General features: G+C 64.5%; 48 protein-coding genes and 4 pseudogenes (2 of these 52 only partly in view). 14 read left to right on the forward strand and 38 right to left on the reverse strand.

What is annotated here, in order from left to right:
• Positions 1–103, reverse strand: partial view of a response regulator gene (locus tag AB4Y40_RS26965; RefSeq protein ID WP_368690422.1) — the start only. 299 nt of this gene lie to the left of the window's left edge; the window shows 103 of its 402 coding nt (coding positions 1–103); its start codon is at positions 101–103; the stop codon falls past the left edge of the window.
• 590 nt (positions 104–693) lie between these two features.
• On the opposite strand from AB4Y40_RS26965, the pseudogene AB4Y40_RS26970 reads away from it, so the two are divergent.
• The 3 genes and pseudogenes from AB4Y40_RS26970 (at position 694) to AB4Y40_RS26980 (ending at position 4,844) form a co-directional block, all read left to right on the forward strand.
• Positions 694–1,630: pseudogene (locus AB4Y40_RS26970) on the forward strand (alcohol dehydrogenase catalytic domain-containing protein).
• 164 nt (positions 1,631–1,794) lie between these two features.
• Entirely contained in the window at positions 1,795–2,292 is a 498-nt protein-coding gene (locus tag AB4Y40_RS26975) for a GNAT family N-acetyltransferase (RefSeq protein ID WP_368690423.1), read from the forward strand.
• Positions 2,293–2,555: 263 nt separating this feature from the next.
• Entirely contained in the window at positions 2,556–4,844 is a 2,289-nt protein-coding gene (locus tag AB4Y40_RS26980; protein WP_368690581.1) for a PAS domain S-box protein, read from the forward strand.
• 146 nt (positions 4,845–4,990) lie between these two features.
• Here the strand turns inward: AB4Y40_RS26980 and AB4Y40_RS26985 are convergent, their stop codons facing one another.
• A complete protein-coding gene (locus AB4Y40_RS26985) occupies positions 4,991–5,182 on the reverse strand; it encodes a hypothetical protein (RefSeq protein WP_368690424.1) in 192 nt (63 codons plus the stop codon).
• A gap of 381 nt (positions 5,183–5,563) precedes the next feature.
• Between AB4Y40_RS26985 and AB4Y40_RS26990 the strand changes: the two genes are divergently transcribed.
• A complete protein-coding gene (locus tag AB4Y40_RS26990; protein ID WP_368690425.1) occupies positions 5,564–6,106 on the forward strand; it encodes a DUF4142 domain-containing protein in 543 nt (180 codons plus the stop codon).
• Between the two features lie 139 nt (positions 6,107–6,245).
• On the opposite strand, the gene AB4Y40_RS26995 is transcribed toward AB4Y40_RS26990, so the two are convergent.
• A complete protein-coding gene (locus AB4Y40_RS26995) occupies positions 6,246–6,557 on the reverse strand; it encodes a phasin family protein (RefSeq protein ID WP_368690426.1) in 312 nt (103 codons plus the stop codon).
• Positions 6,558–6,844: 287 nt separating this feature from the next.
• On the opposite strand from AB4Y40_RS26995, the gene AB4Y40_RS27000 reads away from it, so the two are divergent.
• Positions 6,845–8,146, forward strand: coding sequence for a DNA topoisomerase IB (locus AB4Y40_RS27000; RefSeq protein WP_368690427.1), 1,302 nt, complete (start codon positions 6,845–6,847; stop codon positions 8,144–8,146).
• Between the two features lie 9 nt (positions 8,147–8,155).
• Here the strand turns inward: AB4Y40_RS27000 and AB4Y40_RS27005 are convergent, their stop codons facing one another.
• The 14 genes from AB4Y40_RS27005 to AB4Y40_RS27070 all read right to left on the reverse strand — a co-directional run bounded on the left by AB4Y40_RS27005 (position 8,156) and on the right by AB4Y40_RS27070 (position 24,530).
• A complete protein-coding gene (locus AB4Y40_RS27005) occupies positions 8,156–8,821 on the reverse strand; it encodes a UdgX family uracil-DNA binding protein (protein WP_368690428.1) in 666 nt (221 codons plus the stop codon).
• Positions 8,822–9,081: 260 nt separating this feature from the next.
• On the reverse strand, positions 9,082–9,984 hold the full coding sequence (locus tag AB4Y40_RS27010; protein ID WP_368690582.1) for a DUF72 domain-containing protein: 903 nt from the start codon (positions 9,982–9,984) through the stop codon (positions 9,082–9,084).
• A 379-nt stretch (positions 9,985–10,363) separates the two neighbouring features.
• Complete coding sequence (locus AB4Y40_RS27015) at positions 10,364–12,031, reverse strand: ATP-dependent DNA ligase (protein ID WP_368690429.1); 1,668 nt, start codon at positions 12,029–12,031, stop codon at positions 10,364–10,366.
• Positions 12,028–13,074, reverse strand: a complete 1,047-nt coding sequence (locus AB4Y40_RS27020; RefSeq protein WP_368690583.1) for a ligase-associated DNA damage response exonuclease — start codon at positions 13,072–13,074, stop codon at positions 12,028–12,030. Before AB4Y40_RS27020 ends, AB4Y40_RS27015 begins: the two co-directional genes overlap by 4 nt.
• A 415-nt stretch (positions 13,075–13,489) precedes the next feature.
• Positions 13,490–13,936, reverse strand: coding sequence for a DUF2127 domain-containing protein (locus AB4Y40_RS27025; RefSeq protein ID WP_368690430.1), 447 nt, complete (start codon positions 13,934–13,936; stop codon positions 13,490–13,492).
• A gap of 453 nt (positions 13,937–14,389) precedes the next feature.
• The gene (locus tag AB4Y40_RS27030; protein WP_368690431.1) at positions 14,390–15,334 is read right to left on the reverse strand and encodes a glycosyltransferase family 2 protein; all 945 of its coding nucleotides are present in this window, start codon (positions 15,332–15,334) and stop codon (positions 14,390–14,392) included.
• Positions 15,313–16,356, reverse strand: coding sequence for a UDP-glucuronic acid decarboxylase family protein (locus AB4Y40_RS27035; protein WP_368690432.1), 1,044 nt, complete (start codon positions 16,354–16,356; stop codon positions 15,313–15,315). The genes AB4Y40_RS27030 and AB4Y40_RS27035 overlap by 22 nt, the downstream gene beginning before the upstream one ends.
• Before the next feature lie 37 nt (positions 16,357–16,393).
• Positions 16,394–17,350, reverse strand: coding sequence for a glycosyltransferase family 4 protein (locus AB4Y40_RS27040; RefSeq protein WP_368690584.1), 957 nt, complete (start codon positions 17,348–17,350; stop codon positions 16,394–16,396).
• Entirely contained in the window at positions 17,347–18,477 is a 1,131-nt protein-coding gene (locus tag AB4Y40_RS27045) for a glycosyltransferase family 9 protein (RefSeq protein ID WP_368690433.1), read from the reverse strand. Before AB4Y40_RS27045 ends, AB4Y40_RS27040 begins: the two co-directional genes overlap by 4 nt.
• Before the next feature lie 14 nt (positions 18,478–18,491).
• Positions 18,492–19,553, reverse strand: a complete 1,062-nt coding sequence (locus tag AB4Y40_RS27050) for a glycosyltransferase family 2 protein (RefSeq protein ID WP_368690434.1) — start codon at positions 19,551–19,553, stop codon at positions 18,492–18,494.
• On the reverse strand, positions 19,550–21,307 hold the full coding sequence (locus tag AB4Y40_RS27055; protein ID WP_368690435.1) for a carbamoyltransferase: 1,758 nt from the start codon (positions 21,305–21,307) through the stop codon (positions 19,550–19,552). The genes AB4Y40_RS27050 and AB4Y40_RS27055 overlap by 4 nt, the downstream gene beginning before the upstream one ends.
• 68 nt (positions 21,308–21,375) lie before the next feature.
• A complete protein-coding gene (locus AB4Y40_RS27060; RefSeq protein ID WP_368690436.1) occupies positions 21,376–22,575 on the reverse strand; it encodes a glycosyltransferase family 9 protein in 1,200 nt (399 codons plus the stop codon).
• Positions 22,572–23,228, reverse strand: coding sequence for a D-glycero-alpha-D-manno-heptose-1,7-bisphosphate 7-phosphatase (locus AB4Y40_RS27065; protein WP_368690437.1), 657 nt, complete (start codon positions 23,226–23,228; stop codon positions 22,572–22,574). Before AB4Y40_RS27065 ends, AB4Y40_RS27060 begins: the two co-directional genes overlap by 4 nt.
• A gap of 12 nt (positions 23,229–23,240) precedes the next feature.
• Positions 23,241–24,530 (reverse strand): glycosyltransferase family 4 protein, encoded by a 1,290-nt coding sequence (locus tag AB4Y40_RS27070; protein ID WP_368690438.1) that lies wholly within the window; start codon positions 24,528–24,530, stop codon positions 23,241–23,243.
• A gap of 390 nt (positions 24,531–24,920) precedes the next feature.
• Here AB4Y40_RS27070 and AB4Y40_RS27075 point away from each other — a divergent pair, with 390 nt between their 5' ends.
• Positions 24,921–27,614 (forward strand): ATP-binding cassette domain-containing protein, encoded by a 2,694-nt coding sequence (locus AB4Y40_RS27075; RefSeq protein WP_368690439.1) that lies wholly within the window; start codon positions 24,921–24,923, stop codon positions 27,612–27,614.
• A 50-nt stretch (positions 27,615–27,664) separates the two neighbouring features.
• Here the strand turns inward: AB4Y40_RS27075 and AB4Y40_RS27080 are convergent.
• The 3 genes and pseudogenes from AB4Y40_RS27080 to AB4Y40_RS27090 form a co-directional block, all read right to left on the reverse strand.
• Positions 27,665–27,730: pseudogene (locus AB4Y40_RS27080) on the reverse strand (CBS domain-containing protein); the annotation flags it as partial.
• A gap of 129 nt (positions 27,731–27,859) precedes the next feature.
• Entirely contained in the window at positions 27,860–28,723 is an 864-nt protein-coding gene (locus AB4Y40_RS27085; protein ID WP_368690440.1) for an SDR family oxidoreductase, read from the reverse strand.
• 190 nt (positions 28,724–28,913) lie between these two features.
• Positions 28,914–30,167 carry a phosphatidylserine decarboxylase family protein gene (locus AB4Y40_RS27090; RefSeq protein WP_368690441.1) on the reverse strand — a complete coding sequence of 418 codons (1,254 nt, stop codon included), beginning with the start codon at positions 30,165–30,167 and terminating at the stop codon, positions 28,914–28,916.
• A gap of 209 nt (positions 30,168–30,376) precedes the next feature.
• Here AB4Y40_RS27090 and AB4Y40_RS27095 point away from each other — a divergent pair, with 209 nt between their 5' ends.
• The gene (locus AB4Y40_RS27095; protein WP_368690442.1) at positions 30,377–30,943 is read left to right on the forward strand and encodes a phosphoglycerate mutase family protein; all 567 of its coding nucleotides are present in this window, start codon (positions 30,377–30,379) and stop codon (positions 30,941–30,943) included.
• A 124-nt stretch (positions 30,944–31,067) separates the two neighbouring features.
• On the opposite strand, the gene AB4Y40_RS27100 is transcribed toward AB4Y40_RS27095, so the two are convergent.
• The gene (locus tag AB4Y40_RS27100) at positions 31,068–32,222 is read right to left on the reverse strand and encodes a branched-chain amino acid ABC transporter substrate-binding protein (protein ID WP_368690443.1); all 1,155 of its coding nucleotides are present in this window, start codon (positions 32,220–32,222) and stop codon (positions 31,068–31,070) included.
• A 227-nt stretch (positions 32,223–32,449) separates the two neighbouring features.
• On the opposite strand from AB4Y40_RS27100, the gene AB4Y40_RS27105 reads away from it, so the two are divergent.
• The 3 genes from AB4Y40_RS27105 (at position 32,450) to AB4Y40_RS27115 (ending at position 36,002) form a co-directional block, all read left to right on the forward strand.
• On the forward strand, positions 32,450–33,532 hold the full coding sequence (locus AB4Y40_RS27105; RefSeq protein ID WP_368690444.1) for a GlxA family transcriptional regulator: 1,083 nt from the start codon (positions 32,450–32,452) through the stop codon (positions 33,530–33,532).
• Between the two features lie 162 nt (positions 33,533–33,694).
• Positions 33,695–34,948, forward strand: coding sequence for a D-amino acid dehydrogenase (locus AB4Y40_RS27110; protein ID WP_368690445.1), 1,254 nt, complete (start codon positions 33,695–33,697; stop codon positions 34,946–34,948).
• Positions 34,949–35,006: 58 nt separating this feature from the next.
• Positions 35,007–36,002 carry an asparaginase gene (locus AB4Y40_RS27115; RefSeq protein WP_368690446.1) on the forward strand — a complete coding sequence of 332 codons (996 nt, stop codon included), beginning with the start codon at positions 35,007–35,009 and terminating at the stop codon, positions 36,000–36,002.
• Positions 36,003–36,351: 349 nt separating this feature from the next.
• Here AB4Y40_RS27115 and AB4Y40_RS27120 read toward each other — a convergent pair.
• Positions 36,352–36,792 (reverse strand): annotated as a pseudogene (locus AB4Y40_RS27120) (helix-turn-helix domain-containing protein); the annotation flags it as partial.
• A 200-nt stretch (positions 36,793–36,992) separates the two neighbouring features.
• On the opposite strand from AB4Y40_RS27120, the gene AB4Y40_RS27125 reads away from it, so the two are divergent.
• On the forward strand, positions 36,993–37,433 hold the full coding sequence (locus AB4Y40_RS27125; protein WP_368690447.1) for a hypothetical protein: 441 nt from the start codon (positions 36,993–36,995) through the stop codon (positions 37,431–37,433).
• A 326-nt stretch (positions 37,434–37,759) separates the two neighbouring features.
• On the opposite strand, the gene AB4Y40_RS27130 is transcribed toward AB4Y40_RS27125, so the two are convergent.
• The 4 genes from AB4Y40_RS27130 to AB4Y40_RS27145 form a co-directional block, all read right to left on the reverse strand.
• A complete protein-coding gene (locus AB4Y40_RS27130; protein WP_368690448.1) occupies positions 37,760–39,415 on the reverse strand; it encodes an ABC-F family ATP-binding cassette domain-containing protein in 1,656 nt (551 codons plus the stop codon).
• Positions 39,416–39,576: 161 nt separating this feature from the next.
• Positions 39,577–40,593: a porin gene (locus AB4Y40_RS27135; RefSeq protein ID WP_368690585.1), complete on the reverse strand. Its 1,017-nt coding sequence runs from the start codon at positions 40,591–40,593 to the stop codon at positions 39,577–39,579.
• A 160-nt stretch (positions 40,594–40,753) separates the two neighbouring features.
• Entirely contained in the window at positions 40,754–43,285 is a 2,532-nt protein-coding gene (locus AB4Y40_RS27140; protein ID WP_368690449.1) for a glucose/quinate/shikimate family membrane-bound PQQ-dependent dehydrogenase, read from the reverse strand.
• Between the two features lie 53 nt (positions 43,286–43,338).
• A complete protein-coding gene (locus AB4Y40_RS27145) occupies positions 43,339–44,442 on the reverse strand; it encodes a porin (protein ID WP_368690450.1) in 1,104 nt (367 codons plus the stop codon).
• A gap of 244 nt (positions 44,443–44,686) precedes the next feature.
• Here AB4Y40_RS27145 and AB4Y40_RS27150 point away from each other — a divergent pair.
• Positions 44,687–44,830: pseudogene (locus tag AB4Y40_RS27150) on the forward strand (cysteine hydrolase); the annotation flags it as partial.
• A gap of 11 nt (positions 44,831–44,841) precedes the next feature.
• On the opposite strand, the gene AB4Y40_RS27155 reads toward AB4Y40_RS27150, so the two are convergent.
• From AB4Y40_RS27155 to AB4Y40_RS27170, 4 genes are all read right to left on the reverse strand, one after another.
• The gene (locus AB4Y40_RS27155; RefSeq protein WP_368690451.1) at positions 44,842–45,564 is read right to left on the reverse strand and encodes a trimeric intracellular cation channel family protein; all 723 of its coding nucleotides are present in this window, start codon (positions 45,562–45,564) and stop codon (positions 44,842–44,844) included.
• On the reverse strand, positions 45,561–46,829 hold the full coding sequence (locus AB4Y40_RS27160; RefSeq protein WP_368690452.1) for a M20 family metallopeptidase: 1,269 nt from the start codon (positions 46,827–46,829) through the stop codon (positions 45,561–45,563). The genes AB4Y40_RS27155 and AB4Y40_RS27160 overlap by 4 nt, the downstream gene beginning before the upstream one ends.
• 56 nt (positions 46,830–46,885) lie before the next feature.
• The gene (locus tag AB4Y40_RS27165) at positions 46,886–47,314 is read right to left on the reverse strand and encodes a MarR family winged helix-turn-helix transcriptional regulator (RefSeq protein ID WP_368690453.1); all 429 of its coding nucleotides are present in this window, start codon (positions 47,312–47,314) and stop codon (positions 46,886–46,888) included.
• Between the two features lie 208 nt (positions 47,315–47,522).
• Positions 47,523–48,683 carry a porin gene (locus tag AB4Y40_RS27170; protein WP_368690454.1) on the reverse strand — a complete coding sequence of 387 codons (1,161 nt, stop codon included), beginning with the start codon at positions 48,681–48,683 and terminating at the stop codon, positions 47,523–47,525.
• Here AB4Y40_RS27170 and AB4Y40_RS27175 point away from each other — a divergent pair.
• The gene (locus tag AB4Y40_RS27175) at positions 48,682–48,879 is read left to right on the forward strand and encodes a hypothetical protein (protein ID WP_368690455.1); all 198 of its coding nucleotides are present in this window, start codon (positions 48,682–48,684) and stop codon (positions 48,877–48,879) included. The two genes, AB4Y40_RS27170 and AB4Y40_RS27175, sit on opposite strands and share 2 nt — an antisense overlap.
• A 287-nt stretch (positions 48,880–49,166) precedes the next feature.
• Here the strand turns inward: AB4Y40_RS27175 and AB4Y40_RS27180 are convergent, their stop codons facing one another.
• From AB4Y40_RS27180 to AB4Y40_RS27215, 8 genes are all read right to left on the reverse strand, one after another.
• Complete coding sequence (locus AB4Y40_RS27180; RefSeq protein ID WP_368690456.1) at positions 49,167–49,901, reverse strand: ABC transporter substrate-binding protein; 735 nt, start codon at positions 49,899–49,901, stop codon at positions 49,167–49,169.
• Positions 49,902–49,985: 84 nt separating this feature from the next.
• Positions 49,986–50,762: a benzoate diol dehydrogenase BenD gene (gene benD, locus AB4Y40_RS27185; protein ID WP_368690457.1), complete on the reverse strand. Its 777-nt coding sequence runs from the start codon at positions 50,760–50,762 to the stop codon at positions 49,986–49,988.
• The gene (benC, locus tag AB4Y40_RS27190; RefSeq protein ID WP_368690458.1) at positions 50,759–51,781 is read right to left on the reverse strand and encodes a benzoate 1,2-dioxygenase electron transfer component BenC; all 1,023 of its coding nucleotides are present in this window, start codon (positions 51,779–51,781) and stop codon (positions 50,759–50,761) included. The genes benD and benC overlap by 4 nt, the downstream gene beginning before the upstream one ends.
• Before the next feature lie 52 nt (positions 51,782–51,833).
• Positions 51,834–52,322: a benzoate 1,2-dioxygenase small subunit gene (gene benB, locus AB4Y40_RS27195; RefSeq protein WP_368690459.1), complete on the reverse strand. Its 489-nt coding sequence runs from the start codon at positions 52,320–52,322 to the stop codon at positions 51,834–51,836.
• On the reverse strand, positions 52,319–53,689 hold the full coding sequence (locus tag AB4Y40_RS27200; protein ID WP_368690460.1) for a Rieske 2Fe-2S domain-containing protein: 1,371 nt from the start codon (positions 53,687–53,689) through the stop codon (positions 52,319–52,321). The genes benB and AB4Y40_RS27200 overlap by 4 nt, the downstream gene beginning before the upstream one ends.
• Before the next feature lie 113 nt (positions 53,690–53,802).
• Positions 53,803–54,738: a catechol 1,2-dioxygenase gene (catA, locus tag AB4Y40_RS27205; protein WP_368690461.1), complete on the reverse strand. Its 936-nt coding sequence runs from the start codon at positions 54,736–54,738 to the stop codon at positions 53,803–53,805.
• A gap of 44 nt (positions 54,739–54,782) precedes the next feature.
• Positions 54,783–55,073: a muconolactone Delta-isomerase gene (catC, locus tag AB4Y40_RS27210; RefSeq protein ID WP_254317753.1), complete on the reverse strand. Its 291-nt coding sequence runs from the start codon at positions 55,071–55,073 to the stop codon at positions 54,783–54,785.
• Between the two features lie 28 nt (positions 55,074–55,101).
• On the reverse strand, positions 55,102–56,238 hold the full coding sequence (locus tag AB4Y40_RS27215) for a muconate/chloromuconate family cycloisomerase (protein WP_368690462.1): 1,137 nt from the start codon (positions 56,236–56,238) through the stop codon (positions 55,102–55,104).
• Positions 56,239–56,432: 194 nt separating this feature from the next.
• Here AB4Y40_RS27215 and AB4Y40_RS27220 point away from each other — a divergent pair, with 194 nt between their 5' ends.
• Positions 56,433–56,665, forward strand: the 5' end (the start) of a protein-coding gene (locus AB4Y40_RS27220; RefSeq protein WP_368690463.1) for a LysR substrate-binding domain-containing protein. The gene runs 688 nt beyond the window's last position; 233 of the gene's 921 nt are visible here — the first part of the coding sequence; the start codon lies at positions 56,433–56,435; its stop codon lies off the right edge, out of view.

Below are 56,665 nucleotides of genomic sequence, written 5' to 3' on the forward strand. Positions count from 1 at the left end.
CCCGTTTGGATGTGTCGTCGTCGACCAGTAGTACGCGAGTCATACCGTTCACCCTAACCCAGGTGAGCCGGCTGCCGCATATTCTGTTCCTGCCCCCGTTCATTCATGAACCCGCGCCATTGGCGGAGCCGGAGTATCCACGGACAGAATTTTCGGCGAACTCTCGCCAACTCAACCGGCTTCTCGACTCACGGTCAGCGTTAAGGATAGCGAACCACAACAAGCCGTCGCGACGCTGATGGAGCCGGTTGCATGCCAGCCAATCTTTGGCGGAGATGTTTTTCTCTCGCCGTAACGTCCACGAAGTGGTCGCAGCGCTCAAACCACGCCTAAGGGCGATCCATTCATCCTTCCCCCTATCCAACCCTCCAACGCCCGGCAGCATCATCGACCGGATTCCAGCCGGCATTCAGCCTCCACGCCCACGCGTCATGCCGAAAGGCGTCGGGAGAACGCGGCGGCCAATCCAGCGTGTCGTTAACACGGGAACGGGCGGTGCGCTTCACGACTCCGGGGTTCGCTGACATGCCGCTGCACGGTGCGCAACGTGCACGCATGATCGAAGTGCGGCGCTCTTCACAATGACGAGCCGACTGCTGGCTCTTTTCTACCCGTCCAGTGTGGGCACATTTCATGGGTGCACCGCATGTTGCGCATGTTTGCGTCGGGCACTGAAACGAACAGGAGCATGCTATGAAAGCGGTGGTTTTTCATGACATCGGTGACATCCGGCTCGACACTGTCCCGGACCCGTCTATTCAACAACCCACGGACGCCATCGTGCGCATCACGTCGAGCGCAATCTGCGGAACCGATCTGCACATGGTACGCGGCACGTTAGGCGGCATGAAGCCGGGCATTGTGCTTGGTCACGAAGGCGTGGGTATTGTCGAAGAAGTGGGGTCGGGCGTACGCAATCTGCGCCGTGGCTCGCGTGTGCTCATTCCATCCACCATTTCCTGTGGCGCATGCTCTTATTGCCGCGCGGGCTATACTCTTCGCCATCGCTAGCGCGCGCCTCATGGGTGCCGGCCGAATTTTCGCCGTGGACCGCGTCGCCTCGCGTCTGGACATGGCTCGTGCCCTGGGTGCGGAGGCGGTGAACTTCGAGGACGAGGACCCCGTTGAGGCGCTCACGGAACTCACCGCGGGTATCGGCGCCGATCGTGTGATCGACGCAGTGGGCGTCGACGCGATCCGGGCGAGCGGCGCCAGCGATGGCAAGGACGACGCGACAGCCGCCCAGTTCGACGAGGAAGTGCACGAAATCACAAGGGGACGCGGCCATTCGCAAGGCAGCGCGTGGCAGCCAGGTAACGGCCCTTCCCAAGCCCTGCAATGGGCCATGAAAACGGTGGCGAAGGCAGGCACGATAGGGGTCATCGGGGTGTATCCGCCAAATGACCGCTTCTTCCCGATCGGTGAGGCGATGAACCGCAACCTCACGCTCAAGCTGGGGAATTGCAACCACCGGATGATCGTGCCGAAACTCGTCCAGCTCGTGCGCGAACGCGGATTTGATCCGCTTGGCGTGCTTACCCAGCGGGAACCCCTTACCCAGGCCCTCGACGCCTATCGCGCTTTCGATGCGCGGGAGCCGGGCTGGATCAAGGGCAAGCTGGAGCCGTGACGCTTGCGGCGCGCACGAGCCTGTCGAGCGGGTCACCTGTCTGGCCTCCGTTCGCTCCCGTGAGGCCCGCAGGCACGACAGGTGCGAAAACCACAAGTAATAGTTAAGCACGAGCGAATTTTTCGCGTTGAACGTGCCAATCCGGCTGTAAGGAGGGGGCCAGAATGAAGGAGTCGTCAGTCCTTGCCATCGTGCGCCGGGAAGACCCGCGTTCACTCGACGCGAGCCTTCTTCTCGACGAGGTCAGTGCCATGGTCGCACTCTACAGCGGAGACGGCGCGCAGACGCGATTTCGTGTGGAAGAGGCGACATCGCCCCGCGGTGCGTTCGTCGTGGCTCGCACCGCAAAGGGAGAAGCAATGGGTTGTGGAGCTGTCCGGCGCTTTTCATTCGAAGTGGCCGAACTGAAGCGAATCTACCGACGTCCTGAATGGCCGGGCGCGGGCTCCGCAATTCTGCATTATCTGGAGCGCATTGCCGTCACATTGGGATTTCGTTGCGTCGTTTTGCAGACGAGGGCGGCAAACCGGCGCTCCATCGCATTCTATGGACGCCATGGATATCGAAGCATTGAGCCATACGGAGAATATGTCAGGATGGGTGATGCCCGATGTTTCAGCAAGGCACTGCCGTTGGTCACGCAAACGCAATCCGGCACCTAGCGCCGCGCGTCGTCTCTTCTGCGCCTTTCTGCCTCCTGTACTGATGCCGGCAATCAAGGTTCGGAAATTGCTGTGTTCGTCTGCTCCTGGGGCAGGCTGCCGGAAGTCCATCGTGAGGGGACCATGCTGAAAGTCACTTTTGACGCGGGGTTGAATGCTGCGTTTTGTGGGAGGTGCCGGGAGTCGCACGGGGAGTCGCGATAGTGGAGGATCACATCTCCCAGCCCCCGTTCGGCGACGCAGCCGTTGCCTGGGAATCGGCGCTGGTTGCCCGCGTCCCGGAGTACGGGATCTTCCGTCTGACCGATGGTGGAATCGTCGCCACCTGGAATCCAGGCGCGGCGCGCATCAACGGTTACGATGCCACGGAGATAATCGGCAAGCACTTCTCGGTTTTCTACGCCACCGAGGACAGGGAAGCCGGCGTACCTGAGGCGATGCTGCAATCTGCTCGTGAGCACGGTCACTGCGAGACCGAGGGCTGGCGTTTGCGCAAGGACGGCTCACGTTTTTGGGCAAATGTCCTGGTTACACCGCTTTCGGCACCGGACGGCAGTTTGAAAGGCTTCGCAAAGATCGTCCGGGATGTCACGGACAAGCGGCTGGCCCACGAAGCCGTGCTCGAAAGCGAGCGCAAGTTCAGGCTCCTCGTCCAGGGCGTTACCGACTACGCCCTCTTCATGCTCTCGCCAGAGGGCATTGTTACGAACTGGAATCTCGGCGCTGCCAGAATCAAGGGCTACGAGGCGGACGAAATCATCGGGACGCACTTGCGGCAGTTCTATACGCCCGAAGACGCTGCGAAGGGGCTACCCGAACGCGGTCTCGAGATCGCCGCGCGTGAGGGCCGCTTCGAAGCGGAAGGATGGCGCGTCAGGAAAGACGGAAGTCGTTTCTGGGCCAACGCCATCATCGATGCGATTCGGGATGAGGACGGCAAACTCGTTGGCTTCGCCAAGATCACACGCGATGTGACCGAGCGCAAGGTTGCCCAGGAACAGCTGGATAAGGCGCGGGCAGCATTGCTGCAGTCGCAGAAAATGGAAGCCATTGGCAAGCTGACCGGCGGAGTCGCGCACGACTTCAACAACGTCCTTCAGGTGCTGCGTGGCAATCTCGAGTTGCTGGAGCGCCGCCACCGCGATACCTGGTCTCGCGAGCGCCTCGAAAAGGCAATCGAGGCGACCGAACAAGGCGCAACCCTCGCCTCACAACTGCTTGCGTTTGGTCGGCGGCAAGCGTTGCAGCCCGCAGTGGTCAACCTGGCTGTCATGCTCAGGAATATGGACGACATGCTGCGGCGGGCGCTCGGCGAAATGATTCAGGTGGAAACAGTGGTCTCGGGTGGTCTCTGGAACACGCTCGTCGACCCCAACCACCTGGAGAATGTCGTACTCAACCTCGCCATAAACAGCCGCGACGCGATGCCCCGGGGCGGTCAGCTGACACTTGAGTTGTCGAACACAACGCTCGACAGCCAGTATCACGTGCTTCCTGACGATGTCGCCGAGGGGCAGTATGTGCTGCTTGCGATTACGGACACAGGCACGGGCATGCCGCCAGAAGTGATGGAGCATGCGTTCGAACCGTATTTCAGCACCAAGGCCGAAGGGGAAGGTACGGGACTGGGACTGAGCATGGCCTACGGCTTCGTCAAGCAGAGTAGAGGCCACATGCGGATCTACAGCGAGGTCGGACACGGGACCACGATCAAGATCTACCTGCCGCGATCGACGGAAGAGGTTGTCGAGCTGGAGCCTCCACAGACACCCCTGGTTCCGGGTGGCTCAGAAACCATTCTCGTGGTCGAAGACGACAAGCGTGTTCAGTCCACCGTGATCGAGATGCTCACCGAGCTTGGTTACGTTGTACTGAAGGCGGATGACGCACAAGGCGCCATGGTGATCATCCGCAGCGGCGCCAGGATCGACCTGTTGTTTTCCGACGTGGTGATGCCGGGGTCGATGCGTAGCACCGAAATGGCAAAAATGGCGGTGCGTGTCTTGCCGGGCCTGAAGGTGCTCTTTACTTCGGGTTACACACAGAACGCCATCGTCCATGGAGGACGGCTTGACCCAGGGGTGCATTTGCTCAGCAAGCCGTACAGCCGCGAACAGCTGGCAAGGAAAATACGACGCATGCTGGGAAATCGCCCAGCTTCAATTCCTCCCGCACCGCGCAGTGCACCCGATGCGGGCGCGCGGCGAGTTTCCATACTGGTAGTCGACGATGACACGCCTTCTCGCGAAGCAGTGAGCGAACTGCTCTCGCAGATGGGCTACACCGTCCGCCAGGCGGGTAGTCGGGAATCCGCCCTGCGCGAGGTGACGGAACGCGTGCAGATCCTTGTCACCGATATCGCGCTACCCGACGGGTCGGGCGTCGAACTCGCCCGGCTTGCACTTCAGCGGGTGCCGGCGCTGAAAGTCATCTTTGCGTCGGGCGCAGAGGCGCCGCCCGCCTGCGATGTGGGCTTTGGGTTCGCCTCCGTGCGCAAACCATTCTCGGCAGAGCAATTGTGCGATCTCATTGAGTCGGCCAGTGCAGGATGAGCGAACGGAATGGTCGAACGACCGACCGAACGCGTGGCCGCACGGCGGTGATCGGCCGAGCCGGCCAACGCGCGTAGCTGAACGCTCTGCGCTGACCGCATTCGGGTAATGCGGCCGGGGCGCCCATGACGCCCAGCGCCGGTGGTTCAACCGCCGCCGATTCCCCGCATGACCTTTCCCGTGCCTGCACAAACAGCACAGCGCTTACCCTCTACGAGGCCTGTGCCGTGGCAGGCTCCGCACAGGTCCTCGCCTACGCCCGGTGCGTCCGGGGGGCCTTCGTCGCCTGGATTCAATGGACCTTCGTTCGGTTCACTTGCTGGCCTGGAATTTTGCATGGCTAGCCTCTCGATGGTGGCGTGTGAATTTCTCGTCCGGGTGTCAGGAAACAGACGGTCCAGACCGTTTTCACGCAGTTGTCATGCCCGGAACAGACGCGGCTTCCCGGCCCCGCGGGCTTTGTGCCCGGAATGAAACCCAGGTTTGGCGAGCGGGCGTTCTAACTGTTAGGGCGTCTAGCTCAATTGCCAGCGCAACGTAATGACAGGGCTACTCTCGATGCTGCAGATCGTGAAGCGCGCATCCTCCGTGGCCTGGCCGGCCCCGGGTCTCGATGGAGGCTGGCAGGGCCGCACGCGTCCCGGCACGCAGCATGCGCGAGAGCCAATGCGCGGTCCCTGTGGGCCCCGCTACCGTTCAACGACCCAAGGATGCCAACCATGAAACTCGTTCTCGCTATTCTCGGCTTGGCCATGGCGTGCAGTCTCCCGCTCGCGGCGGCCGCACAGGAATCGCAAGCGGCTTCTACCACCGCGGCAAATCCGCTGCCGGATGTGGATCGAGATTTCGTTCAGGCCGCATCGATGTCTGGATCGACCGAAATCGACGCCGCGAAGCTCGCGATGCATAACACGAAGAACAAGGACGTGCACAAATTTGCAGAGCACATGATCGTCGACCACACGAAGCTTGCGACGCAATTGAAACTCGCGGCGCCGCACGGCGTAACGGTGCCGAAGGACAACTCCGATACATCGATTCTCGATTCGCTAAGGCCGCTCAAGGATGCGCAATTTGACAGTGCGTACGCGCAGAAGTTGGGGGTAGAAGGCCACAAGGAAGCGGTGGCCGCGTTCCAGAAGGAGATCAGCGACGGCAAGAACGCCAGCCTCAAGGCGGCGGCGCGCAAGGCGTTGCCAACCATCGAAGAGCATTACCGGATGGCCCAGGCACTGGCCCAGAAAGTCGGCACTCGTTCCTGAGCGCACGGCTTCCTCAAGGGAACAGCCGTTGCAGCAGGAAACGTTGCGGGGGCGCTGCGCGAGGCCTTCTGGCTGATCCCCGCGCAGCACCGTTTGGGCACGGGGCGCGTGTCTCCTCGCGCGGCACCCGCCGCATGCCTTACGAGGCGGTGCCCTCGAACGCCGCACTCCACGCCATGAAGTCTCGGTTCAGGCGGCTTTCGGTACCCCTCACGCAATCGACGATCGCGCCAAGCATGATCTCGTTGATGTGCCGCCAGTAGGCTGCAGTCTTTGCGGTGCCGGCTAGAGCGTAGCTTGCATTCAGGCGCCATGCGTCAAATGGTGAACGTTCGCTGGCTGATTCGAGTGCGATTGCGCGCTGCTCATTGAGGGTGGTACTGAACGCATGGCTATTGAGTTCTGCGATGCGCCCAGCGGTCTCTACGCACAGGCGTGCGAATTCGTTCATTTCGGTGCCCAGGGGCGTAACTCCTTCAGACGCCTTGCCTGGGCGTGCGTCGGGTAGTGCGATCGTTGGTTCAGTCATCATCGGCTCCGATTTGAGGTTCGACCGGGTAGATGGGGGTTCCGGTCGTGCTGCATTGCCGCATTGCGTATTCCCGGTTCGGCCCGGCGGTTCACCGAAGGGCGGCACGCACTGCCGGGCACTGGCTCGGCGCAAGATCTCGCACCCGCATTGGCGGCACGGCTATTGCGCCTCGTTGCCCAAACAAGACCATCCGACCGAGGCAAGCCGTGGCAAAAAAACAGGCACCTACAAGAAAGCCGGGCCGCAAAAGCACCGCGCGCGCGAGCAGCGTATCCCCAACGGAAGTCGGGCTTTCCGGCCTGCGCTATGTCGATGACTCGCGTCGCGGGTACACGCGCGAGCGGATCGATGGCGTGTTCGTCTACTTCGATACCCAAGGCAAGCGCATCAAGGACGACGCCGAGATTCGCCGTATCAACGCCTTGGCGGTTCCGCCCGCGTATACCCAGGTGTGGATCTGCCCGGATGGGCGCGGCCACCTGCAGGCGACGGGCCGTGACGCGCGGGGCCGCAAGCAGTACCGCTATCACCCGCGTTGGCGTGAAACACGGGACGCGACCAAGTACGAGCACTTGCTGGGGTTCGGCACCGCGCTGCCGAAACTGCGCGCCCGGCTGGCGCGCGATCTCGCGCTCGACGGCATGCCGCGAGACAAAGTGCTGGCGACCGTCGTGCGCCTGCTCGATAGCACACTGATTCGCGTGGGCAGCGAGGAGTACGCGCGGGAGAACCGCTCGTACGGTCTGACGACGATGCGCAAGCGGCATCTGGAAGTGTCCTCTGACCGGCTGCGCTTCCGGTTTCGCGGCAAGAGCGGCATTGAGCACGACGTCGCGGTCAGCGATGCACGCGTCGCGCGCATCGTCAGGCGCTGTATGGAACTGCCGGGCCAGGACCTCTTCCAGTATCTCGACGCCGATGGCGCGAGGTATTCTGTCAGCTCCTCGGACATCAACGACTATTTGCATGAGGTCATGGGCGCCGATTTCACCGCGAAAGACTACCGCACGTGGGCGGGCAGCGTGTTCGCGCTTGCGGCGCTGCGCAAGCTGGAATGGCAAACGCCGACGCAGGCGCGCAAACACGTCGCCGACACCATCAGGCAGATCTCGCAGGTGCTGCGCAATACGCCGGCGGTTTGCCGCAAGTGCTATGTCCATCCGGCCGTAATCGAAGCGTTCGAGGCGGGCGCCCTCGCGCAGGCGCAACCCGCCGTGCGCCGCCGCGGACTGAAGGCAGACGAGGCAGCGCTGGTTGTCTTTCTGAAAAACGACGCGAAGCGGCGAGCGCGCGAGGCGTCGCGCCGCGGTCGTGCTGGCGCGTCAAGCGATGCGAGCCTCGTCCCCCTGCTCGCGCAATCGAACCGTAAAGCACGCGCGAATGGGGCGAAGGACGGCACTCAAGGCGGCGCGGCAACGATGCGGAAACCGGCAATGAGCAAGACCGCTTCGCGGCACGTGCGCTCGTCTGCTGCGACTCGATTCGCGCATGCCGAGCCCGGTGCGTGATGCGGCTCTTCAACGTCTGCGAGCAAGCGTGGATGCGAGACGCAGTGCCTCGACGATCTGGGCGCGCGCTTCGTCGCGGGTCTCGACGTTCGGCGCCCGCAGCGCGTACGAAGGGTGCCAGGTCGCCACGATGACGCGATCGCCGATGCGCCCAGCGTGTTCCATATAGGCCTTCAGCCGCGCGTTCGGGTCGCGCAGAACCGCGCGCAAGGCGGTTGCGCCGAGCGCGACTACGACCTTCGGCTTGATTTGCGCAAGTTCCCGTTCGAGCCAGTATGCACAGGCTTCCACCTCGCGCTGAGCAGGCGTCTTGTGCAGGCGGCGCTTGCCGCGCAGTTCCCATTTGAAGTGCTTAACCGCATTGGTCACATAGACGGCCTGACGTTCGATGCCCGCCTCTTCGAGCGCGGTGTCGAGCAGCGCGCCTGCCGGGCCGACGAACGGCAGACCTGCGCGGTCCTCGCTGTCGCCGGGCTGCTCGCCGACGAGCATCAGCGTGGCGCGCGCGTTACCCGCGCCCGGCACCGCATGGGTGGCGTCTTTCCACAACGTGCAGCGCCGGCATGCTTCAAGCGACTCGGGTTCCTGATGCGGATCGGCCTGCGGGCCAACGGTGCGGCGCGGGGCCTGCGATTCGTCGCGATCCTGCCGGCGGTGCGGTGTGCGCGATACCACTGCGTCACCTCGCCCACGGCGCGAGCGCTGCCTGGCATGAAACGCGACTGGCCAGTTTCATCGTTGCTCCCCAAACGGTGGGCGATGCGCGCGACACGCGCGAATCGCTATTGCGGTCCAGGAGGATGCGCAACCGGCGTACCGCGCGGGCGCGCAGCCAGGGCACGCGCGTTGCGCGCAAAGGCGGGCCACGCGAGCGCTCGCCTGCGCGTTGCCTGCCGTCACGGTGGCTCGAATGGCGATGTTGAAGGCGCGCGACGTCATGTGCCACGCGCGAGAGGTTCTTGCGCGTAACCAAACCGGGTCATCAGGCGGCGCGCGTCGAAAGGCGCTTCGGTCTTCTGATCGTTGTCGAAATAGCAGTACACGTCGCGCGGCTTGCGCTCGGCTGCCTCGAGTTCCGGAGCGATGAGTCGCGCGTACGCGGCGGATTTTCCCTCGCTCCATGCCCGGAAGCGGGCTTCCCATTTGTTCAGCGCCGCGTCGCTGTAGGCGCCAGCATATCTTCCTGTTGAACCATGCAGCCGCGCGTAGATGAAGTCGGCGGTGGCATCTTCGGCATACGGCCACGGCTCGGTGGAGTCGGACACCACGAGCGCCACGCGATAACGTCGTAGCAGATTCACGAATGCGGGAACAACGAAACTCGCATGACGGATTTCGATGGCGTGGCGCATGGGCCGGTTCCAGTCGATGGTGAGCCACGGAGCCTTCACCCGCGCGTCGTGGCGCCTGGCCAGACGCAGCGCTGCTTCCGTGTCGGGCGGCAGCAGTGCGAGGAAGCGTTCGAGGCGATCGACCTGGAAGGTGTAATTTGGGGGGAACTGCCAGAGTAAAGGCCCCAACTTATCGTTCAGTGCGAGCAAGCCTTGCGCAAAAAAGTTCGCGCACGCAACTGTTGCCGTTTCGTCGCGGAAGCGCAGCATGTGTGTGAGGTAGCGCGCGCCCTTGATGCTGAAGACGAAACCTTCCGGTGTTTCGTCTCGCCACTGTTCGAACGATGCCGGCGATTGCAGACTGTAGTGCGTGCCGTTAATTTCGATGGTCTGCACGGCGCGCGACGCGAAGTCGAGCTCGCGCTTTTGCGGCCAACCCTGCGGATAGAACGTGCCGCGCCAACCCTCATAGCGCCAGCCGGAAATGCCGATCCGCACTTTGCCCATGATGTCTTCCCTTGAATCGCATGTGCCCGGCCTGCGCGAACGGGAGCACTGCTGCTGTTGGTCCCAGTCGGATGTTTGCTGACGCTCAGCAAAGCTTGTTCCCGCGCACCGCGTGCGGGCGCGCGAATTTCGCGGGTCTCTCTGCGGGCCGATCGGGCAGATGGATGCACTTGTCCGCAAAAGCTGGCTGGTTGAATTGCGGGCAAGACATGCGAAATCGGTCAATGCTCCGCCGTGGCTATGGCGCTGCTTGGTCGAACTGACGCTGGCCCATGAAGCGGAATACCTCGAACATTGCAGACGCTATGCGCTGGAGCGTTAGCGCGAGCGCTTTGGGCACGCTACGCGTGCAACAGTCAGACGCCAGGTGCGAACCCGCTCAGGTCTGAGCCTCGTGCAAGAAGCCCTTGAGCGTGCCGAGCGTATCCGCGTCCTCGACTGACTTGTCGGTGCGCCATCGCAGCATCCGGGGAAAGCGCACTGCGATGCCCGACTTGTGCCGCGAGCTTGCCTGAATTCCTTCGAAGCCGATTTCGAACACCAGCGTTGGTGTGACGCTGTGCACCGGTCCGAACTTCTCGATCGTCGTTTTGCGCACGATTGCATCGACTTTGCGGATTTCTTCGTCGGTGAGTCCTGAGTACGCCTTGGCGAACGGCACCAGCGTCCGCACGCCGTCTGCTTCATCCCAGACCGCGAACGTGTAGTCTGTGAAGAGACTCGCCCTCCGGCCGTGACCACGTTGGGCGTATAGCAGCACGGCGTCGATCGAAAACGGATCGATCTTCCATTTCCACCACGTACCCGATGCCTTGGTACGCCCGACGCCGTACATCGATGTCCGCTGTTTCAGCATCAGCCCTTCGACGCCGCGCGCGCGGCTTTCCTCGCGCAATTGCCCAATCGCGTTCCAGTCTTCGGCGATGACGGCTGGCGACACGCGCAGCATTTCGATCGCGGGCGATTGCGACAGCGACTGAACAAGCGCATCCAGTCGCGTGCGACGTGCTACGAGCGGTTGGGTGCGCAGATCGCGTTCGTCGGCTTCGAGCAGGTCGTATGCGACCATCGCGGCGGGCGACTCACTGAGCACCTTTCTGGTCAGCGACTTGCGCGTGATACGCGGCTGCAGACGCGCGAATGGCAATGGCGCGCTCGCCCCCGGTTCCCACGCGAGAATTTCCCCGTCTATGACCGAGCCGTCCGGCAAGGCGGCAGCCATCGCCTCCAGCTCCGGAAAACGATCGGTCATGAGGTCTTCGCCCCGCGACCAGATCCAGACGCGTCCTGCGCGTTTAACGAGCTGTGCGCGAATGCCGTCCCATTTCCATTCGAAGATCCAGTCCGCGGTCGGGCCGAGGGTTGCAGGGTCGGCCTGCAACGGATGTGCGAGAAAGAACGGATAGGGCAAGCCGATGTCGGTTTCCTGCGACGTGTCGTGATCGTCGCCATCGGCCGAAGCGGTGACAAGCCGGAGATACCCGGCCGCTGTCGGCGTCCTGTGCGAATGCGTCCACCCGACGAAGCGCTGCGCGATGCGTTGGTGGTCGATGCCCGCGACCTGCGCGAGCGCGCGCACGACGAGCTGCCGTGACACGCCGACGCGAAAGCCACCGCCGATGAGCTTGGTGAGCAAAAACCGCTCGCTCCAGTTCAGTTCGTCCCAGTAGGCGGTCAAACGCTCGCGTACGGCGTCCGGTTCGCTGCCTCGCAACGTCAGCAGACGCTGCTCGACCCATTGCGCCAGACCCAGCTCCGATTCACGCGACGCTGGCGGCAGCACGTGCGCGATCGTCTCTGCCAGGTCCCCGACTGCCTGATATGACTCGTCGAACAGCCATTGCGGCAGGCCGGCGCAATGGCGTGCGCATTCGATCAGCACGCGCGTAGGCACCGACTGGCGAGGCTTGCCGCCTGCGAGGAAATACGACGCCCACGCCGCGTCTTCAGGTTCGGCGCCGGAGAAATAGGCAACCAATGCTTCGAGTTTCTCGTTGGTGGACGTCGTCGCGTCGAGCGCTGCGTAGAGTGCCGCAAACCGTTTCATTTCGCCGCGTCCTCCATCGGGGCGGCGTCGACGTCCGCCTCGATCGCGTCGCCGCCATATGCGGTTGCGAAGGTGCCGGCATCGAATCCATGCGCGAGAAGCCATCGCACCATCGGCTCGATGTAGCCGTGCGTGACGATCACGCGTTCTGCGCCCGTTGCTTCGATCGCATTGTGGAGACCGGGCCAGTCCGCATGATCCGACAAAACGAATCCGCGGTCGACTCCGCGCCTGCGTCTCGCACCGCGCAAACGCATCCAGCCGGATGCCAATGCGTCGCGATGCTCACCGAAACGCCGTGTCCATGCGCTGCCTTGCGCGGAAGGCGGCGCAATGATCAGCGCCTCTCTGAACGCGGCCTTGTCGTGCAGCGGGATTTCGCCGACGAGTCGCGTACCGGGCAAGTCGACTGACGCATCACGATAGATTCGATTCAACGTTTCCACGGCGCCGTGGCAGAAGATCGGGCCAATGCCAGGGTCCACGCCGGCGAGCACACGCTGCCCTTTGCCGAAGGAATAGCAAAACAGCACCGACGTCAGTCCTTCGGCAGCGTTATGCCGCCACCACGCGTTGATGCCGTCGAATACGGCATGCGACGGTTCCCACCGGTAGACGGGCAAGCCGAAAGTCGATTCCGTGATGAACGTGTCGCACCGGACCGGTTCGAACGGCGTGCATGTCGGGTCCGGTTCGATCTTGTAGTCGCCCGATGCGACCCATACACGCCCGGCATGCTCGAGCCGCACCTGGGCCGACCCGAGCACGTGTCCTGCCGGATGTAATGACACGCGCACGCCATTGATTTCGATCTGTTCGCCGTACGGCAAACCCTGCACTGCGATACCTGGCAGTCGGGTCTGCAGTACGCCGAGCCCCGCCTGTGCCGTCAGGTAGTGGCGATGACCTGCGCGTGCATGGTCAGCGTGCGCATGAGTAATGATCGCCCGTTCGACCGGCTGCCACGGATCGATGTAAAACGCCCCTGGCGGGCAGTACAGTCCCTCCGGAAGGGCGATGATCAAATCGGAGGAGGGATTCATGTCGTTGGGCTCGTCCGTCGCGACGATCCAGGAGCCTATGAGTGGGTTCACAGAGCTGCCTATGCCGCTGCGGGCGCTCGGCGCTGCTCTTATTTTGCACCCGTGTCTTTGGCTGCATCGGCACGCGGTGCGGACGCCCTGTTTGCCCGCGCTGCTCGCGGCTGCGAAGGTGTGTCGCGGGCCCTTGGGCCGGATTGCCCGCTGCCCGGCGTGCCGGAAGCGGCAGGTTGCTGTCCGAGGTTCGTGCCATAGGGCGCCGAGCCGGTGCCTTGCGCGTGCGCGAGGGAACATGCAAGTGAAGCGCATACCACGGCGATGGCCGCGGGATAGCTGGTCGTGTTCACGGTTTCTCCAGTAGTTGATTGTCGAACGGGCGCCCAGCGTCTAGCGCAATAACGATGCCGTAGCGGCGAGTCTAGTGGTTGTACCGGAGATACCGATATTCGTGCCACGTGAGCATGATGACGACGATGTCCAACCCAGTCATGAACAAAAGCCAGCCAGAACGCGTGACCGTATAGCGGTAAAGCTGATAGGAAATGAAGAGCCCGAAAATGACGAGAGACACCGGGAAATACCATAGCTTCGTGCGAAGCAAACCGGCGACGAGCCACAACTTGACCACGCCATGGGCGAAAAGATAGAGGGCGGTAAAGCGCTGGGTATCGCCAGCAAAATGCGACACGCTGTGCAAAAGGAAGCTGGCGACCCGATCAGTCGGGTTTTCAGCGAATTCGTCCTGAACCACCCAGAGCACGATGGCATAAAAAACGTGCGTCGGAGCAAAGCAGATGGCGATACCCGCGATGCCCTCCACCAGGGCCATGACCGCTTTGACCCACAGGGTCACATCGAAAAGCACGTGCAGAGCCTTTCACGTAACCTGAGCGACGCGCGTCCACGCATTCAGAGATCTCCGGCGCAGCCTTCCACGGCGCCGTCTCGTGCTTCCCATTGAACCGTGCAAGGAGGCTTCATGACTCGAGCACCGCAGGCCGTGTACGGGCATTCGGCTCGGCATCGTCGCGGACCGGGTGGTTGTCGTATCTCCGTTTGCGCATGATCCGTACCAGCTCGCGGTTCGACCGCTCGCGGCGCTCGACGCTCGCGAAAGCCGCCCGCCCGTCTCGTTCAGGCCCGACATGACCGCGTCGGCGATCCGTCCGTGCTCGACATCGAGCATGATGTGCGACTCACGGCAAGCATCCGGACGAAGCGAAGGCGCTTGAACTGGCGGGCTGGCGTTATCCGAAGCATCTCAGCATTGCGTAGCAATGTGCAGTCGACAAAGCGACGTGCAGGCAGCGCACCTCCACTACAAATCCGAAGCCGACGTGTCGGCTTGCTCAAGGGCTCCACGCAGCGCGCGATCGCCCCGTCTTTTTTCTGCCTCCCGAACGGCTGCGCGCATGCGCAGCACACGCGCGGCAACGGGCCGTCGGCGGCGCAGGGCCCAGCCAATCCCGCGCCAAAGCTCACGAAGATCCTCACCTGGATGCCCCGCAAGGCACGCGCTGCCGAGCGCCCGCCACGTCGCCGTCAGCGCTTCGCCACGCGGCAGACGCAGCCAGGCAACGAGCGCCGCATTGCGCGCCAGCATCCGGCGGCGCAGCGCGCTGTCACGCGCGAGCGAAGGCCGATGGTGCACTTCGAGCTCGCTCGCATAAGCGATGTCGAGGCCGCCCTGCAGGACATCGAGCGAAAGCAATGCTTCCTCGCCGCCGATGAACAGGCGCGGCTCATAACCGCCCAACGCGTTGAAGAGGGCGGTGCGGAACACGCATGCGCCAGCCATGAAGCCGACCAGATTCGGCAGTGGATGAGCCGCATGCGCCAATGGGCTCGCCGCCATCAACGCGCAGGCGGGATCGAGGGTGTCTTCCTCACCCACGCGCACGGACGCAGAGAGCACGCCAATGCGTGCATGACGGTCCAGCAGCTCGACAGCACGCGCAAGCGCCCCCGGCTGCCAGTCGGTGTCGTCGTCACTGAACGCCACGTAGTCCGTCGTCACGCGCGCGGCGCCCGCATTGCGCGCGGCTGCGCCGAGGTTGGCTTCGCAGCGCAGCACGCGCAAGCCCGGATAGGTCTGGGCGAGCAGGTTTGGCGTGCCGTCGGTCGAGCCGTTATCCACCACGATGACCTCGGGACGCTCCGTCAGACGAAGCAGCGAGGCGACCGTGCGCATGACTTCGGCGCGCCGGTTGTACGTGAGCACGACCACGCTGATGCGGCGGTTCAGGAAGAAGCGACCTTGCATGCCGGCGTCTCCGCACGGATTGTATTTGCCGGTGCCGCGGCGGTGCTCGTCAGCAAGCCTCCTGGATCGGCGCTTTTCATCTCGCGCCGGAAATACGCAATGGTTGCGCTCAAGCCGGCATCGAACGTCGTGTGCGGCGACCAGCCAAGCAGCGCGCGTGCGCGTTCGATAGAAGGGCAACGGCGGCACGGATCGTCCACAGGCAGCGGCGCGAAAGCGATTTCCGAGGTCGACTGCGCGGCGGCAATCACGCAGCGGGCCGCGTCGAGCATCGAGATTTCCTGTGGATTGCCGAGATTCACGGGACCGTCCAGGGGCGTTGCGCGACTCATGAGCAGCACGAGAGCGTCGATCAGATCGTCCACGTAGCAGAAGCAGCGTGTTTGTGACCCGTCGCCATAGACGGTGAGCGGCTCGCCAGCCAGCGCCTGCATGACGAAGTTCGAGATGACGCGGCCGTCGCGGGGATGCATGCGCGGTCCGTACGTATTGAAGATCCGCGCAATGCGAATATCGAGGCCGTGCTGGCGCACATAGTCCATGCACAGCGTTTCGGCGCAACGCTTGCCTTCGTCGTAGCACGAGCGCGGGCCAATGGGATTCACGTGGCCCCAGTAGTCCTCGGTTTGCGGGTGGCGTCGCGCGTCGCCGTAGACTTCGCTCGTGGAAGCCTGCAACATTTTCGCTCGCACGCGCTTGGCGAGCCCGAGCATGTTGATCGCGCCGTGCACGCTCGTCTTGGTCGTTTGCACCGGGTCGTGCTGATAGTGCACCGGCGAGGCGGGACAGGCGAGGTTGTAGATCTCGTCCACCTCCACGTACAGCGGAAAGGTGACGTCGTGGCGCATCAGTTCAAAATTGGCGTTGTCGAGCAGATGCGCCACGTTGCGCTTCGAGCCGGTATAGAAGTTATCCACGCACAGCACGTCGTGGCCAAGCGCCACGAGCCGCTCGCACAAATGCGAGCCGAGAAAGCCCGCGCCGCCGGTGACGAGAATGCGTTTGCGGATCAGTTCTTTCACGTTTGCCGTCCTTTGAAAAGCGCTGCAGCCCCCACGTTCATGCGGTCACTTCTCGCAACGCGAGATCCCAGTCCTGGGCGAAGCGATCGATGGAAAAGCGTTCGAGCGCGTCGCGCCGAGCGCCTTCGCCGAGGCGGCGCGCGAGCGCGGGATCCCGGATGAGCGTGCGCATGCAGTCGACCAGGCGATCGATGCGCGTATCGATGAAACCGTTCTTGCCATCGCGTATCACGCTCGGGAGCTCCGTCGTGGCGAGACCGACAATGGGCAGGCCGACCATCATCGCCTCGACAATGGCGAGACCGAGGCTGGTCCAGCGGATCGGATTGAAGAAGAAGCGGTAGCTCGCAACGAACCGCGCGAGCTCGACGTTCGAGATCTCGCCGATGCCGCCGAGGCTTTGCGCGTCCATGCCCACGAGATCGAGCGGCACCTCGCGGCGCACCTGCTCGAACACGTCCGCACCCAGCCGCCGCCCGCGCTCGCGTAGATGATTGACGACGACGACGCCGCGCGGCGTTGTGCCCGTGTAGCGCACGCCTTCAGGCACGAGCACGCCATGCTCGACCACGCGCGTGGGCGTCGCGCCGCTGTCCCACATCAGCGCGTTGAACGGTGTGACGTGCACGAGCAACGCGCCGCGGTCGTCTACCCAGTGCCGCTGCGCAAACGGCGCCTCCTGCGGCGGGTCGTGTTCGATATACACGCGCGGCAAGCGGCGCTGCGCGTCGCTCAGCAGCTCGAACCGGTCATGCTCCCAATGGCTGCGCTGCTGGTACACGACGACGTCGAACGCATTCGAGGCGACGTCTTCGGCAGCGACCTCATGGACGTTCGCGCCCCAGGGAAGCACGCCCGCGCGGCCCGCGTAGCCCGCCGGGCGCCCCGGTCTGGTCACGACATGGAAGTCGTGCGGCGCCTGCGTGAGGTAGTAAAGATAGTTGCCGTGTACGTGCCAGGTGAGCACACGCAAGGGCCGCGTGTTTCGCATCAGCATGGCGGGGTCCTCCTCATCGGCATGGCGGCAGCGTAGCTGCGCCCCGCGAAGCCGGGCATGCCGTGGGTGTCGAGCAAGTGCGCTTGTGCAACGGCCGCTACCTGCTCCGCGCTCACGTTGAGCGCGCAAGGGTGTCCGTACGGGCAGGTGTGGAACGAGCAGGGCCGGCAAGTGGGCCAATCGGCGAGCACGCGGTGCCGCGTGCGGTCGAGCGGCGCCCAGCGCCGCGTATCGCTGCCTGAAGCGACGACCACACTCGGCGTGCGCATGGCGGCCGCTACATGCGAGATGCCCGTATCGTTGCAGAGCACGAGCCGGGCCTTGCGCACGAGCGCCGCCAACGCACCGAGCGTGGTTTCGCCCGCGAGATGATGAGCCGTGCGCGTCATGCAGCCCAGCACGCTCGCGGTCAACTCGCGCTCGCCTGCGATGCCGGTCACGGCGATCTGCCAGCCGTCGCAGGCGAGCGCATCGGCAACGGCGGCAAAGCGCTGCGCCGGCCAGCGCCGCGAGGGCAACTGCGCACCGGGATGCACGAGCACGAGCCGCCCGGGCTCGAGTCCAAAGCGCTCCAGGAGGTCGTCGCACGCAGCGTAGTCCGCGTCGTAGAGCGGAAACCAGAGGGTGTCGTCGCGCAGCGCATGGCCCCGCGCACCCAGCGCGTGCATGAGCGCGAGGTAGCGCTGCGGCTCGGGCAGCGCATCGGGCCACGGTACGTAACAGCCTGGCGGCGGCGCTTCGCCGGGCTGGCTAAAGCCTCCGAGCGCGTGCGCGCCGAACGCGTCGACCAGCACGTTCGCCACACCGCCGCTGCCATGGAGCTGGATCGCGAGGTCGAAGCGGCGCGTACGCATCGCGTCGAGAAACGCAGGCAGGCCGCGCTCGTCCTCGGCCTGTTCGGGAAAGCCGCGCGCGCCGGGAAAGACGATGTGCTCATCGACCAGCATGGGGTAGCGCGCCACGAAATCGGCTGACCACGGCAGACCGACGAGGGCGATGCGCGCGTGGGGGCAGGCTGCGCGCAGCGCGCGCAGCGCGGGCACGCTGCAGAGCATGTCGCCGAGCTGCAGCGCGCGGAAGATCACGATGCGGCGGGGGGCGAGGGCTTCGAGCAGAGTCGGCATGGGCGGCGCATCCGTTAGAGGAACCACACGCGGTAACTGACGGCTCCCTGGAGCCGCCAGAAGATCGAGAGAAACGGAATCCACAGCGACGTCCAGATCATTTCCGCTACATGGCGCGCGTCGCGCCGTGTGCCGCGCAAGCGGCGTGCGCAGAACGCAGCGGTGCAGGCGATCCATGCGGCGAACGCAGCCAGGGCGACCCTGGGCTGACCCCAGGCGAGAGCGGCGAGCAGCATGAATACGCTGATCAGCACCGCGTAGTAAAGGAGCGGCGGCCCCGCCCCAATGCGCTCGCGATACAGCGCCGGATGCTTGCGGAACAACAGCGCCTCGAAGCGGCTCTTGCGCTGCTGCGCGAGACTCACGCCCCAGCGCGCGGGACGCACAGGGTGCACGACCACGGCATCGTCGGCGCGTATCACCGTGGCGCCCGCCTGCAGCAACGCGAACTGCAGGTCCGAGTCCTCGCGCCACGCCGCTGTGAAGCGCTCGTCGAAGCCGCCGATCTGTGCTAGCGTCGCGCGCTGCACGAACGCGTTGGCCGTAGCGAATTCGGCGTGCGCGAGGCCGCTTGCGTCGTGCTCATAATCGCTCGGCGCCTCGCCCAGCGGTACGACGATGCGGCCCGCCGCGGCGTGCGCGTGAGCGAGTGCGGCGAGCCCCGCGCGCAGCCAGCCGGGCTCCGGAATCGTGTCGTCGTCGGTGAACGCGATGAGCGGCGCGTGCGCCGCGCGCCAGCCCGCGTTGCGCGCAGCGGCCGGGCCCTGCGTGGCGCGCACCGGCACGTAGCGGATCGCGAGTCCGCGCGGGGCTTGCCTCGCCGCCATGCATTCCACCGTTGCGCGCGTCGCGTCGTCGGGCCCGTCGTCGCACACGACGATTTCATAGTCGTCAGGCGAGAGATCCTGTGCGCACAGCGCGATGAGGCACTGTTCGAGCAGCGTCGCGCGATGGTACGTCGGCACGACCACGGCAATGCGCAAGTGTTCGAGCAGCGCGCCCGCGTAGCCGTCGAACTGGGGCTCCCCTGCTCCGATGGGCCGCGACTCGCGCAACTCGACGTCGGCGGGCTTCATGCGCGCGCCTCGCTCTTGCGCACGAGGAAGGGGCCGATCACGAGCGCATCGAGCGGCGAAGTCCAGAACGATTCGAGCGCGTCGCGCGGCGAGTTGACCATCGGCTCGCCGCGGGTATTGAACGACGTGTTGACGAGCACCGGCACGCCGGTGCGCCGCTCGAACGCCGCGATCAGGTCGTAGTAGAGCGGATGCTGGTCGCGGTTCACGGTCTGGATGCGCGCGGTGCCGTCCACGTGGCGCACGGCGGGAATGCGCGCGGCCTTCCCGGGCTGCACGTCGAAGATGAACAGCATGAACGGCGCGCGCCGCGCGCCCACGAACCATTGCGCGGCGCGCTCTTCCAGCACGACCGGCGCGACCGGCCGAAAGTCCTCGCGGTCCTTGATCTCGTTGAGCTTCGCCTGCATGCCGGGATCGACGGGTGAAGCGAGTATCGAACGGGCGCCGAGCGCACGCGGGCCGAACTCCGTGCGGCCCTGATACCAGCCGATCACCTGGCCGTCGGCGAGCAGCTGCGCGGCTTCCTCGGCGATGTTGTCGAGCCGCCGGTAGGGCGTTTTCGACCAGCGCAGGAATTGCTCGATGGTCTCGTCGTCGAACGCCGGCCCGAGGTAGGCATGGTCCATCTGCCAGCGGCGTTCCGCGCGTTCGCCTGCGGCTTGCGCTGCTTCGCCGCGCAAGCGGTAGTCGGTCCAGAGCGCCGCGCCGAGCGCGGTGCCTGCGTCGCCCGCGGCGGGCTGCACCCAGATGTCGTCGAACGGCCCGTTATCTCGCACGTACGAGTTCATCACGCAATTCAGCGCTACGCCGCCCGCCATGCACAGCTTCGGCAGGCCCGTGCGCGTATGGAGCCAGCGCGCCATCTCCAGCACCGTTTCTTGCAGCACGAGTTGCAGAGAGGCGGCGATATCGAAATGCCGCTGCTCCAGCGGGCCGCCGCGTTCGCGCGGCACGCCGAAGCGGTCCACGAGGTGCGGGTCGGCGACCGTGTAGTGGCCATTGCCGTTGTACTGCACGATTTCACGGAACTGGTCGGCATAGGCCGGCTCGCCAAACGAGGCGAGTGCCATGACCTTGTACTCGTCGGAGGAATGCAGGAAGCCGAGCCAGCCTGTCACGGCTTCGTAGAGGAGGCCGAGCGAATGCGGCAACTCTACCTGGGTGATGCGCCGGTACTTGCCGTCGCGAAATTCACCAAGGCTCGTGGTGACGCCTTCGCCGCGGCCGTCCATGGTGAGAACGGCGCATGCATCGAACGGGCTCGCGAGAAACGCGCTTGCTTCGTGAGCGAGGTGGTGCTCGACGTTATGCCAGATGAAGCCGTTTTCGCGGTCCACGCCCGCAAAGCGCTTGCGCAGATGATGCGGCGCGCCGTCCAGCAACTGCGCCTTCGCGTTCACGATATAGCTGAGAAAGAGCGGGTCCCATGGCGACGCGTTGGCTTCCATGCGCGCGCGAGAGGGCTCCAGTGGCAACGCGATGGTCGCGCCGGGCCGGATCGGCATATCCGGAAAGAGAGCCGGGTCGTAGGAGTAGGCAACGTGATCGATGTCGCCTAGCGTGATGCCGGCTTCCTTGAGGCAGGCGTCGATGGCGTCGAAGGGCAGTTGCCATGTCGAGAACGGCACGGGCCGTTTGGCGTGCTTGACGTGCGTGAAGCGCTCGTCTTCGGCGGCGGCGATCACCACGCCGTCGTGGACCAGCGCGGCGGCGCTGTCGTGATAAACGGCATTGATTCCGAGTGTGTACATGAACGGTCTCCCGTCGCATTGGGTCTTCTGCACGTTCGATGCATGCAGACGGCCTCGGGTTGCAAGGCTCAGACGGGCGGCGCCACGAGCGCGCCGGCCTCCTCCAGCAGTTCGCGCGCCGCTCGCGCGACGTCGTCGGGCGGCACGCCGCGCAGGCACGCGTGGTGGCCTTCGGGGCACTCGCCGCGATAGCACCAGCGGCACGCCACGTCGCGATAGAGCAGGCGATGCGGCGTCATCCACGGCGTGTGTTGCGGATTCGTGAGCGCGTAGAGATCGACGACGGGTTTGCCGAGCGCGGCGGCGAGATGCGCCGGTCCGCTGTTGTTGGCGATGAGCAGTGAAGCCTGGTCGAGCAACGCGATCAGTTCGCCTAGCGTGAGCGAGCCCGCCAGGCCGACCAGCCGCGTGCGTGCGGGCGAGCGCGAAAAGCGCATCACCTCGCGCGTCAACCCGCCTTCCGCGAGGCTCCCCGTGAGCAGGAACGGGCAACGCACCGTGGGCGCGAGCAACTCGAGCGCTTCGGCAAAGAGCGCCGGGGGATACCGCCGCGAAGGCGCGCTCGCGCCCACATGCACGACGACGCAAGGCTCGGCCGGATCGACGCCGTGCATGCGCAGCTTGTCCGCGAGCGTGGCGCGCGCGGCGCGGTCCACGCGCACGCGCATGCGCGCCAGCGCGGGATCGGCGAGATTTGCGCCCACGCTGCGCACGAGCGCGAGTTGCCGCTCGACTTCGTGACGCACATCCAGGTGCGGTTCGCGCTCTGGTTGCCAGTGGGTCAACAATCCGTAAGGATTCTCGCGGCAATGTGCGAGACGCCGCTCGATGCCCGCGAGATAGCACAGCGTTGCGGCCGGCAGCGGATTCTGGCTGTAGACCGTGAAGATTGCCGCGGCGTCGAAGCGTCCGGCGCGCACGCGCGCGAGCACGGCGTCTTCGTTGCCGGCGCCGCCGCCGTGTCGCCTGGCGGGCGCATGAGTGCCGTTGGCCCATGGCGCGTCGTATTCGATCACGTCGTCCACGTCGGGCAGATAGCGCGCCATGGCCGCGCCCGCGGCGGAAGCCAGCAACGTGATATGGCGGCGCGGCGCGCTTTCGCGCAGCGCGTGCATCGCGGGCGTGGTCATCAGCACGTCGCCTAGTTGATCGATGCGTACGCAGAGAATGCGCTCGACGTCGGCCCCCCAGGGCTCGCTTGCAGGCGGGCGGCGGGGCGAGCGCGCGTGCGCATCGCGCGGCGCGATGGCAAAGGCGGTTCCGTTCATCGCAACGCCTCCTCCTGTGCGCCGTGGTGCGTTGCCGCCCGCACGCGCCGTTCGTGCTCGTAACGCTCGACGATCACCTGCGCCGCCTCGTGCAGATCCGCAACGATCGCGTAGGGCAGGCGCGCTGGCGCGCTTTGCCACTCGGTCTCATTGCCGCAATCGGCGAGGATCGCGCGGCAACCCGCGCGGTTGCCCGCTTCCACGTCGTCGAGGATGTCGCCGACCATCCAGCTGCGCGCGAGGTCGATGCCATGCTCGCGGCTCGCGCGCAGCAGCATGCCGGGCGCAGGCTTGCGACAGGTGCAGTTGCACGCATAGGGCGCCACATGGCCGAGCGGGTCGTGCGGGCACCAGTACGCAGCATGCAGCGTGGCGCCGCAGCCGGCGAACATGCGGCGCAACTGCGCTTCTACGCCGCCGAGCGCCGCGTGCGCAAAGCGCCCCAGCGCAACGCCGCGCTGGTTGCTCACCACGAAAAGCGCCAACGGCGTTCGCGCGAACAGCGCGAGCGCCTGCGCGGCGCCCGGGGCGAAACGCATGCGCGAGGGCTCGACGTTGTATGGCACGTCTTCGAGCAGCGTGCCATCCTTGTCCAGGAACACCGCTGGACGCGTAACGGGCAATCCGCGGGGCCCTGGGGTTCGGTTCAGCATAGGGTTTGCTCCTCAACCCACGGCGCGCAGCACGCGGCCCTGGATGGCTTCTCTCGCATGCTCGCGCGCGTCGAGGCGTACTCCGGCGAGCTGCGCATAGACGTCTTCGAGTTCGAGACCGATCTGCCGCCACGTGAAGTACGCCTGGGCGCGCTTGCGTCCCGCTTCGCCCATCGCGCGGGCGTGCGCGGGGTCGCCATGAATGGCGAGCAGGCGCTCGGCGAGCGCCTGGGGGTCGCGCGGCGGCACGAGCCAGCCCGTTTCGCCGTGACGCACCGAATGACGAATACCGCCCACATCCGCCCCGATGACAGGCGTGGCGCACGCCATTGCCTCCACGGGCGTGATGCCGAACGGCTCGTACCACGGCGTGGTCACGAACACGTCGGCGGCGCTATAGAAGTCGCGCAACTGCGAGCGCGCGCGGCGCCCCACGAACGTCACGCGTGGCTCGATCCCGCAGCGGTGCGCAATGCCGCGCAGTCGGGCGATCTCGGGTGTGGCGATTTCGTTGGGCGTGTCTGCGTCGCCGCCCACGACGTAGAGCCGGGCTTTCACGCCGTGGCGCGCCTCGAGCGCGGCCACACCGCGCACGACGTTGTCGATGCCCTTGCGCTCCACGAGGCGGCCGAGTTGCAACACGCAGAATTCGCTGGCGGACCAGCCCAGACGACGGCGCGCCTGCCGGCGCTCCACTGGCGAGAACTCGTCGGGATCGAAGCCGCAGGCGATGACGGCAATCCGCGCGGGGTCGGCGCGATAGTGCTCGACGAGATCGGTCTGGTCGGCCGGACACTCGGCGACGATACAGTCCGCGCGCCGCACGAGCTCGTCTTCGATCGCGAAGCGCTCATCGGGAAAACCGTCATTCGCGCCCTGGTGGAGGCGCCGCACGCGTCCGAGTGCATGGAACGTCATGACGAGCGGCACACGAAGCGCGTCCTTGACCGCGAGCGCCGCCAGGCCCGACATGAAGAAGTTGGCGTGAATCACGTCATAAGGCCGCTTTTCACTTCGACAGAAGTTCACGAGAAATTCGGCGAACTGTGGCATGTGGGGTAGGAGCAGTTCTTTGGGCAGTTGCATGGCCGGCCCTGCCGGCACATGGATCACACGCACGCCATCCATGTGCGAAATGCGTGGCAACAACGCGCGGTCGCGCCGCGTGAAGACGTCGACCTGATGTCCGGCGCGCTGGAGCTGACGCGCGACATGCGCGACGTAGATGTTCTGTCCGCCGGTATCGACGCCGCCCGCCACGGCGAGCGGCGACGCGTGTTCACTGACGAGTGCGATTTTCATGACGTGTCCTCGCGAGAAGTGGGTGGCGAGCGATGTGCCGCGTGCAAAAGAGGGCGCGGAAGAGCTGCTCGAATGTTGCACCCGGTGCAACGGCGTAAGCGCATTTGCTGTGCCGTTGGTTTGGAGTGCGCAGGGAATGAGGCAGGCGGGGTGCGCGGGTCTGGCCGGTAACGCGCGAAGCGGGCATCGGCGGACCGTCTGCATCGGCGCCGTCAACCGGTGACGAACCAGTGACAAAAACCGGTACGCATGCACCAAACGACGACGCGCTTTTACACCAGGCGGCAAGACGTTTCGATAACGCCGCGGGCAAGGTCGGCTGGCTGCGCGTTGCGGGAGCGTCGATTGCGCACCGGTCCGATCAACGATCACTTCGGAGGCAGCTGCGCGATGAATGGAGCCACGCCCAGCCGGCGCGCCGTGCGCTCGTGCATCCTGCGCACGCTCGGCGAGGCGCTGTGGCGGCATCGCAGCGCCACCGCAGCGGCGGCGTCGCTGATGATCCTGGCGCGCCTCGGCGCCGTTTCGGTGCCGATCGCACTCAAGCATCTGATCGACGATCTCGGCCACCTTCACTCGCTGGCCGCGCTGCCGGCGCTGCTCGCCATCGTCTATGCGCTGCTGCGCTTCCTGTCGGACGCGCTCGGCGAGGCACGCGATGTGGCGTTCAGCATCGTCGTGCAGCGCGCGGTGGCCACGCTGCGCGAACGCACGTTCGCTCAGCTGCACCGGCTGGGCGCGCGCTTTCATGCGCAGCGCGAAACGGGTGCGATCGTGCGCGACGTCCAAAAGGGAGCGGACGGTCTGGGCTTCCTGCTCGGCACCGCGCTCTTTTCGGTGCTGCCCACGGTGTTCGAAATCGCCGTGGTCGTGGCGATCGTCGCGTCGCACTACGACAGCGCCTTTGTGCTCGCCATCGCCGGGACCTTTGCGTGCTATGGGACCTGGACCGCGATTTACACGCGCCGCCGGCTCGCGTTCCAGCGCGCGGTGAACACGCTGGAGGCGCAGGCGGACGGTCGGCTCGTCGACAGCCTGCTCAATCACGACACGGTCAAGTACTTTTCGACGGAGCAGCACGAAGTCACGCGGCTGCGCAGCGTGCTCGACGACTGGGTCCTCGCGCGCACGGCGAACCAGCGCGCGCTGACCGTGCTGCACGTGGGCCAGAGCGGAGTGGTGGCGGCAGGTATTGCGGCGGTGATGGTGATCGCCGTGCAGAACGTGCTGACTCGCGCGATGACGGTGGGCGACCTCATCCTCATCAACGCGTACATCATTCAGGTGTGCGCACCGCTCAATACACTCGGCTTCGTGTTTCGCGAGGCCAACGATGCGTTCGTCGACGTCGAGCGGCTCTTCGCCATCCTCTGCGTGCGCGGCACGCCGGGCGAGGATGAAGACCCGCCCGGAGCACGCGCGCTAGTCGTGCGCGAAGGCGAGGTGGCGTTCCGGCACGTCGATTTTGGCTATGACGCCGGGCGGCCTATCCTGCACGATGTGGGGTTCCTGGCCGAGCCAGGGCGCACCGTCGCCGTGGTGGGCGGTAGCGGCTCGGGCAAATCCACGCTGATCCGGCTGCTGTTCCGCTTCTACCAGCCGCAGCGCGGGACCATCGCCATCGACGGCCACGATATTGCGCACGCCACGCAGTCCAGCCTGCGCGAAGCGATCGGCATCGTGCCGCAGGACACGGTGCTGTTCAACGAGACTATTGCATACAACATCGCCTACGGCCAACCCGACGCCACCCGGGCCGATGTGGTGCGCGCCGCGCGCGCGGCCCAGCTCGACGAGTTGATCGAGCGTCTGCCCGACCACTACGAAACGCGTGTGGGCGAGCGCGGCGTGCGCCTGTCGGGCGGTGAGCGGCAGCGCATCGCAATCGCACGTGCGCTTCTCAAGAACCCGCGCATCATGGTGTTCGACGAAGCGACCTCTGCGCTCGACACGCGCTCGGAGCGCGCGATCCAGAACGAGCTTCGGCGCCTCGCGCACGGGCGCACGACGATCGTGATCGCGCACCGTCTCTCTACGATTGTCGATGCAGACTGGATACTCGTGATGGAGCACGGTCGAATCGTCGAGCAGGGGCGGCACGAGGCGCTGCTCGCCCGCGAGGGCGTGTACGCGAAAATGTGGGCGATGCAATGGCAGCAGGACGATCTCGAGCACGCTGAGCGGCGGCTCGTGACGACGCCGGTGAACGTGGCGAAGTTGCTTGCACGCGTGGCCGTGCGCGTTCGTGAATCGCTGGGCGAAGCGGCCGCGCGGCTCGTCACGCAACCCGACGATGGGCTCTATGCCACTGTCGCGAACGGCGACGCGTTACTGGAGGCCCTCACGCTGCTCGTGGTGAACGAAGTGCAGAACGCCGCGTCGATCGCGGCTTCGGTTACGTCGGCGGGGGCCACGCGAGAAAAGCGCGGGGTGGAGCTTGGCGCGCGGCGCAGCGCCAACACGGTTTTGCTCGGCGTGGCGGGCGGCGCGCGGCCCGCACCGCTCGACGACAGCGCGCTCGCGCGTATCGAAGCGCTGCTGCGCAAGGCAGGCGCGAGTCTCACGCTCGATCCGCAGGACCGCCGCGTGCGCTACGCCGCGGTGCTGCCGCTCCATGCGCTGCTGCCCGAGCACACCCCGGCGCGCGGCGGCGAACTCGCGGGTCTGCGCGTCGCCGTGCTCGACGACGAAGAGGAAACGCGCGATGCTCTGGAAGCCGCGCTCACATTGCATGGGGCGATCGTAGAGCAGGAAAGCAGCGGTGCGCGATGGCTCGCTGGGTTGCGCGTGACGTCGCGCGCCAGGTGGGCCGATGTGCTGCTGTGCGACTTGCAGCTCGACGGCGAAGACGGAGCGCAAATCGTCGCGGCGCTACGTGACATGGAAGCGCGCGGCGACTATGCGGGCAAAACGCTTCCAGCTATCGCCATGACGGGGCAGGCTGCGCGCGCTGATGATTCCAGCGGCGGCGAACGCCGGCTGTTCGCCGCGCGGCTCACCAAGCCCGTTGCGTTACCGGCGCTGGTTGACGCAATCGTCGCGGCAACCAGCGCCGGTAAGGAAAGCACAGGCGCCAGCCGCTGATTCTCATCGCACGCGCCGTTGCAGATCGGCAGCGCCCCAACGTCATGGTCGCGCATGAGTTCGGCGGCGCGCCGGATGGTCGTGTCAGGAGCGATATGTACGACCTCGCGTGACATCGCTTCGCGAACCTGAATTATTGTCGTCTCCTTTGCATGGATGTGTTGTCACTATGCCGTGCGGTGGCAAGTGGAACGTTGCTGCGAGTGCATGTGGCATCCGCATCTGGATCGCTTTCGGTCCGCCGTCTAGATGAGCGGCGTGCCGCCCGTCACGGCAACCGTGGCGCCGGAGATGTAGCTGCCCTCGTGCGACGCGAGCAGTACATAAGCACCGGCTAGCTCCGCAGGTTGCCCTGGCCGCCCCATTGGCGTCGCCTTGCCGAAGGCGCGCACGTATTCGGCCGGCATGGTCGACGGAATGAGCGGTGTCCAGATCGGCCCCGGCGCGACGCAGTTCACGCGTATGCCACGCCCGGCCACGAGTTGGGCGAGGCCGCCGGTGAAGTTCTGGATCGCGCCCTTCGTGGCGGCATAGGCGAGCAGGGTGGGCTTGGGCTTGTCCGCGTTGATCGACGCGGTGTTGACGATGGCCGCGCCTGGCTGCATGAGAGCGACGGCCTCGCGTGAAATACGGAACATGGCGCCGATATTCGTATCGAAGGTGCGGTCCCATTCCTCGTCGCTGATCGATTCGATCGACTCGTGCGTCATCTGATACGCCGCGTTGTTCACGAGTATGTCGAGCTTGCCCAGTTCGCGCACGGTCTGGCTCACGATCTCGCGGCACCACGCGCGGTCGCGGATGTCACCGGGCAGAAGGAGCACGCGGCGTCCGGCGTCTTCCACCCAGCGCGCGGTTTCCTTCGCGTCGTCGTGCTCGTCGAAGTACGCGATGGCGACGTCGGCGCCTTCGCGCGCGAACGCAATGCATACCGCGCGGCCAATGCCGCTGTCACCGCCCGTGACGAGGGCGACCTTGCCGGCAAGCCGCCCCGATCCGCGATAACTCTTTTCGCCGTGATCGGGCTGCGGGTCCATGGGCGCGGTGCGCCCAGGCGTGCGGTCCTGCTGCTGTTCGGGCATGGGTGGGGCGGGGCGATGTTCGTTCATGGTCCTTACCTCTTCGAATGACGTTGCGTGTTTTCTGTGTACCGCACGAAGCGCGCGCGGTTGGCCTGGCGCACGCGGTGTCTCGCCTCATCGCGAATGCGTGCACGCCCGTTGCCAGCGCATTGACCGTTCCCGTGAGCCGGCGGCAAGGGATGTCACGCCGCCGCGCTGCACTGCGCGCTCGCGCCGGTCAAACAGCGGCGAGCGCGAGCCGCGAATTGACCTTGAGAGCGGAAGCGTCGTCGCGGTATGGCGGCCGCGGTTCGAACCTGCGAATCACGCTGGGCTGGAAGATGAGGCAATACGTGCTGCCGCCATACTGGAAGAATCCGAGCTCTTCGCCCTTGTCCACGTGCTGGCCCGGCAGCGCGACGATGCGGCACGAAGAAACCTCGGCCATGCCGACGAATACGCAGGCCACGAGCCCAAGCGCCGCTTCGTCGGCTTCGATCAGCATGACCGCACGCGCCGCGACGGCCGTTGTGTAGCCTTGGGAATCGTTCAGGCCGCGCGCGTCGGTGCCCTCGGCCTCGATTTCCGAGTAATAGGTGCCGTCCACGTTGTATGCCTCGCGTACCGTCCCTGCGATGGGCGCGTGCCAGCGGTGGTAGTTGAACGCGCTCAGATAACCCTGATACACGCTGCCGCCCACGAAGCGTTCAGCCACGCTTCGCTCGGTGCCGGCCAGAATTTCGCGCAGCGAATACGGCTGCGCCTTGATCCAGAAGCGGTCGTGAAGTTGGCAACGCTCGCTCACGTCGTAGGGCGACGCTTCGCAGGCGTTGACGATCACGGCCGCATTCGACGGTTCGTCGACGGGGCGCGTGCCTTCGCGCAGGCGCCGCGTGAAGAAGTCGTTCCAGGATGCGAAGCCCCAATAAGGCTGCGAGCGTTCGCACAGGTAATCGTCCAGATGCATCGTCTCCTGTGCTTGCTCGCTGAACCAGCCGTGCGGCGCCTGCGTGGTGAGATGGGTGCGCGAATGCGGACCGCTCAGGAAACCGCACCAGTACGAGAGCACGTTGCGCAATTGCGCATTGAAGGCCGGGTCGCGGAACACGGCATAGCCCGACGGCATGCACATGGGCCAGTCGAGCATGAGATTGAGCGGCGTGGCGATCGGCACGGAGGCATTGAAGGGCGGCGCGTAGGTCGTGAGGTAATCGACGATCGTCATCAACTCGTCGATATTGCCGTATCCGAGTTCGAAGCCCGCGCGCGACGCTTCGTCGATCGCACGCGAGAGATTCATACGCAGCACCGTGTCCCCTTGCACGAGGTCGGCGAGTTCGCGCACGACATTCGCCAATGGCGTGCTGCGCGCACGCTCGAGCGCGGCGGCGGCGATCTGGCGGCGAAAGTCCGCCGCGACCTGTTCCTTTTGCGGCATCCAGTTGCCGAGGCGGCTTCGGGCCTTCACATTGGGCCGGGTGGTGGCGTCCATGCCTCGCTCCTCGTGTTCAGGAAATACGTTGAGAAGCAAGGCGGATGCCTTGGGGGAAGCCGGGCACGACGGCTCCGACGCCGCTGCCTCCCGCCGCCACTGGTGTGGAGCGGCTACCAGGCACAGCCAGTGCGCAGACAAGACGGCAGTCAACGCGCAGAGACTCGTGAAACAATCCACGCTCGCCCCGCGGTTTCGGGAGGACCAGAATGGGACCGCATCGCATTCTTCTTATCCGGCACGCGGAGAAGCCGTCCGCCGTATTTGGAAGCGGCGTGGATGCCGACGGCCACACCGACGAAGCGAGCCTTGCAGTGCGAGGCTGGCAGCGCGCGGGAGCGCTTGCGCAGCTCTTCTCGGCGCCCGAAGATGAACACGAAGGGCGGCTGCGAGGGCGGCTGCGGCCTTCTACGGTGTACGCGGCGGGCGCGGGCAAGGGCAACGGGAGCAAGCGTTCGATGCAGACTGTCGCGCCGCTTGTGGCCGTGTTGCGCGCGTGCGCTCAAGTCAGGTACGAGACGACCTACGGCAAAGACGACGGCGCTGCGCTGATGGCGGACGTACTTATGCAGACCGGCGTGGTCTTGATTGCCTGGGAACATAAAGTACTACCGTCGCTCGTAGCGCATTTGCCGGGTGCACCCAACGTGCCTTGCGCATGGCCCGACGATCGGTTCGACGTGATCTGGGTGTTCGACCGGACTGCGCCCGGATGGTCGTTTGTACAGCAGCCGCAACTGCTGCTCGCGGGCGACAGTGCGTCGACCATTGTCTAAGCGGTCTATCGTGTAGACCGACGTGGCGTTTCGCTAGCAATGCGGCAGGAGTGAAAAGAAGAAGTACGACCGACACGACCGCAGCGCTGCAGCTGTGCCGGTTTGACCAGCAGACCCTGGCGGGTTAGTTCTTCACGTAGTCGAGAAGGGTTTGCTTTCCACCGACGTACTTGTAGAGAGAAATCGTCCCGTGGACCAGGTCGCCCTTCGAGTCGAACTGTGTCTGGCCGAGAACGCCCTCATAGTTCGTCGCTGGCATTGCGGCAAGAATCTTGTCTGGGGCCGTCGAGCCCGCACGCTCCATCGCTTCGGCAATGACGTACACAGCGTCATAAGCGAAGGGCGAGTTCAGGACAGGATGTGTACCGAAGCGTTTTTGGTAGCGCTGCACGAAGGCCGGACCCTTCGGCATCTTCTCGAGCGGCGAGCCGGCGATGGAGCAGATCACGTCATCGGCCGCGTCGCCAGCGAGTTTTGAAAGGTCGTCGGCGCACAGGCCGTCGCCTGCGAGAATCTTCTGCGTCATGCCGAGCTGCCTGGCCTGCTTCGCAAACGGGCCACCCGTTGCATCGAGGCCCCCATACATGATTACGTCCGGATGCGCGCCCTTGATTTTTGTCAGGATAGCGCGGAAGTCGGTAGCCTTGTCGTTGGTCGCGTCGTGCGAAACCACCGAGAGACCGTCTGCCTTCGCACGTTTCTCGAATTCATTCGCCAGACCTTGCCCGTATGCGGTGGCATCGTCGACGATAGCGACGGTCCTGACTTTTAACGTCCGAGTCGCGTAATCGGCGAGGGCCGGCCCTTGCTGGGCATCGGTTGCCACCACGCGGTATGCGGTCTTGAAGCCCTGGAGCGTGTACGCCGGATTCGTAGCCGACGGCGAGACCTGCACGATACCGGCGTCACTGTAGATCCTGGAAGCCGGAATCGTCGTGCCTGAATTCATGTGCCCGACTATTGCCACTACTTTGTCGTCGACAAGCTTTTGTGCGACCTGCGTGGCCTGGCGCGGGTCGCCAGCGTCGTCTTGGGTGTCGAGAACCAGCGTGACTTTCTTTCCGCCGACGACAAGCCCCGTTTCGTTGATTTCCTCGACCGCGAGCCTGGCGCCGTTCTCAGTGTCCTTGCCCAGATAGGAAGCCGGACCGGTCAGAGGCGCAACTTCACCGACCTTCACGGTTTCGTCGGCATGCGCAAACCCGGCAGAAACGGCGGCCAGCGCCCCCAGAATGCCAAAGGTCGTCACACGGCGACCCAATATTTTGCTCTTGGTCATTGCATTACCTCATCGATAGTTATCTGCATCGAGGGCGATCCGCTGGATTGTCCCCGTCGCCTCCGTCCTTGTACCGCGCGGCATGTGGTCTGCGCTGGCGAGACAAATTTATGCGGACACAAACGAGCGGCATTGCACCGATTTGCCAGAAAACAGAAGAAATGCGACAGCGGCGATGTGGGTCGTGCAGTCCTATAATGGCGTCACACCGATTATTCGCGCCGCCCATGCTTTCTTCCGACGATCGCCCGGCCAAAGCCCCGCAGGCCCACGAACTGGTGGAGCGGCTTGACTCGCTCTCTACGACACCCGAGACGCCTCAGGGACGCTCCGGCGCGGAGCTTAATGTCGGAATCCTGCTATGGCCGCGCTTTCCGCTCTTGTCGCTTGGCGGCCTCTGTGACGCGTTGCGTCACGCAGCCGATCGCAGCGATCAGAGTCGTCAGTTGCGCTGCCTTTGGACCACGATCGGCGTGCATGACACCACCGTTGAATCGAGCTGCGGTATCTCCGTACCGGTGCAGGCGGCCTTCCCGGAAGTCGGGCAGTTCGACTACATCGTCGTCATCGGTGGCCTGCTGCCGCATCTCGAGAAGGTGGACAGGCGCTACTGGGACTATCTGAGCGGCGCTGCGCAAGCGGGCGTTCCGCTGGCGGGTATCTGCACTGGTAGCTTTGTCCTCGCCCATGCCGGGCTCATGCAGGATCATGTCGCGTGCGTGCACAGCTTCCACTTCGACGACTATCGCAACATGTTCCCCGGGTTACGCGCCGTCACCCATGCCGACTATCTCATTGACGGCGATCGCATCACTTGTGCGGGCGGCATCTCGGTCATCGAGCTCGCCGCGCGGCTCGTCAATCTGCATTGCGGACCTGACCGGGCATCAAAGGTCATTCACCAGATGACCGTCAGCCGGCAGGCCGGCGCATCGTTCATTGAGCGCCGCCGCGCACTGGGCTACCTGTCGGTGGACGATGCAAACGTACGCCATGCCGCGCTGCTCATGGAGGAAAACCTCGAAGCGCCGCTCAACATCGTGGTGATCGCGAAGATGATTGGCACGAGCGTGCGTCAGCTCGAGCGTGCGTTCATGGCCGAGATGAAGGTGTCGCCGAATGAGTTCTATCGCGGTATGCGACTACGCTACGCGCGCTGGATGCTGCTGAACACCGGGCGCAAGGTCACGGACATTGCATACGAGTGCGGTTTCGCTGATTCCGCACATTTCATCAGGGTGTTCCGCGAGACCTACGGCGTGACACCGGGCAAACTGCGCGGCTCGCGCACAGCCCCAACTGAGGACTGAAGCTGTACCGCCGGGGGCGACGCCATCACTGAGCGCCTGCGTTGCGGCGATTCGTTGTCGCGATTCTTCTATTTTTTTACTCATCGGTGCAATCCCGCCGGAGTCGCCTGGCTCAACATCCTGTCTCGTGCGAGTGCGCCATGAAACAGGGAAACAAGCGACATGCAGATTGCCGTATTGGGTGCGGGCGTCATCGGTCTGGCGAGCGCCTATTATTTGAACCGGGCCGGACATCAGGTCATCGTCATCGACCGGCATGGTGAGGTGGCCACCGAAACCAGCTTCGGCAACGGCGGCCAGCTATCGTATAGCTACGTCGCGCCGCTCGCCGGGCCGGGCGTATTGTCGAAGCTGCCCGCGTGGCTCACTCGGCGGGACTCGCCGGTGCGCTTTCGACCGGCCGTAAGCGCGGAGCAGTGGCTCTGGTGCCTGAAATTCGTGTTCGCTTGCACGCAACGGCGTAGCAATCTCACCACGAGCGACTTGCTCTCGCTCTCGTTCGCGAGCCGTGCGCTCATGTACCAGCTCCTGCGCGACGAACCCACGCTCGACTTCGACTTTCAGCACTCTGGAAAGCTCGTCCTGCACCGCGACGCCGCTGCGATGCAAGGCGCCATCAATCTGCTCGATTTTCAGCGCTCACTCGGCTGCGAGCAGGAGGCACTGTCTGCCGACGAATGCGTCGCGCTAGAACCCGCGCTGGCTAGTGTGCGCGAACGGATCGTCGGCGGCATCTATACGCGCAGCGAAGATACAGCCGACTGCCATCGCTTCAGCAAAGGTCTCGAAGCCATTCTGAGGGCGCGCGGCGTGCGGTTTGCGATGAATACGCGCATCGACGCACTGGAGGTCGCCAAAGGCGGACACATCGTGGCGCGCAGCGGTGGCGGGGCACTCGAAGCGGACCATGTCGTCGTGGCTGCCGGGGCCAGCGCAGCGCATCTGCTTCAGCCTTTGGGCCTTCACGTTCCTGTTTATCCGCTCAAGGGCTACAGCTTGACCTACCCGCTGGGACCGCAGTCAATCGCACCGACGTTGAGTGTCACCGATTTCACACGCAAAGTGGTCTATGCACGTCTTGGTGACCGGTTGCGCGTGGCGGGCATGGCCGACCTCGACGGCTACTCCCTGAAGCCAGATTCATCGCGCATTGCCGCGCTGCGTGTGGAGGCCGCTGCGTTGTTCCCTCAGGTTGCAGCCAACCGGGCCGACGCCACTGAGTGGACTGGGCTGCGTCCCGCCACGCCACGCGGCACGCCGATTATCGGGCCCACGCGCTATCCGAATCTCTGGCTCAACATTGGGCATGGTGCCCTCGGCTTCACGTTGGCCTGCGGGTCGACCGCGTTGCTCACGGGCTGGATCGACGGAAAACCCGACTCGTCGCTGGCCAGCCTTTTCTCGCTCGATCAATGACCCGTGCAACGTTTGACGCACGGCTGGCCATCATAAAAAATCCTTGAATCGATACCGAATGAACGACAAGCCCAATATTGTGGTCATCGGCACGGGCGGTACGATTGCCGGCCGTGGCGCAAACGCCGTCGACACTTCAGCCTACACGTGCTCAGTGCTGGGGATAGACGAAATCCTGTCAGCCATTCCGGAGGCGTCGTCGCTCGCGAACCTGAGCGCGGAACAACTTCTGCAGACGGGCTCGGAGAACTTCAACGAACAGCACCTGCTCATGATTGGCAAGCGGGTATCCGAGGTGCTCAAGGACGACACGGTAAATGGCGTCATTCTCACGCACGGCACCGACACGATCGAGGAAACCGCGTACTTTCTTCATCTGACGTTGAAGAGCGTGAAACCCGTCGTCGTAGTCGGCTCCATGCGGCCACCATCGGCGATGAGTTCCGATGCGTCTTTGAATCTCTACGACGCGATTGCGGTAGCGATTCATCCGTCTTCGCATGGAAAAGGAACGCTTGTCGTCGCAAACGAGGAAATCCACACCGCTCGAGACGTTACGAAGACAAACAGCTTCAAGCTCGAAGCGTTCCGCTCGCCCTATGGTGCACTCGGTTACGTGACTCAAGGCGAGCCTCGCTACTACCGTACGCCATCGCGGGATCACACGGTATGCACTCCGTGGTCAATCGACGACATCGAGACGCTGCCGAAGGTTGACGTCGTCTATGCCTATGGTGCGCTTGAGAGCGAACGGGTCTGCGCCATTGCGGCTGAAGCGAGCGGGCTTGTCTTCGCTGGTACCGGCAACGGCAACATCGCAGAACATATGGTCGAGCCACTGCGGGAGGCGACGCGTCGGGGGCTGCACGTGGTGAGGGCTTCACGAACAGGCAGCGGCGTGGTCATCCGCAACGGCGCGCAGCCTGACGACGACTATGACTGGATCGTCGTCGACGATCAGCCACCTCAAAAAGCCCGCATTCTTTTGATGCTGGCGATGCTGGGCAACCCGCACGAGCGCCGCGCATTGCAGGCAGCGTTTTATCGCTTTTGAACTCTTCCAGGACACGCAATGTACATATTCACAGGCGAAAAGGTCCATCGACTCATCACGATGAGCCACGCCATCGAAGTGCTGCGCTCCGCGACATTTCTTATATGGTCGCCTCCCATTTGCAAGGTGATTGTGTGTGGCGAGGAGGGTGGTTGCGGACTTATACATGGCCTCGTCCCGTTTTCCAAATGATCTGGTCTACAGCGAGCAGGTGCTGGATTGCATATATACATTCGGCCTGTTGATGGCACGGTTGTGCCTGGCCCCAATGGATTTCGCCCGACGACTCCTTCATATTTCCACGGCTTCGAAAGCCCTAAGTCCGCGCAGGTTCTGTCGTCGACGGTCCAAGCTCGCCGAAACATGCACGCCGTGCGCGCGGCTGGTAGACCTTCGCTGGGCGCTGTTTGCGCGGCACCCACAGGCCGGCCTGGGTCATCAGTTGGCGCACCGTTTCCTTGCACAACCGGATCCCGTGGCATTCGTCCAGCTTCTCGCAGGCCAGCGTCGGCCCGAAATCGGCGTAGCGCTCGCGGATGATCGTCAGGGCGCGCAACGCCAGGCCTTCGTCGAGCTTGCGGTTACCTGGCTGACCGCGCCGGCCCGAGGCCACGCCAGACGGCCCGTGCTCCCGGTACCGGATCACCAGCCGTTCGACCTGACGTACTGTCAGACCCAGCCGTTCGGCGGCACGACCGGGCTTGAGGCCCGTCTCAACGACGGCCTGTATAACCTTCAGTCTGTCCAGTTCGCGCATGCTCAAACTCACCAGCGTCGTGTCCGGCTTCATGGCAGGCCCCGCAGCGGTTGCAGCAGTCTGCCAGCTTGCCAGCGCTCAAAAACACGACATCTGTAAATAGCCAGAACACGACATTAGGACGTAGCCCCCACACCTAAAACTGCGATAATTTATGTTATGTAAAATATAATAAATCCCACCCAGGCACACCTCCTGCGCCGCCAACCCGTGCCGCCTCACCGGAGGAACCCATGACGTCCGCCCCCACATCCGGGCAACCCACCGGCGCCGGCTCGCACTCTGAGCCGACGCGCGCACAGCGCGTCGCCGCCTGGCTCGGTCTGTGCGCGGTGCCGCTCATCTGGCTGCTGCATCTGGCGCTCGGCGTCACGCTCGTTTCGACGGCCTGCGCCGACGCTGTCACGCAGGATCCGATGCCAGGCTGGCACGGCACGCAGTGGATCCTCGGCATCGCCTCGGTCTGCGCGCTCGTGCTTGCGCTCGCCATTACCTATGCCGCCGGCCGCGCCTGGCGCAAGATTGCCTACGTCGCGCACGAAAAGCACGACGCCAGGCGCTTCATCGCATGGTGCGGCGCGACCGCTTCCGTGGCCTTCACCTTCGGTCTCGCTTTTTCGATCTGCATACTGATCGCGGTACCGATCGAGCGCCTCTGCACGGCCTTCGACTAGGCATCGTGTTCTCCGCGTTGCAAACGCCGCCGAACAGCCCGAATGCGCCTGCATAGCGCGCGGCGTTTTCGCTTTGGACTGCAGAAGATAACTTCTATCCATTGCTCGACACACTCGCCGCAGCGGGAGATCCACCGCCGCCGCATGCCGGGAGTCTCGCCGCTATTTCCACAACCGTTGCGCGCGCACCGTAGTCTGAGGAAATGGGGAGCGCAAGTTTTACCGGGTTTAAAAGCTCACCGAGAAGGTCGAACGCTATCGCTGGTATCCCGTGGTTCAGGTGCGGTGACGTATCGCTTCCAGGCGCGCCTTCGCAAATCGATTCGTTATCCGATGGATTGGATGACGGGATCGTAGCGCCATCCCTCGCGACTCCATTGCATCGTATGCGTCGGCGCGAGCGCGGCGATGAAGTCGGCGTCGTGCGAGGCCACGATCAACGCGCCCGGGAAGTCGGCTAGCGCCCCTTCGATCGCGCGCACGGATTCCAGGTCCAGGTGGTTGGTCGGCTCGTCGAGCAGCAGCAATTGCGCCGGCGCGCCGCGCCAAAGCGCGCAGGCGAGCGCGGCCTTCAGCCGCTCGCCGCCACTCAGGTGGCGCGACGGTTGCGTCACGCGCGCAGCATCGAGTTGCAACAGCGCGAGCCGGCTGCGCAATTCCCCTTCTGCGAGCGGCGTGTCGAGCAACCCGAGCTGTTCGACGATCGACCGGTCCGGATCGAGTTGCGCGAGCTTCTGGTCGAGGTATGCGCTGCGGACATGCGTCACGCTGCGCCCCGCATTGGGTGCAAGTTGTCCCGCGAGGAGGCGCAGGACCGTCGACTTCCCGCATCCGTTCGGCCCCGTCAGCGCCACGCGCACCGGGCCGCTGCACGACCAGTCGAGCGTGGCGGCAGGATCGTCGTGTACAAACCACGGCAGCCTCGCCGCTTCGAGCGTGAAGACCTGGCGGCGCGCGCTAACCTCCGCGCCCGGCAGCGCCACCAGCACGGGCGCATCGGGTTCGACGCGCGCGGCGGCCTCGCTAACGCGCTCATCGAGCGCCGCCTTGTGCTCGCGTTGTTCGGCCCTCACCTGCCCCATCACATTGCGCGCACCGCCCTTGATCCCCTCTTTCGCCATCGAAGACAGATTGGCCGTCTTTGCGTCACGCAATGCTCCGGCGGCATGTCGCTGGATCGTATCGTGTTCGCGCTGAAGCCTGCGCGCGGCGCGCTCGCGTTCGGTACGCGCATGGCTGAGCGCGCTTTCTGCCGCTTCGTGTTCCGCATCGCGCTGGCCGCGGTAGCTGGCATAGTTGCCGCCATAGTTTCGCAGTCCTCTGGGCGTGACCTCGACGATGCGCTGCATGTGCGCAAGCAGCGCACGGTCATGGCTCACGACGACGAGGCCGCCGCGCCATCCCGCCAGCGCGCCGCGCAGCCACGCGCGGCCGGCGGCGTCGAGGTGATTGGTCGGCTCGTCGAGCACGAGCAAGCCGGCGTCCGCAAGCAGTGCGCCGACCAGCGTGACACGCGCAAGCTCGCCGCCGCTGAGCGTTTGCGCCAATGTGTCGGACTCCAGATGATCGAGCCCCGCCGCATCGAGCGCCGTGCGCAGGCGCGCGGCGAGATCCCAGCGCTCGCCGATTACGTCGAAATCGCCGGTGTCGGCCGTGCCGTTTGCCACCCGCGCCAAGGCCACGAGCGGTGCGTCGAGCCCTGCGATCTGGGCGACGGTCTGGCTGTCGTGCGACGCGTCGAGTGGCTGCTGGGCCGCGAACGCGACCCTGACGTGCCGGTCGATCGAGCCGGACGTCGGCGCGATTCGCCCCGCGATCAGTTGCGCGAGCAGGCTTTTGCCGACGCCGTTGCGGCCGACAATGCCCGTGGGAACGCGATCGAGAACGAGGTCGAGCGAGTCGAATAGCGTGACGCCGCTATCGAACCGGAATGAAGTGTGATGGAGTGCGACAAGCGTCGCCGCTGGCGTGACTCGAGCCATAAGCTTCTCCCGAATGTATGAAACCACTCGCGCAGCGTGCATGACGCTGGCGCGAAAACATTTTTGGGGAAAGCTTAGTTGTCCACTTTGGCTGAAGTCCGGTGTGCAGGTATGGAAGGCGCATGATAACAACGAGCGATGCCTGGCACAAGCCGTACGCTTTAAAAGCGGTCGATCATGCCGAACTGCACGCCGCGCACTGGCGCGCCCGGCCATGACGGCGGCAGACCGGTGACGTTCACGCCGCGCAGCGTGAAAGTCGCCTCATTCCGATTGCGCAGCCACCCTGCGCTCGCATAGAGCAGCACGCGCTTCGAGAGGTCATATTCGCACGCGGCGCTGAACTGGTCGGCGTCGTTGTCGGCGCCCGAGAGGTCGTGCACCCACGCGTAACCGACTGAAGCGCGAAATCGCGAGGTGATCGCATAGCGCGCCGAGACCGAAACGCCGTTGTTGTGGTTGCGCGGCGTGCCGCCATCGCCGTTGAAGTAAGCGAGAAATCCGGTCACCGGGCCGAGCACGTACGACACGCCGCCCAGATTGGCTCGTAGGGCACCATCGCCGTTTTGCTGTTGATGTGCGTAGGAGATGCGAAACGGCCCGTGCCGCCACTCGACGGTTTCGATGTTGCCCGCCAGCCCGTTACCGCCCGTGGACGGATCGCGCAGCGAGGCCATCAGCGTGGTCGAGAAACCGTAGATGTCGGGAGACAGATACGTGATCGCGTTACTTTCGTATGGCGTGATCTTCGAAAGATTGTTGAGGCCCGAAGCGATGGTGCCCGCGCCGAACGCGTCGAGTTGTCCCTTGAACGGAATATAGATCGGCGAGTATTGCCGCCCCACCCGCACCGTGCCCCACTGTGTGCCGAGGCCTATCCACGCCTGCCGGTTGAAGATGGTGTTGGCTACGGCAAAGGTGCCGTCGTTGGAGCCGAAGCCGTTTTCCAGCTCGAACAATATCTTGATGCCGCCGCCGATATCCTCCACGCCGCGCAGCCCGAAGCGCGAGCCGCGATACGCGCCAGAGTCCATGCGCGCGACCCAGCCCGCGCCTGGATTCGTCACTTCGATGCTCGTGTCGAGTGCCCCGTACAGCGTGACCGAGCTTTGCGCGTGTGCGCTTATCGTGTGCAACGTGGCGAAGGTTGCCGCAGACAACACCGCCCAGGCGCGCATCGCGCGCAATGTTCGACTCATGAGGGAAAAGCGGGTGAAGCGCACTAGCGGTGCGTCGCGTGCTGCATGAAGGGCGGCAGGCGCCGTGCTTGTGGCCTGCCGCCGCGTGGAAAAACCGCAAGCGGCGGCCACCCGGTGCTGCCGGGCGGCCGCGCGTGGCTTATTGCTTCGGCAGCGCGTAGGCAATCACGTAGTCGCCGAGCTTCGTGCCGAACGAGCCGTGCCCGCCTGCCGCGATCACGACGAACTGGCGGCCATTCACCGCGTAGGTCATCGGCGTGGCCTGGCCGCCCGCGGGCAGACGCGCTTGCCAGAGCCGGTTGCCGTTGTTGACGTCGAAGGCGCGCAGATAGTTGTCCGCCGTTGCGCCGATGAAGATCACGCCGCCCGCCGTCACCATCGGGCCGCCCAGCATCGGCATGCCCGTGCGGAAGGCCACCGGAATCGGCGAGCTGTCACGCGTCGTGCCGATGCGCTTTTTCCAGACGATCTGGTTGGTCTTCAGGTCGACGACGGAGATATAACCCCACGCCGGCTGCTTGCAGGGCAGCCCGATCGGCGACATGAACGGATTGAGCGTCACGCCGTAAGGCACGCCGTATTGCGGCTGGATGCCGGCTTCCGTACCGCTGCCCTTCGCGCCCGGCTGCGGCTCGAGCGGATTGCCGGGCCCGCGCGGAATGAGCCGCGAGACGAACGGCAACGCGATGGGGTTCGCCACGGCGACCTGCCGGTCGGTGTCGATGGCGAGGCCGCCCCACTCGAACATGCCGAGGTTGCCCGGGAAGATGAGCGAGCCTTGCAGCGAAGGCGGCGTGAACGTGCCTTCATAGCGCAGCTGGTGGAACATCACGCGGCAGATGAGCTGGTCGTACATCGTGGCGCCCCACATGTCGGCGTCGGTGAGATTCTTCGACGGCCGGAACGTGAGGGCCGAGAACGGTTGCGTGGCCGAGACGTGGTCGCCGGGCGCGGCGCCCTGCGGCACCGGCATTTCGGGCGCGGGCACGACGAGTGCGCCCGTGCGGCGGTCGAGCACGAACAGGTTGCCCGTCTTCGCAGGCGCGTACACCACCGGCACGGTCTTGCCGTCCTTGTCGGTGATGTCGGCGAGCGTGGGCTGCGAGGGCTGATCCATGTCCCACAGGTCGTGGTGCACCGTCTGGTAGAACCAGGCGAGCTTGCCGGTCGACGCGTGCAGCGCGAGCAGGCCCGTCGCGTAACGCTCGAGGTCGGGCGTGCGGTCGCCGCCCCAGATGTCCGGCGTCTTCACGCCCATCGGCAGATAAATGATATCGAGCTTTGCATCGTAGGCGGCCGGCGCCCACGAGTTCGGCGAATTCCACACGTAGTGCTCGCCGGGGCCCGGAATCTTGTTCGGGTCTGCCGCGCCCGGATCGAACGCCCACAGCAGTTGACCCGTGCGCACGTCGAAGCCGCGGATCACGCCCGAGGGCTCGCGCGTCGAGAAGTTGTCTTCCACGGCGCCCGCCACGACGATCACCTTGTTCGTGACGACGGGCGGCGAGGTGGGCTCGTACATGCCCGGTGTCGTCACCGGCATGGCGTGCTGCAGGTCGAGGTCGCCGTTGTTGCCGAAGCCCGCGCAGCGCTCGCCCGTCAGCGCATCGAGTGCGTAGAGGTGGCCGTCGTTCACGGGCAGCAGGATGCGGCGCATGCAGGTGCCGTTCGCGGCGACCGGCGTCGCTGCGGCCGCGGGTGCGCTCGCGGGCGCGGCGGCTTCCGTCGCCGACGCGGGATCACTGGCTGGCGCAGCCGCTTCGGTGCCCGAAGCCGCCGCGGCATCCGATGCGGCCGCCGGCGTCGTCGCCGTCGCGCCCAGGTCCGCCGCCGCGGCGTTCACGGACGCCGCCGAAAGATCAACGAACGACACGCCCCGGCAGGTCACGTGCTGGAACGAGGGATCGGCCTGCAGCTTCGGATCGAACTTCCATTTGAGCTCGCCGGTTTGCGCGTCGAGCGCGAACAGGATCTGGTGCGGCGAGCACAGGTAAAGCAGATCGCCGATCTTGATCGGCGTGACTTCGTTGGTGATCTCGACCGGATCGTTGGGGCCTTTCGTGTCGCCGGTGCGGAAGGTCCAGGCCACTTGGAGGTTATGCACGTTCTCGGGCGTGATCTGCTGCAGCGGCGAATAGCGCGTGCCTTGCTGGTCGCGTCCATAGGCGGGCCATTCGGACGGCTCGATGCCGTCGACGTTCGGCGCGGGCGTGGCCCGCACCGCCGCGAGCGAGCCGTTGATCTGCTGCGGGTCGTTGAAATGCGCATACACGAGCACGCCGCCCCATACGAGCAGCCCGACCACCAGCGCAAGCACGCCGAACCGGCGCGGGCGCTCGAGGTGCCAGCTCATGAGCACGAGCAGCCAGATGCCGAACACCACCAGCACGCCCGAGCGCGGCACGAGCGCCCAGAAGTCCGGCCCCGACTCCCAGAGGCCCCAGATCGCGGTCCCGATCAGCACGATCGCATAGAGCACGAACGCCGAGGGGCTCGCGCGCCACAGCAGCCACGCGAAGACGAGCAGTAGCACGCCCGTCACGACGTAGTACGGCGAGCCGCCGAGCGACATGAGCCACGCGCCGCCAGCCAGCAGATACACCGCCGTGAGCAAGGTGAACAGCACGGAGATGACGCCGATGAAGCCCAGCGGTTTCGATAGTCTGGCCATGATCTCAACCTTCCTCGAAGAATGTCGTCTGCGATGGCGGAAAAAGCGTGGCGTCAGAACACGTGCATCATCCCGACGTAGGCGCCCGTTTGCGATTGGCCAGCCATGGGGCTGGTCGGCGTGCTCGAGTCGCGCGGCGTCGCGAACACCGAGAACGTGCCGTTCTTGCTGTTGTCCACATACGCGACCGTGCCATACAGGAAGGTGCGCGCACTGAGGTTGTACGTCGCGCCGAGCGCGTAGAGCATGGCGTGGCTCGCGGGGTCGTGCGAGGCGTCGCCGCCGCCCTCGCCTACATGAATATAGAAACCCGCGGCGGTCACCGCCCACTTCGGCGTGGCCTGGTAAGTCGCGCCCAGCCAGTAGTGGTCGGCGGTATCCGAAATGCCGGGCGGCGAATCGGGTGCGGAGTAATGCGTGTACGCGGCCTGGATCTTGAACTTCTGCACGCGCAGGTTGCCGCCCACGAAGTATTCGCGCGAGGCCGTGAAGATGTTGGAAAAGCGCCCGCTCGAATCGCGCAGTTCGTCGTAGATGCCGCGCAGGTCGAAGAGCGGCGAGTGATACGAGAGCATGATGCCGTCCGAGCGGCCGAACTCGCCTTCGGCGCCGGCGTTGAAGTTGCCTGGCTGGTTGCCGAACGAATACTGGCCCTGCAAGTCGAGGCCGTTCCATACCGGGCTGTGATATTCGATGTTGTTGCTCGTTTGTTGCCAGTTGCGCCCGCGCACGAGCGAGGCCGACGACACCGCCTGCTGCACGAACGGGTCGAATGCCCACACGCCGTCGCTGTCGATGAAGAGATTACGGCCGGCTTGCAGTTGCCCCCATGTGTCGTTCTTCAAACCGACATACGCGCGCCGCGACCAGAGCCGGCCGCCGCCCGTGGTGCCGTTCATGATCTGCACGGCGGTTTCGAGGTTGAATATCGCGGCGCTGCCGCCGCCGAGGTCCTCAGTGCCCTTGAGGCCGAACATGCTGGTGCCCCAGTCGCCGCCTTCGGCGCTCCAGCGGCTCGAACTGCCGCCGTTGCCGTTCGCGATGTGATTGAGGTATTCGATGCCGCCATCCACGCGGCCATACATCGTGACGCTCGATTGTGCGCTCGCGGCCGAACTGGCGGCGAGCAGGACCACTGCGCCCAGAGTCGTTTTCACGTTGGCTCCCTCGTGGAGTCTTCTTGCTTGGTCCGGTCCATGCCGGGGCGGATAACGTGGTTGAACGTGCAGACAAGCCGGCGTGGCCGGGCCCATGCCAGCCACATCGCGCACTAAAAAGCATAGCGCGTGGTGAGGAAAGCCGTATTCTGGCTGGACGGTGGACAGTTGCATGCGCGCGACGGCGCCGGTGGCGCTGAGCAAATTGCGTGCCGCGCCGCACCATGCGCGGCGCATCGTGGGGGCGCACACCACGCACGACAAACCGCACGCGAACGCGGCGCTGATCCGCGCGCATCACAACGCGACGCTTTCGAACATCCGCAGTTTCGGCCCGAAGATCCGCGCGGTGCGTACCGGCGAGATCGCGTTCGAACCTGCGGCGTGAGGTGATTGACGCTAGCGTGCGTCGTGCCGCGAATCGGCCTTCGCGGCGTCGCCACGCTGCGCCGGTTGCGGCTGAGCCGAGCGCACCGCGTGAAAAACCGGCAAACGCCAGCCGAAGTAGAGCGCGGCCAGCCGCAGCGACACGCAGGAAATCACGGCCACCCAGGGCGTCCAGAACGTCGACCAGCCCGCATACGTGAGCCCCACCTGCACGGCGGCCCCAAGCAGCGCCGCCGACGCATAGATCTCGCGCTCGAGTATGGCGGGCACGCGCGAGAGCAGCACGTCGCGCATCACGCCGCCGCCCACCGCGCTCACGATGCCGAGGATGATGGCCGGCTCCGCACTCTGGCTGTACGCGAGCGCCTTCTGCGCGCCCGCCACGGCAAAGAGCCCAAGACCGATCGCATCGAACAAGAGCACAGGATGACGCAGCCGCCGCACCTGCGGATACGCGGCAATGGTCAGTCCCGTCGCCAGCAGCGTGACGGCGAGGTAGGCCCAGTTCGCGAGCCCCGCGGGCGGCACCGCGCCGATGCACAGATCGCGGATGATGCCGCCGCCGCACGCCACCATGAAGCTCACGACGACGATGCCGAACAGATCCAGCCGCCGCTGCCGCGCGGCCACGGCGCCGGAGATCGCGAAGGCGAACGTGCCGATCAGGTCGAGTGCCGTATAGGCCGTGTGAGCGTTGAGATGCGCGCCCACGTGCGCCCCGAGTGCCGCGCTCACGCCGCCTCGCTTTCGCGGCCGACCCACGCAGCGGCCGCGCACAGCATCGCTTCGAGGCCGGTGCGCAAGGTGGGCTCGAGCACCGGCGCGAACTTCGGCGAGTGGTTGCTCGGGATTTCGTTGAGCTTCTTCGCGGCCCTGGCTTGTGCGTAGACCTCGGGGTCGGTGCTGCCCACGAACCAGAACGCGTACGGCACGCCCCATTCGCGGCCGAACACGCTGAAGTCCTCGCTGGCGGCGGCCGGCTGCGTTTCGTAGGCGCGCTTGCCGAACCATGCCTCGAAGGCCTTGCGCAGGCGCGCCGTGGTGGCGTCGTCGTTCACCGTGAGCGGGTAGCTCGACAGCGTCGTGAATTCCGGTTCGCGCGGTGCATTCGAGGCCGCGCATTCGGCGCAACAGATGCGGCGGATCGCGCCCAGCATGTACTCGCGCACGTCGTCGTCGAAGGTGCGCATGTTGAGCTTGAGCGTGGCGTCGTCGGGGATGATGTTTTCCTTCGTGCCCGCCTGCAGCGAGCCCACCGTGAGCACGGCGGCTTCGCGCGGCGAGATTTCGCGCGACACGATGGTCTGCAGGCGCAGCGTGGTGGAAGCCGCCATGATCACCGGGTCGATCGAGGTTTGCGGCTGCGAGCCGTGCGAACCGCGGCCGAACAGTTTCACCTTGAGGCTGTCGCCGGCCGAGAGGATCGTGCCGCTGCGATAGCCCACGGTGCCCGCCGGGCCCACCATCACGTGCTGGCCGAGGATCACGTCGGGCTTGGGAAAGCGCTCGATCATGCCGTCGCCCATCATGCTGCGCGCGCCGCGGCCCACTTCCTCGCCGGGCTGGAACACGGCAAGCAGCGTGCCGCTCCATGCGTCGCGATGCGACGCCATCAACTGCGCCACGCCAAGGAGCCATGTCACGTGCAGGTCGTGCCCGCACGAGTGCGCCACGCCGACCTGCACGCCCTCCTCGTCTTTCGCGGTCGCAGTGCTCGCATATGGCAGGCCTGTGGCTTCGGCCATGGGCAGCGCGTCCATGTCGGCGCGCAGCATCACGACCGGGCCCTCGCCGTTGCGCAGCACGGCCACGACGCCCGTCACGCCCACTTCGCGGGAGACTTCGTAACCGAGCTTTTCCATGCGCTCCGCCACGAGCGCCGCCGTGCGGAACTCCTGCATCGAGAGTTCGGGATGCTGGTGCAGATCCTTGTAGAGCGCTTCGAGCTCGGGCAGCAGCGCGCCAATGGCGGGCGCCACGGTTTCGACCAGATTCGGCATGGACGACTCCTTCATGCGTATTTCATTCTGCAATGTGCGGCGTGCGCGCGGCGATCTCAAACACCGTCGATCAGGCTCTGCGCAAGCTTGGCGAGCAACTGATCGAGCGTCTTGCGCTCGTGATCGGTGAGGACGGACGCGAGTTCGGCTTCGAGCTTCGAGCCGGCTTTTTCCGAGGCGTTCGCCACTTTCGCGCCCTCGGGCGTGACGCGCAGCACGACGCTGCGCCGGTCCTGCGCATGCGTGCCGCGGCCAATCAGGCCACGCGATTCGAGTTCGCCGAGCGTTTTGGAAAGCAGCGTTTTTTCGATGAGCGCGCGCTGCGAAACGGCCTTGGGCGTGATGCCCGGCTCGGCGCGGATGATGCGCAGCACGCGCATGGCGCGCACGTCGAGATCCCAGCGCTCGCGGTAGACCGCGTTGGCGCGATCCATCAGCAGCGCGCTCGTTTGATCGAGCCTGAAGGTGAGAAAATCGGAATACAAATGCGTGCTCCCCTCCGTACGCTAGCTGGACGCCAGTATAGTCAAATAGTTGAAAATTTCAACTATCTGGATCGAGGAAACACGCTTGAGCGGATGCAGGGATGCAGATGTGACAACGCGGCGGGTCCCCGTTTTAGAGGAAGCCCGCCGCGCCGTGGGAAACGTCCGGCGGGGGACAGATGCCCGCCGAAGTCATTGCCGAATCGACTTAGAACGCGTGACGCATACCCACCGTCACGGCGACCTGCGTATTGGTCGACGAAGGCGAGAGCGTGTTGATCATGGCGTGCGAAAGCACGGAGCCTTCCGGTGCGCCATGCACGTTCTGATACACGCCTTCGAGGTAGAAGTCGGTGCGCTTGCTGATGGCGTAGTCCGTTTGCAGCATCCCCGTGTTCCAGCCCGGGTTCGTGCCGTTGTAGGCGCCGTGCGTGTACGTATACGCACCCGAAACGCTCCATGCCGGCGTGAGCGCGTATTTCACGTTCGCTTCGAAGTTGTCGAGGCGCAGCGAACCGGCGAGCGAGCCGGCGGAGTCGTCGTTCGAGCCGAGATAGGTGCCCGTGCCGAACGAGTACACGCCTGCGGCGTTGTCGATCTGCGTATGGCTCCAGACGAGACCCACCGTGGCCGGGCCGTACGTGTAGTTGCCGCCGAGCGACCAGACACGCTGACGCTCCGCAAGGAAGTTCGCGCTCGTGTCGCTGGTGGTGACCGCGCCGCTGCTGTTGCCCGCGTTGTTGAACTGCAGGTAGCCGGCCGCGAGGTTCAGCGGGCCCTGGGTGTACGAAACAGCGAAGCCGTACGAGCGGTTGTTCGCGAAGTCGCCGGCCTTGTTGCTGAACGAGTACATTGTCTCGAACGTCACGCCGTACAACGTCGGGCTCGCGTACTTGACGGAGTTGTTGACGACCACCGAGTTCGCCGCGAGGTTGTCGTTCTCGAACGGGTGCGCCGCGAGGTTGCCGCCCCACGTGTTGGATCCAGCCGTGAGCGGGCCCACGAGGTCGTTCATCACGTCGAACTGGCGCCCGAACGTGAGCGTGCCGTACGGATCGCTTTGCAAGCCCACCCACGCTTGCGAACCGAAGCCGAGGCCCGAGAACGCCTGCGCGCCGTTGTTGAGCAGGAAGCCTTGTTCGAGCTTGAAGATCGCATGCAGACCGCCGCCGAGGTCTTCCGAACCCTTGAGGCCGAACACCGTGTTCTGCGTGGAGCTGCTGTTCAGCTGCCAGTTGCTATGGCCGAACTGGTTGTTCGTGTAGACGAGACCGGTATCGATCAGGCCGTAAAGGGTCACGCTGCTTTGCGCATGCGCCGAAATAGCAAAGGCGCTCAGCAGTGCCGCGGCGAGTAGCGATTTTTTCATGTTTTCAAGCTCCGGATTGGGCGGTGGGTCAATGCATCGAATTCAGGCGGCCGGCACCATCGACGTGCAATCTCATTTGCGTTCATTCCAGTTCGGTGCAGATTCAAAAGCCAAAAGCTATCCGCCGATGATTATTGCGGGTTACGCAATTCATCGATGTGGAAAATGCAATGGCAGAATGGAAATCGGGCGGTGAGTGCGGCGCGAATCGAACACCCGCATCATAGGGCGTCGAAAATAAAAATGGTGTCGAAATTCGAGCGACGTGGTGTCGATGGCACAACCGCGCCTGGCAAGGCTCGACGCGCATCGAGGAATGTGCGGGGCGTGAATATCGCCGGTCAAATTACATAAGGCTTTCGGGTTGTCGCATTAAAGCCGGCGAGAAAGGCCGATTATCCTCATCGAAAATCGCTGTGCTAATCGGCCCACGGAGCGAGTTGATGGCTCTTTTAATGCGCACTCTCTTTTGGCTTGATTCGTTTAAGCGGCCGGCGCAACCGAGGCGCCCGCTATTGCGTGGCGCACCAGGGCCTCTGCGACGAATCCCGATGCCTTCATCGTTTCGACGAACGCACCAAGCGCTTCGGCGGCCTGCGGACCGCGGCGCTTCGCGACGCCCATCGCCTGGCGAATCACCATGAAGCGTTCGTCGAGCAGACGCAAGCCGCCAACTTTCGCGGCATCGGCTTCGAGTTGCTGCTTTACGCCGGCGGCGACTTCGAGCCCTTGTTCGAGGAAGGTTTGCACGACGGTGGGCGAAGTCGGGGCGCGCACGATCTGCGCCTGCTTCAATTCGCGCGTGAGAAAGAGGTCATAGGCACTGCCCTTGCCCACGGCCACGCGATTATGCGGTTGATCGACTTCGGCATTGGTGCGCACCGGCGAATCGTCGCGAACCAGATAGAAGCCTTCGATCAGCACATAAGGCGCGGTAAACGCGATCGTTTCGCCTCGCTTGGGATCGACGGCAAAGAAGCCGAAGTCCGCACGTTCGTCGCTCACGGCTTCGACCGACTTGCCCGCTGCGTCGAATACGACAAGTTCGAGCGGCACGCCCAAATGCTGCGCGAAAGCACGCGCGAGATCGACGGAAACGCCGAACGGTTCGCCCGACGCCGCATCGCGATTCGCGAGTATCGGATTGCCGAGATTGATGGAGGCGCGCAACGTGCCCGTCGGCGCGAAGGCTTTGACTATAGCGGGATCGATGGTCATGGGGAGCGCGGGGCGAAATCGGGGTCTTTCGAGCATATCACCCCGCTCGCCTGTGCGCGCCCACCATCACGATGCGTGCATGGCTCAGCCCGTGTCGCCACCGGCGACCGGCAGGATCGAGCCGGTGATATAGCTCGCCTCGTCCGACGCGAGAAAGAGGATCGGCGCGACCTGTTCGTCGAGGCTGCCGTAGCGCTTGAAGAAGGTCGATTGCGTGACCTGGCGCACCGCCTCGCCCATCCAGGCCTTTTCCTGCTCGCTGTCGCCCGCGGCATTGCGCGGAACGCGGCGCGGCGGCGCTTCGGTGCCGCCCGGCGCCGTGGCGACCACGCGGATATTGTGCTCCGCGTATTCCATTGCCAGCGATTGCGTCATCGCATTCACGCCGCCCTTCGCGGCCGAATACGGCACACGGCGAATGCCGCGCGTGGCGTTCGACGACACGTTGACGATGGTGCCGCGCCCGCGCTCGAGCAGATGCGGCAGCACGGCATGGCACGCGTATAGCGTGGGCATGAGCGAGCGGCGGATTTCCGCATCGATCTGCGCCGGCTCGAATGCCGCGTACGGACGCATGCGGATGGCACCGCCCACGCCGTTGATGAGAATGTCGATGCCGCCAAACGTCTGCGCGGCGAAATCCATTGCCGCTTTCGCGCCTTCATACGTTTCGAGGTCGGCGACGAAGCCCGCCGTTTGCGCGCCCTGCGCCTCGGCCGCGACTTCGGCGACGAAATCCGCGCGATCGACGAACACCACCTTGCCGCCTTCGGCCGCCGCCCGCAGCGCCACGCCGCGGCCGATTCCCTGCGCCGCCCCGGTGACGACGACGACCTTGCCTGCGAATCGTTGCATGATCATGCCGCCTTCGGGACTGCGTTGGGGGTGAACTTCTCGTAGTGGAAGCTGTTGGGCTTCACGCCTTCGTCGTCGAAATACTTGCGTACGGCGTCCACCATCGGCGGCGGGCCGCACAGATACACGTCGACGTCGCCATCGTTCAGGGCATCGGCGGGAATATGCTGCGTGACCCAGCCTTTACGCGGATGAGTCGAATCCGCGTCGGCGATCACGGTGGCGAAGCTGAAGTTCGGCAGCTTCGCCGCGTAGGCTTCGATGGCTTCGACCAGCACCAGGTCGAGGTCGCGGGTCACGCCGTAGATCAGGTGCACCTTCTGCTGCGCGTTGGTGCGCGCGAGCACTTCCAGCATCGAAAGGAACGGCGCCAGGCCCGTGCCGCCCGCGAGGAACAGCAGCGGCCGCTGCACGTCGCGCAGATAGAAGCTGCCGAGCGGCCCCGTCAATTCGAGCTTCACGCCCGCTTGCGCGGCTTCGAGCCACGTGCTCATCACGCCGCCCGGAATCTTCTTGATCAGGAAGCTGATTTTCGATTCGCCCGGCGCGGAAGAGAAGGAATACGAACGATGCTGGCCGCTGCCCGGCACGTCGATGTTGACATACTGGCCCGGCAGGAACACGGGACCCGCTGCGTCGACGTCCAGTTCGAGCACGACCGCGGCGTCGTTGTGCTGTTCGACCTTAGCCACCGTGGCTGCAAACTTGCTCTGCGCTGTCTTGCAGACCGTGGAAGACGCGGGAATCGCGATCACGCAATCGCTTTCCGGCACCATCTGGCAGGTGAGCACGAGACCGCTGTCCTTTTCGTCTTCGGTCAGCGCGTCCTCGATATAGTCTTCGCCCAGGTCGTAGCTGCCGCTTTCCGCGCGGCACTTGCAGGTGCCGCACACGCCGTCCGAGCAATCCATCGGCAGGTTGATGCGCGCGCGAAAGGCCGCATCGAGCACTTTCTCGCCTGCCTTGCAGTCGATGAAACGCGTTACGCCGTCTTCGAAATTGAGTGCAATCTTGTAGCTGGACATGGTGTCTCCTTCTATCCCATGTTGAAACTGAGGCTCGATGTCGAACGTGACTTCACACGTGATAAACGTCGAGCACCTGCCGGATGTAGTCGTTCTTCAGCACGATCTTTTTGTAGGCGATCAGGAAGCCGTCGCCGGCCTTACGCAAGGTGACGAACATCGTGCCGAAGAAATGATCCGTGGCCCGGTAGCGATGATTGAGCGTGTGGAAGTTGTAGCGCACTTCCACTTCGTCGCCGCGGTCCGCCAGCACTTCCACGTTCGTCACGTTGTGGCTCGTGCGCGGCTCCGGCATCGACGCGCCACTGCGTTCGGTCTTGATGCGGAATACACGGTCTTCGAGGCCGCCGCGATCGGGGTAGTACATCAGCGAGATCTGCGATTCGTGGTCGTCGGTGAGCTGGTCATCGTCGTCCCACGCGGGCATCCAGTACGTCACGTCTTCTGCGTAGCAGGCGAGCCACTCCTCCCACTGGCGATCGTCGAGCAGGCGCGCTTCGCGGTACAGCGCGGCGCAGATTGTCTGGTAATCGTTGCTCATGCCTGCGCTCCCGCTTGTTCGTGATTCCGTTCCTGCTCGAGGGCATCGCGCATGACGCGCACCCAGTATTCGTGCTGAACCACGAACAACCCTTCGTCTTCGCTGCGTTCGCCGGAAATGACCGGCTTGAGGCCCATCTTCTTCGCGTTGTCGTCCGCGCCTTCGACCCACAGCGGCGCGCCGCGCGAGAGATCGTTCCACATCGCCGTGGTGCCGGCGTAGCCCGCCTGGCAGGCGCGGAACTCTTCCAGGTCGTCGGCGGTGCCCATGCCCGTGACGTTGAAGAAGTCCTCGTACTGGCGAATGCGCGTCGCACGGTCTTCCGCGTTCTCGCCCTTCGGCCCGAAGCAGAAAATGTTCACTTCGGTCTTGTCCACGCTGATTGGGCGCACCACGCGAATCTGCGTGCTGAACTGGTCCATCAGGAACACGTTCGGGTAGAGGCACAGGTTTCTCGTCTGATTGACGATGAAATCGGCCTGCACTTCGCCCACGCGCGCCCTGATTTCGTCGCGATGCTTGTAGACCGGCCGCACTTCGGGGTTCATCGTGTTGGTCCACAGCAGGATGTGGCCGTGGTCGAAGCCGTAGACACCCGCCACCGACTTGCTCCAGCTATTGGCGTCCACCGCCTGGGTGCCGTCTTCCTTGCGGCGGCCCATGGTCGCGGCGTAATTCCAGTGCACGGTGCTGACGTGGTAGCCGTCGCAGCCGTTCTCCATCTGCATCTTCCAGTTGCCGTCGTAGACATACGAGGAGTTGCCGCGCAGCACTTCGAGGCCGGTCGGCGACTGGTCGACGATCTGGTCGATGATGATCTTCGCTTCGCCGAGGTAGTCTTCGAGCGGCTGCACGTCGGCATTGAGGCTGCCGAACAGAAAGCCCCGATAGTTCTCGAAGCGCGCGACCTTCTTCAGGTCATGCGAGCCCTGCTTGTTGAATTGCACGGGATACTCGGTAGTCTTTTCGTCCTTCACCTTGAGCAGCTTGCCGGTGTTGGAGAACGTCCAGCCGTGGAACGGACAGGTGAAGCTGCCCTTGTTGCCATGCTTGCGCCGGCACAGCATGGCGCCTTTGTGCGCGCAGGCGTTGATCACGGCGTTCAGCGTGCCGGTCTTGTCGCGCGTGATGACGACCGGCTGGCGACCGAGCCATGTGGTGTAGTAGTCGTTGTTTTCGGGAATCTGGCTCTCGTGCGCGAGGTAGACCCAGTTCTTCTCGAAGATGTATTTCATCTCCAGTTCGAACAGGTCGGCATTGGTGAAGATGTCGCGGCGGCAGCGGAACACACCGTTTTGCTTGTCGTCCTGCACGGCGGTGGACAGCAGGTGATCCAGGTCACTGGCTTTGTCGATGATGGCTGACATATTAGCTCTCCTATGCATACTCCACACGCGGTACGGAGTTCCTGCATCGGTGTCGATTGATGATCGCGGGGAAACGGGGGGCAGCGGCAACACGCCGCCCCCATGCGGGACGGTTACGCCGCGGCCGCGGCGCGCAGGCGGTGAACGAGCTGGTTGTCCTTGCCCTGGACCAGCGGCGTGAGCGTGAAGTTGAACTCGATGTCCTTGTACGTGTCGGCTTTCAGGCCGAGCGCCGTGCCGCCGGTCTTCTCGACCACCGGCGGAATCAGTTCTTCACGCGTCGCGTAGGCGAAGTCATCCCAGATCAGCGGGTCGCCTTCGATATTGAACTGCGTGGTGAGCTTGCGGCTGTTGTCGGCCGAGACGAAGAAGTGCACGTGCGCCGGGCGGTTGCCGTGGCGGCCGAGGCCGTCCAGCAGGCGCTGGGTCGAGCCCTGCGGCGGGCAGCCGTAGCCGACCGGCATGAGCGTGCGGAATTCGTACTTGCCGTCCGCGCCGGTCTTCACCGCGCCGCGCAGGTTGAAGTCGTCCTGTGCGCCGGTCGGGTCGAAGTGCGAATAGAAGCCCTTCGAATTGGCGTGCCAGCATTCGACCAGGGCGCCGGCGAGCGGCTTGCCGTCGAGGCCGGTGACCGTGCCGTGAATGACGAGCGGGCCCGCATCGGCGTCGGCGTTGAGGTCGATGCGCGAAACGCTCTCGCGCACCGGCGCGCCTGCCACATACAGCGGGCCTTCGATCGTGCGCGGCGTGCCGCCTTCGAGACCCACCGCCTTGTCGGCGGCGTCCATGCGGATGTCGAGGTACTTCTCGAGGCCGAGACCGGCGGCCAGCAGCGCCGCTTCGCCGTCCTGGCCGAGCTTGTTCAGATAGTTCACGCCGGCCCAGACTTCATCGGGCGTGATGTCGAGATCGTCGATGGCCTTGAACAGGTCGCCCAGCAGTCGATAAACGACCTGCTGGAAACGCGCGTTGCCGCTGCCGCCGTTGAGATTCGCAGCGGCCTTCAGCAGGTCCTGCACTTCCTTCGTGTCGAATACTTTTGCGCTCATGGTGTTTGTCTCCTGGTGCTTGCTGGTATTGAGGGGGAATCAGCTCAGGCGTCGTTGTCCCTGACGGAGGACGGGTGGCGACACAACGGCGTGACGGTTATCTTCATGTACGGAAAAAGCGGCAAGGCGGTGAGAATGTCGTGCAGTTCTGCGTTGCTCTCGACATCGAAGATGCTGTAGTTCGCGTACTCGCCCACTAGTCGCCAGATATGGCGCCACTTGCCGCTGCGCTGCAGCTCCTGCGAGTACTCCTTTTCGCGCGCCTTGATTTCGTTGGCGACATTGGCCGGCATGTCGGCCGGGATGTTCACATCCATGCGTACGTGGAAAAGCATCGTCTTGTCCGTTTATCAGGTGTCCGGATTACTTCGTGACTTTCATGAGGCCATCGCGGGTGAAGCGCTTGACCTTCTCTTCGTCCAGTTCGATGCCGAGACCCGGGCCGTTCGGCACCGTCAGCTCGAAGTTGCTGTAGTCCAGCGGGGTCGTCAGAATTTCTTCGGTGATCAGCAAGGGGCCAAACAGTTCGGTGCCCCACTGCAGGTTGGCGAAGCTCGCGAACAGATGCGCCGACGCCACCGTGCTGAATGCGCCTTCGAGCATCGTGCCGCCGTACAGCTCGATACCCGCGGCGTCCGCAATCGTGGCCACGCGCTGCGCCGCGAACAGTCCGCCGCTTTGTTCGATCTTGATCGCGAACACATCGGCGCCCTCGTTCTTCGCGATCCCGAACGCGCTTTCCGGTCCCTGGAGGATTTCATCGGCCATCAACGCCACCGGGAACCGGCGCATGAGGCGCGCCAGCGCCGCGGGCGAAGCGACCGGCTGCTCGACCAGCTCGCAGCCGGCTTGCGCCAGCGCGGGAATCGCGAAGGCCGCCTGCGTCTCGCTCCAGGCCATGTTGACGTCCACGCGCACGGCGGCACGATCGCCCACCGCCTTCTTGATGTCGGCCACGTGCTTGATGTCGGTCTTGAGGTCTTTCGCGCCGATCTTCAGCTTGAAGATCTTGTGGCGGCGCACTTCGAGCATCGCCTCGGCTTCGGCGATGTCCTTGGCGGTATCGCCCGAAGCGAGCGTCCATGCCACCGCCAGGCGTTCGCGGCGGCGGCCGCCCAGCAGTTCGCTCACCGGCACGCCGAGGCGCTTGCCCTGCGCGTCGAGCAGCGCGGTTTCCAGCGCGCACTTGGCGAAGTGATTGACCTTCACGAGCTTGCCCAGGTGCGCCATGAGCGCCTGGATACGCGTGGCGTCCTGGCCGATCATCGCCGGGGCGAAATAGGCGTCGATCGCCAGCTTCATCGCTTCCGGGCTTTCGGGACCGTAGGCCATGCCGGCAATCGTCGTACCTTCACCGATGCCGGTTACGCCATCGCTGCAATACACCTTCACCAGCATCAGGGTTTGCCCGTACATCGTGGCGACGGACAGCTTGTGAGGGCGAATCGTCGGCAGATCGACGAGGCGGGTTTCGATACGTTCGATCGTGGCGGAAGTCATGTCGAAGGCTGCGTAAGTGAGGAAGGTATGGTGGATTTATACACGCCGCGCCTGCGCACGATCCAATACTATTTGCGTCAAATTCCATACCTTTATAATATGGAAGCCCCGCAATCTCCCATGAACAGGCCGATATTGCGGCGCATCATATTCTCAGAGTATCGATAATTGGATGCTTCATTTGGGAAGGAACCATGGATCTCCGCCAGCTTCGTTACTTCGTTGCCGTCGTGCGCGAGCGCAATTTCACGCGCGCCGCGGAACAGCTTTGCATCGCTCAACCGCCGCTGAGCCGGCAGATTCAGTTGCTCGAACAAGAGATCGGCGTGCCCCTTCTGATTCGCAATACGCGGCCGGTGCGCACGACCGATGCGGGGCGGCTCGTCTACGAGCAGGCCATGCAGATTCTCGGGCGCGTCGAACAACT

Source organism: Paraburkholderia sp. EG287B, from assembly GCF_040965595.1.
Lineage (GTDB): Bacteria > Pseudomonadota > Gammaproteobacteria > Burkholderiales > Burkholderiaceae > Paraburkholderia.

What these genes read in the sequence shown, in the direction of transcription:
- AB4Y40_RS27130 (WP_368690448.1), bottom strand. Translation starts at nt 39,415, where the DNA reads ATGGCTCGAGTCACGCCAGCGGCGACGCTTGTCGCACTCCATCACACT.
- catC (WP_254317753.1), bottom strand. Translation starts at nt 55,073, where the DNA reads ATGCTTTTCCACGTACGCATGGATGTGAACATCCCGGCCGACATGCCG.
- AB4Y40_RS27160 (WP_368690452.1), bottom strand. Translation starts at nt 46,829, where the DNA reads ATGCCGAATCTGGTCGAAACCGTGGCGCCCGCCATTGGCGCGCTGCTG.
- AB4Y40_RS27085 (WP_368690440.1), bottom strand. Translation starts at nt 28,723, where the DNA reads ATGAACGAACATCGCCCCGCCCCACCCATGCCCGAACAGCAGCAGGAC.
- AB4Y40_RS27135 (WP_368690585.1), bottom strand. Translation starts at nt 40,593, where the DNA reads ATGCGCGCCTGGGCGGTGTTGTCTGCGGCAACCTTCGCCACGTTGCAC.
- AB4Y40_RS27090 (WP_368690441.1), bottom strand. Translation starts at nt 30,167, where the DNA reads ATGGACGCCACCACCCGGCCCAATGTGAAGGCCCGAAGCCGCCTCGGC.
- AB4Y40_RS27020 (WP_368690583.1), bottom strand. Translation starts at nt 13,074, where the DNA reads ATGAATCCCTCCTCCGATTTGATCATCGCCCTTCCGGAGGGACTGTAC.
- AB4Y40_RS27055 (WP_368690435.1), bottom strand. Translation starts at nt 21,307, where the DNA reads ATGTACACACTCGGAATCAATGCCGTTTATCACGACAGCGCCGCCGCG.
- AB4Y40_RS27095 (WP_368690442.1), top strand. Translation starts at nt 30,377, where the DNA reads ATGGGACCGCATCGCATTCTTCTTATCCGGCACGCGGAGAAGCCGTCC.
- benD (WP_368690457.1), bottom strand. Translation starts at nt 50,762, where the DNA reads ATGATCATGCAACGATTCGCAGGCAAGGTCGTCGTCGTCACCGGGGCG.
- AB4Y40_RS27215 (WP_368690462.1), bottom strand. Translation starts at nt 56,238, where the DNA reads ATGACTTCCGCCACGATCGAACGTATCGAAACCCGCCTCGTCGATCTG.
- AB4Y40_RS27010 (WP_368690582.1), bottom strand. Translation starts at nt 9,984, where the DNA reads ATGGGCAAAGTGCGGATCGGCATTTCCGGCTGGCGCTATGAGGGTTGG.
- AB4Y40_RS26975 (WP_368690423.1), top strand. Translation starts at nt 1,795, where the DNA reads ATGAAGGAGTCGTCAGTCCTTGCCATCGTGCGCCGGGAAGACCCGCGT.
- AB4Y40_RS27175 (WP_368690455.1), top strand. Translation starts at nt 48,682, where the DNA reads ATGTTTTCAAGCTCCGGATTGGGCGGTGGGTCAATGCATCGAATTCAG.
- benC (WP_368690458.1), bottom strand. Translation starts at nt 51,781, where the DNA reads ATGTCCAGCTACAAGATTGCACTCAATTTCGAAGACGGCGTAACGCGT.
- AB4Y40_RS27050 (WP_368690434.1), bottom strand. Translation starts at nt 19,553, where the DNA reads ATGAAGCCCGCCGACGTCGAGTTGCGCGAGTCGCGGCCCATCGGAGCA.
- AB4Y40_RS27015 (WP_368690429.1), bottom strand. Translation starts at nt 12,031, where the DNA reads ATGAAACGGTTTGCGGCACTCTACGCAGCGCTCGACGCGACGACGTCC.
- AB4Y40_RS27170 (WP_368690454.1), bottom strand. Translation starts at nt 48,683, where the DNA reads ATGAAAAAATCGCTACTCGCCGCGGCACTGCTGAGCGCCTTTGCTATT.
- AB4Y40_RS26990 (WP_368690425.1), top strand. Translation starts at nt 5,564, where the DNA reads ATGAAACTCGTTCTCGCTATTCTCGGCTTGGCCATGGCGTGCAGTCTC.
- AB4Y40_RS27125 (WP_368690447.1), top strand. Translation starts at nt 36,993, where the DNA reads ATGACGTCCGCCCCCACATCCGGGCAACCCACCGGCGCCGGCTCGCAC.
- AB4Y40_RS27115 (WP_368690446.1), top strand. Translation starts at nt 35,007, where the DNA reads ATGAACGACAAGCCCAATATTGTGGTCATCGGCACGGGCGGTACGATT.
- AB4Y40_RS27180 (WP_368690456.1), bottom strand. Translation starts at nt 49,901, where the DNA reads ATGACCATCGATCCCGCTATAGTCAAAGCCTTCGCGCCGACGGGCACG.
- AB4Y40_RS27065 (WP_368690437.1), bottom strand. Translation starts at nt 23,228, where the DNA reads ATGCTGAACCGAACCCCAGGGCCCCGCGGATTGCCCGTTACGCGTCCA.
- AB4Y40_RS27100 (WP_368690443.1), bottom strand. Translation starts at nt 32,222, where the DNA reads ATGACCAAGAGCAAAATATTGGGTCGCCGTGTGACGACCTTTGGCATT.
- AB4Y40_RS27200 (WP_368690460.1), bottom strand. Translation starts at nt 53,689, where the DNA reads ATGTCAGCCATCATCGACAAAGCCAGTGACCTGGATCACCTGCTGTCC.
- AB4Y40_RS27045 (WP_368690433.1), bottom strand. Translation starts at nt 18,477, where the DNA reads ATGCCGACTCTGCTCGAAGCCCTCGCCCCCCGCCGCATCGTGATCTTC.
- AB4Y40_RS27105 (WP_368690444.1), top strand. Translation starts at nt 32,450, where the DNA reads ATGCTTTCTTCCGACGATCGCCCGGCCAAAGCCCCGCAGGCCCACGAA.
- AB4Y40_RS27060 (WP_368690436.1), bottom strand. Translation starts at nt 22,575, where the DNA reads ATGAACGGAACCGCCTTTGCCATCGCGCCGCGCGATGCGCACGCGCGC.
- AB4Y40_RS27075 (WP_368690439.1), top strand. Translation starts at nt 24,921, where the DNA reads ATGAATGGAGCCACGCCCAGCCGGCGCGCCGTGCGCTCGTGCATCCTG.
- AB4Y40_RS27070 (WP_368690438.1), bottom strand. Translation starts at nt 24,530, where the DNA reads ATGAAAATCGCACTCGTCAGTGAACACGCGTCGCCGCTCGCCGTGGCG.
- AB4Y40_RS27140 (WP_368690449.1), bottom strand. Translation starts at nt 43,285, where the DNA reads ATGGCCAGACTATCGAAACCGCTGGGCTTCATCGGCGTCATCTCCGTG.
- catA (WP_368690461.1), bottom strand. Translation starts at nt 54,738, where the DNA reads ATGAGCGCAAAAGTATTCGACACGAAGGAAGTGCAGGACCTGCTGAAG.
- AB4Y40_RS27030 (WP_368690431.1), bottom strand. Translation starts at nt 15,334, where the DNA reads ATGCAAGGTCGCTTCTTCCTGAACCGCCGCATCAGCGTGGTCGTGCTC.
- AB4Y40_RS26995 (WP_368690426.1), bottom strand. Translation starts at nt 6,557, where the DNA reads ATGAACGAATTCGCACGCCTGTGCGTAGAGACCGCTGGGCGCATCGCA.
- benB (WP_368690459.1), bottom strand. Translation starts at nt 52,322, where the DNA reads ATGAGCAACGATTACCAGACAATCTGCGCCGCGCTGTACCGCGAAGCG.
- AB4Y40_RS26985 (WP_368690424.1), bottom strand. Translation starts at nt 5,182, where the DNA reads ATGCAAAATTCCAGGCCAGCAAGTGAACCGAACGAAGGTCCATTGAAT.
- AB4Y40_RS27110 (WP_368690445.1), top strand. Translation starts at nt 33,695, where the DNA reads ATGCAGATTGCCGTATTGGGTGCGGGCGTCATCGGTCTGGCGAGCGCC.